The sequence below is a fragment of the Evtepia gabavorous genome, from assembly GCF_003425665.1.
Classification (GTDB): Bacteria; Bacillota; Clostridia; order Oscillospirales; family Oscillospiraceae; genus Evtepia; species Evtepia gabavorous.
Genome location: NZ_QQRQ01000017.1, coordinates 1 through 48,057, shown reverse-complemented (window position 1 = coordinate 48,057; position 48,057 = coordinate 1). Strand labels below are relative to the sequence as shown.

The following is a 48,057-nucleotide window of genomic DNA, read 5'->3' as shown; positions in this document are numbered from 1 at the left end:
GAGCAGCGGTGGACTGTATTCGAGTGAGAATGCCGGAATGAGTAGCGAGAATTATGTGGGAATCATAATGGCCGAAAATCTAAGGTTTCCTGGGGAAGGTTCGTCCGCCCAGGGTTAGCCGGGAGCTAAGGCGAGGCCGCGAGGCGTAGTCGATGCACATACGGTTGAAATTCCGTAGCCACCTTATCGAATGAAAGCTGACACTTGGAAATAGCGGGACCCGGAGATTGGTAGATCCGGGCGTAAGGGACCGAACACGAGTAGGGAAGTCCGCGATGTTCTGAGGCGAGAAAAGGCGAAGGTAGGGTGCCCGTACCGCAAACCGACACAGGTAGATGAGGAGAGAATCCTAAGGCCAACGGGAGAAGGGTTGTTAAGGAACTCGGCAAAATGACCCCGTAACTTCGGGATAAGGGGAGCCTGCGCGAGCAGGCCGCAGAGAATAGGCCCAAGCGACTGTTTACCAAAAACACAGGTCTATGCTAAATCGAAAGATGACGTATATGGGCTGACGCCTGCCCGGTGCTGGAAGGTTAAGAGGAGATGTCAGGCAACGAAGCATTGAATCGAAGCCCCAGTAAACGGCGGCCGTAACTATAACGGTCCTAAGGTAGCGAAATTCCTTGTCAGGTAAGTTCTGACCCGCACGAATGGCGTAACGATTTGGGCGCTGTCTCAACAGCCCACCCGGCGAAATTGTTGTACTGGTGAAGAAGCCAGTTACCCGCAACTAGACGGAAAGACCCCATGGAGCTTTACTGCAGCTTAATACTGGAATTCGGTAATTCATGTACAGGATAGGTGGGAGACATGGAAGTACGGTCGTCAGGCCGTATGGAGTCGCCCTTGGGATACCACTCTTGGATTGCTGGGTTTCTAACCTGCGGCCGTGAATCCGGTCGGGGGACACTGTTAGGCAGACAGTTTGACTGGGGCGGTCGCCTCCTAAAAGGTAACGGAGGCGCTCAAAGGTTGGCTCAGCACGGACGGAAATCGTGCGGTGAGTGTAAACGTATAAGCCAGCCTAACTGCGAGAGTGACGGCTCGAGCAGTAACGAAAGTTGGAGTTAGTGATCCGGTGGTATGTGAGTGGAAATGCCATCGCTCAACGGATAAAAGCTACCCTGGGGATAACAGGCTGATCTCCCCCAAGCGTCCACAGCGACGGGGAGGTTTGGCACCTCGATGTCGGCTCGTCACATCCTGGGGCTGTACTCGGTCCCAAGGGTTCGGCTGTTCGCCGATTAAAGTGGCACGCGAGCTGGGTTCAGAACGTCGTGAGACAGTTCGGTCCCTATCTGTTGCGGGCGTAAGAGATTTGAAGGGGGCTGTCCTTAGTACGAGAGGACCGGGATGGACGCACCTCTGGTGCACCTGTTGTCGTGCCAACGGCATAGCAGGGTAGCTAAGTGCGGACGAGATAAACGCTGAAAGCATCTAAGCGTGAAACTTTCCCTAAGATAAGATCTCTCATCCTTCGAGGAGTAAGGCACGATAGAGACTATGTCGTAGATAGGCCGGAGGTGGAAGTGCAGTAATGTATGGAGCTGACCGGTACTAATCAGCCGAGGGCTTGACCTGAGTCTCAGGTTAAGAGTAAGAAGTGCAGGCGCTTGCTTGGGGTATGGCGGTTACTTTGTTCGGTTTTGAGGGTGTGGATATTGCCACAGCCTTTTCTTGAGGAAGAAGAAAGCAAGGGAACGAAGCCGAGTCAGTATAAAGTTCTTTTTGCATGCTTTTTCTTTCAAGGAGAAGTATGCACCTTTAGCTCAGCTGGTAGAGCACCTGACTCTTAATCAGGGTGTCCAGGGTTCGAGTCCCTGAAGGTGTACCAACGGCCCGTTGGTCAAGCGGTTAAGACGGCGGCCTCTCACGCCGCAAACATGGGTTCGATTCCCGTACGGGTCACCACGTTTTGGTTGACAAGACGCGAAAAATTTGATAAGCTGTTATTGTAACAGCGAGTTGGTGTTGATTGCAGTGAGGGTCCACCCGTTCCCATCCCGAACACGGAAGTTAAGCTCACTTGCGCCGAAGATACTTGTTTGGAGACGAACCGGGAAAATAGGTAACGCCAACACAGGAAACAGGACAGTTAGTTGACTGTCCTGTTTTTTATTGCTATAATGAAGAAAATTGATCGGCTGTGGGAGGAAATGGTATGGAAATAAGAAGAAAAGACTTGGCTGTTATGGATAAAAGAATAAATCAATTTATGGAGATGCGAAAGTTATGCATATTACAGAACAGTTACACAAGTTTGTATAAAAAATATGTTCTTGAGGGGAGAAAAGTTTTTTACAGAGGCTATGCTTGTCCTGAAATTCAATTTTGGACTACTGATGAGATTAAGTACTTCAAAATTTTTTACATAGGACACCAAGGTGAGCGTAAGGAGGTAATATTTAAAGAAAATCAACTGATTTCTATTTGTGAAGATCGTTTTACTGGGTCACTTTACATAAACGACGATACTATTTTATCAAGAAGTGTAAGCCCAAGAGAAGTAAGTTATTTTCTCAGAAATGTATTTCCTGTAATATGCAAAAAGGATGAGAATTTTTATATAGGAAAAATTAGATATGGAGGATATAAGACCTATAAAAAAGATGATGAACCGATATATTACGCATCTATCGAGGTAGGAAGTCTATTAGGAATGTCCAATTCCGAGGTATTGACACGAGACAGACCTTCACGCATCCCTGAAGAATTAAAATTATATTGTAGTTATAAAAATGGGAAAATGGTTTATGATGTAGAAAAATCTAATATTATAGATATACGTGTGGTTAACGACACATTAACATACCTTTTGCTTATCTGCGATCATAGCATTATAGAACGTTTAAGTTTAGATTATTTGACAGACCCTATCAAGTAGTTGTATAATGAAACGTTAAAGCTTGCAGGTGTTTTCATGCTATTTTCTTTTGAGTGACGCAGAGTCTAACTTTCTTTGAGTGTGGAGTGATGATGATGTCAAAATATTTTGGGACTGACGGCTTCCGAGGGGAGGCAAATGTAAACTTGACCGTGGACCATGCGTTTCATGTGGGCCGTTTCTTAGGGTGGTATTACAGCCAAGACCACCAGGCACAGATTGTAATCGGAAAGGATACCCGTCGATCCAGCTATATGTTTGAGTGTGCTTTAGCGGCAGGGATTACTGCTTCAGGCGCGGATGCCTGTCTGATGCATGTGACGACGACCCCCAGTGTTTCTTATATTTCAAAAGTAGATGAATTCGACTGTGGAATTATGATTTCTGCCAGTCACAATCCGTTTCATGACAATGGCATTAAACTGATCAACCGGCATGGCGAGAAAATGGAACAGGAAGTGATTGATCAGATTGAGGCCTATTTGGACAGCGCAAGAGAGTTGCCCTATGCCACAGGGGAGCACATTGGCCGCGTGATTGATTATGCTTCCGGCCGGAACCGCTACATTGGTTATCTGATTAGTTTGGCTACCCATTCCTATAAGGATATGAAGGTGGCTTTGGATTGCGCCAATGGGAGCGCCTGGATGATTGCAAAAAACGTGTTTGAGGCCTTGGGGGCGGAGACTTACGTGCTGAGCAACACACCCAATGGGCTAAATATCAATGACGGCTGCGGATCAACGCATATAGAACAGCTGCAGCAATACGTAAAAGAGAATCACATGGACATTGGGTTTGCCTTTGACGGCGACGCAGACCGCTGCCTGGCCGTGGATGAAAAGGGAAATTTGGTCGATGGAGACGGAATTCTTTATATTTACGGTTCCTATATGAAGGAGCGGGAAAAGCTGGCCAACAATACCATTGTGACGACGGTGATGTCGAATTTTGGCCTGTATAAGGCACTGGACGCCTTGGATATTCGATATGAAAAAACGGATGTAGGCGACAAGTACGTTTATGAGAATATGCGTGCCAATGGGCATCTCATTGGCGGGGAGCAGTCTGGGCATATCATTTTTGGAAAGTACGCCAACACCGGGGATGGGATCTTGACGGCGATCAAACTGATGCAGGCAATGTTAAGCAAAAAAATGCCGTTGTCAAAGCTGACGCAGGACTTGAAAATCTATCCCCAGGTTCTGAAAAACGTACGGGTCCAAGACAAAGAGCGGGCCTTAAATGATTTTGCGGTACAGAATGCAGTCCGCGAGGTGTCGGCAAAACTGGGAGACCAAGGGCGGATTCTCCTGCGGAAAAGTGGTACGGAGCCGGTTTTGCGTGTCATGGTAGAGGCGCCCACCAACGAGCTGTGCGAGGAGAATGTGGACGCGGTCATTGCGGTCATGCGCCAGCGGGGGCTGATTGTGGAGGCGAAGAAATAACATGCTGACCATTTCTGATTTGTTTCGTCTGGATGACACTATTGCGGCGTCTCTATTTGCGGGAAAAACCTACCCCTGGGAGGTTTTAGAGGGTCTTAGTGCCTATATTCTGCAACTGGGCGCCACCCTTTCCCCGGAGGAATTTGATCATCCGGCGGAGGATGTCTGGATTGCGAAGGATGCAAAGGTTTTCCCGTCTGCCTATCTTGGGGGTCCTTGCATCATTGACCATGGCGCGGAGATTCGCCACGGCGCGTTTATCCGGGGAAGTGCGATTGTGGGGAAGAAAGCTGTGGTAGGGAATTCTGTGGAGCTAAAGAATGTGGTCCTGTTTGATGGGGTCCAGGTTCCCCACTACAATTACGTTGGGGACTCTGTTCTGGGCAGTCACGCACACATGGGAGCCGGTTCCATTACCTCCAATGTCAAAAGCGATAAAACCTTGGTGGTGATCCGCGCAGGGGAGGAGCGTATCCCCACAGGCCGGAAAAAAGTAGGCGCGATGTTGGGAGATTATGTCGAGGTAGGCTGCAACAGCGTGCTGAATCCAGGTACGGTGATTGGCCCTCACAGCCATATCTACCCAATCTCCAGTGTGCGGGGAACCATTCCCCCTCACCACATTTATAAAAACGAAAGAGAAATCATTGCAAAGCGATAAAGGAGCGTAGAGAGAGAAGCATGAATCAATTCCCTGCAAAGAATCTGTTGCTGCTGTTTCTGACTGCCGTTATCTGGGGCACGGCTTTCGTGGCCCAGTCGGTGGGAATGGACCACATTGGACCATTTACCTTCAATGCCATTCGTTCCTTGGTGGGTGGCCTTGCCCTGATCCCTGCGATTTTGATTTTTGGCCGGATGAAAAGTGAGGAGAGACGCCGAGAGGAGCGAGCCCAGCGAAAGACGCTTCTTTTGGGGGGAGTTTTCTGTGGCTTGGCATTGGGGATTGCCTCCTGCCTGCAGCAGGTGGGTATACAATATACCACGGTGGGAAAGGCTGGGTTTATTACGGCACTGTACATCGTCATTGTTCCCATCCTGGGCTTGTTCTTCCGAAAGAAGGTGGGTCCCAAACTGTGGGTCAGTGTGGTGATCGCCATTTTGGGTCTGTATCTGCTGTGTATGAGTGGCTCCCTGCAGCTGCAAAAGGGGGATTTCCTGGTCCTTTTGTGTGCATTCTGCTTTTCGGTCCATATCATGGTCATTGACTATTTTACGACAAAGGTAGACGGCGTTCAGATGTCGTGCATTCAGTTCTTTGTGGCGGCGCTTTTCTCTGGCCTCTGCATGCTGGGGATAGAGGGAATTCCTGATCCCCATGCAGTGGCGATCTCTTGGGCGCCCATTTTGTATGCGGGGGTTTTATCCTCGGGGGTGGGTTACACCCTCCAGATCATTGGACAGAAAGGCCTCAATCCCACTGTGGCCAGTTTGATCTTGAGCTTGGAGTCTGTTATCTCTGTTTTGGCCGGATGGCTGTTTCTCGGGCAAAATATGTCCGCCAGAGAGGTGATGGGCTGTGTGTTGATGTTTGGGGCCATCGTTTTGGCCCAACTACCAGACCGCAAGAAAACGCGCCCAGAGGAGGCGTAAGCGGGCAAAACAGCCCTTCTAATTATCCAATTAGAAGGGCTGTTTTTACACATCAAAAGAGAGTTCCTTTTTCATAATGCTGGGAAAACAGTCCACTTGGAACTGGGAGCAGGTGAGACAGCGGGAAATGGGAGGAGCCATTTCTCGGGGAACAGTGTGCCACTGATACCGGGCGTAAAAGCCGGGAACCTTTCCCACCAGCCAGAGTTCCCGGGCGCCCAGCTGCTTGGCGTGGTGCTCTGCCGAAGCGAGCAGTTGACTTCCCAAGCCACCACCTTGCAGGTGAGAAACTACCGCCAAGTGAGCCAGAACGAAGTGCCCTGCACGGTGCTGGAGGGTGGCTGCGGCTACAAGTTCTCCAGTTTCTGAGTCTTCACAACGAAGCATGGACAGTGTTCCCTGAGGCGGTGTGTGGCCGGGAGTGACCTCCAGTCCGCTCTCCTGATAGAGCAGGGAGAGAGGGTAGAAATCTTGGGTTTCTCGGATAGAATACATGGCGCGTACCTCCAAAAGCAGAGGAACGTGAGAGGTCACGTTTCCATTTTATAATGAAAAGAGTATACCACTGCCCTGTGGGATTTTCAAGCTTATAGGGTGCTGGCGGATCATAAGAGGGGAATTGAGACTTGACGGAGTACGCTGGCTACGTCATAATATGGCTGGACGTTTGAAGGAGTAAACTCTGTGCACCAAAATTTGGGGAGGATAGCATGAATGTCTTCGACATCATTGGGCCCATTATGATTGGGCCCTCCAGTTCACATACAGCCGGCGCTGTTCGGCTGGGACAGATCGCCCGGAAAATTCTCGGGGAGGATGTGGTTCAGGCGCGCATTGAACTCTCCGGGTCCTTTGCTCGGACCTATCGGGGGCATGGTACGGATAAGGCCCTGCTGGCGGGGATTATGGGGCTCTGCCCCGATGATACACGGATTCGCTGTTCCCCCCAGCTGGCGCAAGAGAAGGGAATTTCCTTCTCTTTCCTGGAGACAGAGCTGCCAGACGCACACCCCAATACGGCACGCATCCATTTGACGGGAGAGCGCGGGAAAGCCACCACGATTGTGGGGACCTCGACTGGAGGCGGTAATATTTTGGTCACTGAGATCGACGGTCTCAAGGTCACTTTCACGGCTCAGTGCAATACGCTGCTGGTGGTCCATTGGGACCGGCCGGGGACCATTGCTGCGGTCTCCAACTACACGGCCACGTCGGGGATTAACATTGGAAATTTTCAGCTTTCCCGAACCAGAAAAGGGGGAAAAGCCATTATGATGCTGGAAATTGACGGGGAAGTGCCGGACGCAATCATGGACCATCTGAGGGCGTTTGACAATATCATTGACATCATATTGATCCGGGTTGGATGAGAGGGAAGAACTATGTTGGAGTATCAATCAATTTCCGCTCTGTGTGCGGCGGCGGAGGAGGCAGGGGTCTCGCTTTCGGAGCTGGTTCTGCGCGACCAAGCGGAAGAAATGGAGCTCCCTACTGAAGTGCTGTACCAGCGTATGCGGGAAAATTTACAGGTAATGCGGCAGGCGATCCAGGCCGGGTCCATGCCGGAGACGCGCTCACTGTCGGGGCTGACTGGCGGAGATGCCTTTAAGATGAAGCGATACGCCCAGGAAGGGGGAATCATCGGCGGCTTTATGAACCGTTCCATTGCCAGGGCTCTGGCCGTGTCGGAGTACAATGCGGCGATGGGGAAAGTTGTGGCGTCTCCCACAGCGGGCTCCTGCGGCATCCTGCCGGGCACAGTGGTTTCTATGCTGGAAGAGGGAAAGTGTACAGAGGAAGCCGCTGTGATGGCTCTCTTCACGGCTGGCGCTGTGGGCATGGTGATTGCCCAGCAGGCCTCGATTGCAGGGGCGCAGGGGGGATGTCAGGCCGAGTGCGGTTCAGCCTCCGCCATGGCGGCAGCGGCCCTTGTGGAGCTGTGCGGCGGCACCCCGACCCAAGCGGGCCACGCCTGCGCCATGGCCATCAAAAACCAGCTGGGGCTGGTGTGTGACCCCGTGGCGGGTTTGGTGGAGATTCCCTGTATCAAGCGCAATGTTTCCGGGGTATCCATTGCCTTTACCGCAGCGGAAATGGCCCTGGCGGGAATTGAGAGCAAGATTCCGGTGGACGAATGTATCCAGGCGATGAAGTCCGTGGGGGACAGCATGTGCAGTGCGCTAAAAGAGACCGCACTGGGGGGACTGGCTATGACGCCCACGGGAATCCAGTATGCCAAGAGGATCTATAACACTGCGCAGTGAAGAGATGAGGCCCTAAAACATACTGATTCCATTTCTATGAAAAAAGCGGACCCGAGGAAACCTCCTCGGGTCCGCTTTCATTTATTTCTCTGGTGAAGGGAGGAAAACAGGGATCAGGCCTGTCCCAACTGCTTGGCAATTTCCTCCGCAAAGTTCTCTTCCTTCTTTTCCAGACCTTCGCCTCTCTCAAACCGATAGAAGCCCTTGATCTGGATGGAGCCGCCCACTTCTTTGGCCACAGCAGCCACGTGCTTCTCCACAGAGACTTTGTTCTCCTTCACGAAAGCCTGCTGCATCAGGCAGTTCTCCTCATAGTACTTACCCAGCTTGCCCATAACAATGCCTTCCTTGACCTTGTCGGGCTTGGCAGCCATTTTGGGATCGTTGGCCATCATAGCCAGCTGGATTTCCTTCTCCTTGTCCAGGGTATCCTGGCTGACATCGGCCTTGTCCAGGAAAGCAGGATTCATGGCGGCAATCTGCATGGCCAGGTCCTTGCCCAGCTCCAGAACCTTTTCATTCTGCTCCAGGCCGGCGGAGACCTCCATATTCAGCAACACGCCGATCCGGCCGTTCATGTGGTTATAGGCAACGCTGACACCGCTGTCGTAGCGGACAAAGCGGCGGATCTTGATGTTCTCACCGATGACCAGGACCTTTTCCTGGAGCATCTGCTGAACCGTCAGACCAGTCTTGCGATAGGGGAGGGTCATCAGGGTGTCCATATCCACGGGACCCCACTTGCCCACTACGTAGCAGACATCCTTGACAAACTCAATGAACTGGTCGTTCTTGGCCACAAAGTCGGTCTCTGCGTTGACCTCCACCAGGGCGGCGCCGTCAGAGAAGACCTCGGCGTAAGCCATACCCTCAGCGGCAATCCGGCCAGCCTTCTTCTGGGCGGCGGCCAGGCCCTTTTCTCTCAGCAGTTCAACTGCCTTATCCATATCGCCGTCGGTCTCAGCCAGTGCTTTCTTGCAGTCCAGCATACCCACGCCGGTCATTTCACGCAGGGTCTTCACGTCAGCAGCAGTAAATGCCATGATAACAAACCTCCAATTATATAGTAACAGTATCCAAAGGGCGGATGCCCGTCAAACAACGGGCATCCGCTAAAATCACAGAAACGTCAATTAAGCTTCTGCGGGAGCCTCTTCCGCAGCGGCAGCTTCTGCGGCATCTGCGCCCTGCTTGCCCTCCTGAATGGCGTTGGCCATGACAGAAGAAATCAAACGGATGGCGCGGATGGCGTCATCGTTGCCGGGAATCACGTAGTCAATCTCGTCGGGATCGCAGTTGGTGTCCACGATGGCGACAATGGGAATATTCAGCTTGCGGGCTTCGTTGATGGCGTTGCGCTCCTTGCGGGGGTCAACCACGAACAGAGCACCGGGGAGACGCTTCATGTCCACCACGCCGCCCAGATACTTCTCCAGCTTGGCGATTTCGCCCATGTGCTTGATGACTTCCTTCTTGGGCAGCATGTCAAAGGTGCCGTCTTCCTGCATCTTCTTCAGCTGGTTCAGACGGTCCACACGGCCGCGCATGGTCTTGAAATTGGTGAGCATACCGCCCAGCCATCTGGCGTTGACATAGAACATGCCGCAGCGCTGTGCCTCTTCCCGGATCGCGTCCTGGGCCTGCTTCTTGGTGCCGACAAACAGCAGGCTCTGGCCGTTCTCAGAGAGCTGACGGACAAAATTGTATGCCTCTTCCAGCTTCTTCACGGTCTTCTGCAGGTCGACAATATAGATGCCGTTGCGCTCGGTGTAAATGTAGGTTGCCATCTTGGGGTTCCAGCGGCGGGTCTGGTGACCAAAATGCACGCCTGCCTCAAGAAGCTGTTTCATAGATACGACTGCCATGGATTGTTTCCTCCTGATTGTTTTAGTTGGTACCTCCGGGCCCTTCCTCCGTGCGGCCAACCTGTCCCCAGGCACACGGCCGTTTGTCTGGACCCGTACGGAATCGGGTAACATTTTACCATAAATTTTTTTATATTGCAAGGACTTTTTTCCTGGTTTACCTTGCTGTTTCATGGAGAAAGGCAGAGGCGGCGCGGGATTTTGACATGCGCCGCTTTTTTGGCAGAAAAAAGGGAAACACATGTGGTTTCTGCTGTGCCCAAGCGGTGCAGCGGGGATGGGAGCCGATGGAACCCGAAGAAATGAAAAAATCCATCGAATCCAGAGGAACGATTCCCAAGAAAGCGGACCTTTTTCCGAATGAAGGATTTCTCCGGCGGAGATACTGAAAACAGTACAATGAAAGCGGGGAAAACCAATATGGGACGACTGAGCAAGGTAGAAATCAGCGGCGTCAATACATCGAAGCTGCCTGTCCTCTCCCGAGAGGAGGCCAAGGTGCTCTTTCAGCAGGCTCGGGCTGGCAGCGAAGAGGCCCGGCAGACCCTGATTCAGGGGAATCTTCGCCTGGTGCTCAGTGTGATCAAGAAGTTTGACGGGCGCAACGAAAATCCCGATGATCTTTTTCAGGTGGGCTGTGTGGGCCTCATTAAGGGAATTGACAATTTCAATGTGGACCTGGACGTTTTTCCAAGCACCTATTTGGTTCCCATGATTGTGGGGGAGATTCGGCGGTACTTGCGGGACAACAGCTCTGTCCGGGTGTCCCGCTCTATGCGGGATACCGCGTATAAGGTCCTGCAGGCCAAAGAGAAATATGTGGCGGAACACCAGCGAGAGCCCAGTGTGGAGGAGATTGCCAAACTTTTGGACCTAAAGCGGGAAGAGGTGGTCTTTGCCCTGGATGCCATTGTGGACCCGGTCTCCCTCTATGAGCCTGTGTACTCGGACGGGGGAGACACCATCTGTGTCATGGATCAGGTCAAGGACCAGAAAAACACCGACGAAAACTGGCTGGAGCAAATTGCGCTGAAGGAGGCCATGGACCGGCTCAGCGACCGGGAGAAACACATTCTCCGTCTCCGATTTTTTGAGGGGAAGACCCAAATGGAGGTCTCGGCTCGGATCGGGATTTCCCAGGCCCAGATCTCCCGCCTGGAGAAAAACGCCATCCAGAAAATTAAGCGGGAGCTGTAATCCCTCATCAGCCCAGCCTGAGCCACACGGCGACTGCCAGGCAGGCCGCCAGCAGCCCCAGGTGCAGGGCGCTGACCAGCCGATACCGGCGGGCCCGGGGACGCCAGGGGATCCCGTGGTCCAGGCTCTGCCCGGCCTCCAGCTGCCGGCACAGGCAGCGGTAATGGCGGGCCCGAGCCAGGGAGAACCCCGTTATCCACAGAAACAGGATCAGGTAGAGCAGGAAGGCAGCGGGAGCGTGCTGCCACAAAGTACGCAATATCTCCCACCAGTTCAGCGTCAGGGGATAGACCAGGAAAAAGAGCAGAACCAGGGTGAGCAAGCTCTCCCGCGCCCGCCGGTGGAGGGAGCGGAGGACCAGTGCCTGGGTATGGGGGTCCGTGTCCACCTCCCGAGCGGCCGGGTCCCGGGTACGGTAGATGTAAAAGGGCCCCCGTTTGGCCACGTATTCCCATCCATAGGCAGCATACAGGCAGCGGGACTCCTCGGAGGGCCCCAGCCACGCCTCCGTGCCGAAGGTGTCTGCGTCCATGGCAGAGGTCAGTCGGTAACGGACCATCTGGGGCGCGGCCGCGGCAAAGGCAGCGGTGCAGCCAAAACAGCCCACCTGCTCCAGCCGCCAGCCACAGCGGGCCATTTCCTCCAGCCAGCTCTCCATGGCTTCCAGGTCATAGGATTGGCAGGGAATCCATCTGCGGGTTTTTGTTTTTGTCGCCATGGGACACTCCTTTCTGTGGGGGCAGCCGCCTGCGGTTTCAGGCAGGGGCATGGGTGGGGGTGGGGGTGGGGTCTGTCACCGGGCTCTCCGGCTGGGGGATGGCAGGGGGCGGAAGCCGCTGGGCGTCGGCCAGGCAGGTTCGCAACCGCTCCAATTCTTGAGCGTAGGCCAGCTCTCCTCGCTCCGTGATCCGATAGGTGCGTTTCCGCCCTTCTACGTGGATCTCCTGGAGATAGTGCTCCTTTTCAAACTTTCCCAGGATGGTGTACAGGGTGGCCGGTCCCATCTGCACCCGGCCCTTGGTCAGGGTATCCAGGAAGGCAGCCACCTCGATGCCGCACATGGGCCGGCAGTGGAAAGCCATGAGGACATAGAGCATGGACTCGGTCAGGTTCTCCATGGATTTTTTGGGCATGATAGAGCACCTCCTGATATCGTTTTATAATATTGTAAAACGATATCAGCCCTCTGTCAAGAAAAAAGCCCGCCTCCCCTTTTCCGGGGAGGCGGGCTGGCCGACAGATTACAGTCGGTAGATATCTTTTGGGTCCAGGGTTGAAACGTGATTGTCCTCCAGAGCTTGGAGGGCGGTCTCTGCGTTGTCGGTTCGCATCACCACCACAGCGTGGCCGTCTTGGTTGCCCACAAAGGCGTACATATACTCTACCGAAACCTGGGCGCCGGAGAGAATTTGCAGCACAGCGGTCAGTCCGCCGGGACGGTCGTCGATGACAGCGGCCACCACGTCACTCTGCTTTACAATGAAATCGTGGTTTCGGAGCACTTGACAGGCCTTGTCCGGGTCGTTGACAATGAGACGGAGAATCCCAAAATCCGTGGTGTCCGCCAGGGAGAGGGCACTCATGTCGATGCCGTTTTCCCCTAAAACCTGTGTGACCTCACCCAGCTTGCCGGGCATGTTTTCAATGAATACGGAAATCTGTTTGATTAACATAGGGCTGCCTCCTTACAATTTGCGGTTGTCGATGATCCGCTGGGCCTTGCCCTCGCTGCGGGCAATGGTCTTGGGGTTGACCAGATGGACCTTGGCGCCGATGCCCAACATCGAGCGCAGCTGGGAGACGATCTTCTTTTCCAGGGTTTCCACGGAGCGGATATCATCGGAGAACATCTGCTCACTCATCTCTACGTTGATATCCAGTGTATCCGTGTTATTTTCCCGGCCAACGATGATTTGATAATTGGGTGTGATGTTCTCGCCGCTGACCTTCAGGAGCACCTCTTCAATTTGAGAGGGGAAGACGTTGACGCCGCGGATAATGAGCATGTCGTCAGAGCGGCCCATAGGCTTGGCCATTCGTACATGGGTTCGTCCGCAGGAGCAGGGCGTACGGTCCAGAACGCAGATGTCACGGGTCCGGTAACGGAGCAGGGGAAAGGCCTCTTTGGTGATGGAGGTGAACACCAATTCCCCCTTGGTGCCGTCCGGGAGCACCTCGCCGGTATCGGGATCGATGATCTCCGCGATGAAATGATCCTCACAGATGTGCATGCCTTTCTGTTCGCTGCACTCGTAGGAGACCCCGGGACCGGAGAGCTCGGTGAGCCCGTAGATATCATAGGCTTTGATCCCCAGCTTGTTCTGAATATCCTGGCGCATTTCCTCTGACCAGGCTTCGGCGCCGAAAATCCCGGCTTTCAGCTTGATCTGATCCTTGAGCCCCCGCTCCAGCACACTTTCCGCCAGAAAAGCTGCATAGGAAGGGGTGCAGCAGAGGATGGTGGAGCCCAGATCACACATGAACTGGATTTGCCGGTCGGTGTTCCCCGAGGACATGGGGAGCGTTAAGCTGCCCACCTTGTGGGAGCCGCCATGCAGGCCGGCACCGCCGGTGAACAGACCATAGCCATAGGAGACATGGACCACATCCTCTGCGGTGCCGCCAGCGGCCATAATGGCCCGGGCGCAGCAATCCTCCCAGAGGTCCACATCGTGCTGGGTATAGAACGCCACCACGCGCCGGCCTGTGGTCCCGGAGGTGGACTGGATACGGACGCAGTCTTGCAGAGGAGTGGCCAAAAGGCCATAAGGATAGGCGTCCCGCAGGTCGCTCTTGGTGAGAAAGGGAAGCTTATGGAGGTCCTCGACGCCGTGGATATCCTCCGGGGTGATCCCCTTTTCCTCCATCTTAGCGCGGTAATACGGGACGTTGTCATAGACATGGCGAACTTGCTTGACCAGGCGTTCACTTTGCAGTTTGCGAATCTGCTCCTGGGACATGGTCTCAATTTCAGGCTGATACATGGGCATGAAACATCAATCCTCACTCTATCTGTATAGTAAAGATGCAAAATATTATTATAAAAGTATAATATTTTCCTTATGCTGAGTATAAAAGGCTCCACCAAAAAAGTCAAGAGGAATTCGTTCTTTTGGAGGAGTGGTGAAAAAGGAGCGTGATTTTGGGATTGCATCGGGTAAAAAGACAATCGGACTTTCCTGGAGAGGGAGTGGAGCGTCCAAAGGCGGGGCTCCATGTTCCAGGGCACTTGTGGGGAGAAACCTTTGGGTAGAGAATGTTTTTATAAAAATTGGACATTGCTTGTATAGAGAACAAGATAATTCAGTATGAATTATAATATAGTGTTGACTTTTGAATGGTTCGGTGGTATTCTTAATATAGAAAACAAGATAAACCGATTTGAAAATCAATAAAGGAGGAACGGACCATGACAGAATCCGTGGCGTATCCCGGCGGCTCCGCCCGCCGCCAAAGCATCGGCGAAGAAGTGCTCAATGCCATTTCCCATGGGATCGGGGCAGTGATGGCTGTCATTGGCACGGTGCTTCTGGTTCTTCGGGCGAAGGAGGAAGGGGACCTGCTGAATATCATCAGCGTGGCCATTTTTGGAGGCTCCATGATCCTTCTGTACCTGATCTCCTGTCTGTATCATGCGCTGCCCCGGTCCAAAGGAAAGCAGGTTTTTCAGATATTGGACCACTGTTCCATTTTCCTGCTGATCCTGGGGACTTACACGCCCATCTGCCTGATTACAGTGGGGGGCACGTTTGGGTTAACCATCTTTGGCATCAATTTGGCCTGTGGCATTGTGGGCATTGTCCTGAACGCGGTCAGCTTGAAGCGTTGGAAAAAGGTCTCCCTGGTCCTCTATATTGTCATGGGTTGGCTGGGAATCCTGGCGCTTCCTACGATTTGGCGAAACATGACGCTGGAAGGGCTGTGCCTGCTTCTGCTGGGCGGTGTGGCCTATACCGTGGGGGTTATTTTCTATCGGCAGAAGGAGAAACCCTATCGCCACGGTATTTGGCATTTCTTTGTTTTGGCTGGGACAGTTCTGCAGTTTTTTGCGGTGTATACCAACTGCTGCGCTGGGTAAAAGAAAAACAAGAGGAAGGAGTCGGCTGCCATGAGAGAGTATGTAATTGTAACGGATTCCTGCTGTGATTTCAGCCAGGATCTGATCCGAGACTTAGACCTGACGGTGATCCCACTGTCTGTCCAGCTGGGGGAGGACAGGTTCCGAAATTGCCCGGACGAGGCCCCAGAGAGCCATGTCTTTTATACCCGTCTGAGCAGGGGAGAACCGGCGCAGACTTCTGCGCCCAATGTGGAGGAGTTCAAGGACTGCTTTTTGCCCTTTCTGCGGCAGGGAAAGGACGTCTTGTACCTGGGTTTTTCCTCTGGACTGAGCGGGACCTATCACAATGGCGCCATGGCGGCGGAGGAACTGCAGGAGGAATTTCCAGAGGCCAAGGTCATCACGGTGGATACCCTGTGTGCCTCAATGGGACAGGGCCTTTTGGTGGACTTGGCGGTGCAGGAGAAGCGAAAGGGGAAGGACATTGAAGCGGTCCGGGACTTTGTCCGGGAGACGATTCCCCATCTGTGCCACTGGTTCACAGTGGGAGATTTGAGCCAACTCCGCCGGGGCGGGCGCCTTTCCGCCGGCAAGGCGATTGTGGGGAACCTGCTCAATATCAAACCAGTGCTCCACGTGGATGACCAGGGGCATCTGGTGCCCATGGAGTCGGCCAAGGGACGGAAAAAGTCCATTGAGGCACTGCTCAAACACATGGAGGAGAGTGCCATAGACCCCCAGAATCAACGCATTTACATCAGCCATGGAGACTGTCTGGACGAGGCGCGGGCTTTGGCGGCGATGATCCAAGAGCGACTGCACGTGGTCTCTGTCACCATTGGGGATGTGGGCCCTGTGATTGGCGCCCACTCCGGCCTGGGAACCCTGGCGCTTTTTTTCCTGGGCACCCAACGATAACAACGATAAAGTGGAAAAGATTCCTCTGGATGCTGACGCACCCAGGGGAATCTTTTTCGCTGCTGATAGGTAAGCATGCAAACAGACGCCCCGCACACGGGAAAGGTATGCGGGGCGTTTGTGCGGTATTACAAAGCGTGAATGACAATGGTTCCATTCTCCACCACGGCCTTTAACGCGGTGATGGGATGGAGATAACTCTCGATGATTTTGGTGGCAATGGGGTCCTCCAGGCTCTTCTGAATGTGCCGGCGCAGGTTCCGGGCGCCATAGGCGGCAGAATAGGAATCCTTCACCAACTGATCCAGCACGGTTTCGTCCCAGGTAAAAGTCAGATTCTTTTCCTGCAGAACCTCCTGCAGCTCCTGCAGCATAATCCGGGCGATGGCGCGGAAATTCTCCTCCGAAAGCTGGTTGAAGCAGATGACCTCATCCACCCGGTTGATAAACTCCGGCCGCAGGAACTGCTGCAGGGCCTTCATGGCCTTGTCCTTGTTCAGTTCATTGGCGGTCTTTCCAAAGCCCAGCGGTCCTGCGCTGCTGTCGCTGCCTGCATTGGAGGTCATGACAATCACAGTGTTTTCAAAGTTGACCACCCGGCCCTGGGCGTCGGTGATATGTCCGTCGTCCAGAATTTGCAGGAGAATGTTCAGGACATCGGGGTGGGCCTTCTCAATCTCATCAAACAGGACCACGGAATAGGGTTTCCGGCGGATTTTCTCGGTCAGCTGACCGGCCTCATCATAGCCCACATAGCCGGGGGGAGAGCCGATGATCCGGGAGACGGAGTGCTTTTCCATAAACTCAGACATGTCCAGGCGAATCAGGGACTCCGGTGCATGGAAGAGATCCTCGGCCAACCGTTTGACCAATTCTGTCTTTCCCACACCGGTGGAGCCCACAAAGATGAAGGACACCGGTTTCCGTTTGGAGGTGACCCCCACCCGGTTCCGGCGGATGGCGGCGGAGACGGCGGCAATGGCCTCGTCCTGGCCGACGACGTGCTCCTTCAAGCGGTCTTCCAACTTGGCCAAACGCTCGTATTCCTGCTCCTGGATGGTGCTGGCGGGAATCTTGGTCCAAAGCTCAACCACGCGGGACAGGCTCTCCAGAGTCAGGGAAGGGGCCTCCTGCCGGCTCAGTTCCTGCTGTTCTTGTAAAAGCTGGAGCTCTTTGCTCCGCAGTTCTGCCAGGCGCTCATACGCCCGGTCCCCGGCATCAGCGACCATGACCTCCCGCTCAACAGCGATGTCGTTGAGCTCTTTTTGGACCTCTTGGCTGCGGGCCAGATTTTTGTCCCGCAGATTGACATCGGAACAGGCCTCGTCAATGAGGTCGATGGCCTTGTCCGGCAGAAAGCGGTCGGTGATATAGCGCTCCGACATGAGCACGGCCAGGCGGGCGATGTCAGGGGTGATTTTAACATGGTGAAAGGACTCGTAATAGGGGGCGATGCCCTTGATGATCTCCACGGCATCCTCAATGGAGGGCTCGTTGACGATCACGGGCTGGAAGCGGCGCTCCAGAGCGGAATCCTTCTCAATATATTTCCGGTACTCCACCAGTGTGGTGGCGCCAATGACCTGGATTTCTCCCCGGGACAGGGCGGGCTTGAGGATATTGGCGGCATTCATAGAGCCCTCGGCATCCCCGGCGCCCACCAGATTATGGACTTCGTCGATGACCAGGATGATATTGCCCAGCTTCTTGATTTCCTCGATCAGTCCCTTCATGCGGCTTTCAAACTGGCCGCGGAACTGGGTTCCCGCCACCAAGGAAGTCAAGTCCAACAGGTAGACCTCCTTGTCCTTGAGCTTGTAGGGAACGTCACCCTGATAGATTTTCATCGCCAGCCCTTCGGCAATGGCGGTTTTTCCCACGCCGGGTTCTCCGATGAGGCAGGGATTGTTTTTTTGGCGGCGGTTGAGGATCTGAATGACCCGTTCCAGCTCCTGATCCCGTCCAATCATCCGATCCAACTTTCCCTCTGCGGCTTTTCGGGTGAGGGAGATACAGTGATTTTCCAGGAATTTCCGCTTGGTCCGGTTTTTGCGCTCGGTTTTTTCCTCGCGGACACTGCGGCCGCCATCCGCGGCCTGGGGAGAGACATCGGGCAGCGCGTCCTCCTTTTTCTCCCCATCGGGGTTGGCCAAGTTTCCCATGAGCTTGTTCAGGAAGGGGAAGGTGGCAGTCCGTCCGTCTTCTTCCTCGTCGTCGTCGCTGCTGTTCGCCGCGTCGCCCAGGGCGCCGGACAGGTTGCCCAGCAGGCCTTCCATGCTTTCGGCCCCTTCAAAGGCCGACATCATTTCAGAGGTCAGTCCCTCCAAATCTTCATCACTCAGGCCCATTTTCTCAATCATATCAGTAACCGGGCGGATATTCAGCTCCCGGGCGCATTTCAGGCAGAGACCTTCATTCTGACCTCCCTGTCCGTTGTTGTCCAGCCGGGTGATAAAGACCACGGCGACATTTTTTTTGCATCTGCTGCACAGCGTTGGTTTCATAGGCGGGTTCACTCCTTTGTGGGGTGTCATGATTTAGTAGTATGCTATCCTAACATGGGTTTATGAATTAGATGTGAATGATTGGAAAGTTATCCTCCCAGCAGGGAGAAGATGGAAAAGGAGGAGAGGAGGGGGAGCAGGCGGCTCTCCGCTGCAATGGACGCCGGAATCCACCCCAGCAGGTCACAGAGAATCCAGCGGGCAACCATCAGCAGGAGCAGGCCTTTGATCAGCCCCAGAAGCCCCCCCAGCAGTTTGTTGAGCAGGTGAAGCCCAGGCAGCTTGGCCACCAGATTCAAAGTGTGGCAGAGAATGAGCCAGAGGATCAGAACGCCGAAGAAACCGGCCAAAAACAGCAGAGACCTGGCCAAAAGCCCAGCTGCCGCGGCAGCCAGCTCGGCACGAGTCGCCTGCTTCCAGTCCTCTGTTGTCTGGGTCAGCTGATCCTGGAGGGATTGGGGAAAGCGATGAAACAGTCCATTCTCGGATGGGTTGGCCTGTTCGGATTGGGATGGTAAGTCTGTCTGCTCCGGGGAATCTGCGGCCTCCGATTCCTCCTGGGCGAGCATGGCATGGAGAATGACCGGTTCCAGTTTCTCTTCCAGGGGCTGGGCGGCGTGGGTGGCCAGATACCAGCCGCCGAGGAAAGCCAGCAAAACGGCCAACAGAGAGCAGAGAGTGAGGATGAAGCCCCGGCGAAGGCCCTGGATCAGACAGTAGAGCAGTAGCCCCAGAATCACCAGGTCCAATAGGAGGGAAACGGTGAGTTCCATTACGAAGTCCCCTCACTGCTGTCTGCCTTGGGGTCCACTTTGGTGCCGTTGGAGGGGAAGTAGAGGCTCACGGCGGCGCTGTTGATCAGCGCCACGCTGCCGTCCTCATAAACGGCCAGGTTGCGGACGCCGCGCTGGTTGGGGCTGGTGGTGTAGCTGTCCAACTTGCGGTCTGCGGAGATGACCTCGCTGGTGGTAAGCACAGCAACCTTGTGTCCCTGCGCCGCCAGGGCGAGGGTCTGCCCGTCCAGGGCCAGCTCTCCGTAGGGCTTTCCATCGGTCCCCACCGTCACCAGGGTTCCTGCGGTTCCAGAGGAAGAGGTCGAGAGGAAAAGCGTGGCAAAGCCATTGCCCTGTAGGGAGCCCATTTTCAGATACTGGTCGTCATAGTCATAGGAGGAAGTAATTACTCCGCTGGAATCCAGGATTAGCAGGCTCTTGTCCCCTAAAATCCAGCACCGTCCGGCGCTGCGGATGGACAGGACCACGTTAGACCCCAGAGAGATGGTGCGGGTGGGCTCTTCCCGGGAGGAAAGGGTATAGTAGAGGAGGGTGTTTTCAAAAGCGCCCTCCGCCTGACCGGGAGAGATCAGGTAGACACCCCGGCAGTCTGGCGTGACCACTGCGTCGGAGATATAGCGGCTGGACAGACGGATGGTGAGGACGGCCTCAAAATCCCGGTTGTATACCGTGACAACCCCCTTATATCCGCTGACCTTGCTGGTCACGGCAACCCAGCCCTTTTCATTGACGGTGGCGCAGAGCAGGGACTCCTCTTCCGACAGAGACAGCTTGTGGAGCAGGGCACCCTGGCCGATGACGTTCAGTTCCTGCCCGCCCACATCATACACCACAGCGTAGTCTCCCGAGGCGTTGAGGGCGGGGGAACTCATGTTGACCGTCTCCTTCAGACGAGCGGTTCCCGTGGGGGAGACCAACTGAATTTGGGTCTGGGTGCAGATCAGCAGGTCATCGCCCATGCCCAGAAAAAGGCTGTTGGACTGGGCGTTGTGGGGAAAATCGTCGTCCTTTTGGGAATAGGTCATCCAGCGCAGGAAGCTGGCGGCGTTGTCCCGAAAAACTGTGGCAGTCAGGGCCCCAAGGACGACCACAACTGCCACCACCAACAGGATGATCCGCTGCTTCTGCGTCAGTGTTGTTTTGAGATCTTGCAGCTTGTTCAGCTTATTCATAGCACACCTCCATTGGGGCTGGGGGGTCTGGGAATGCTTAGGGGAGGTTGGGAACGGGGTACCACAGGTTGGTCATATACAACCCTTGCGGAGGGGCTGTGGGGCCGGCATCGGTGCGGTTGCGCCCTTCCAGCAGGCCGGGGATGTCATCGGGGGAGAGTTTTCCCTCTGAGGCGTAGACGCAGGTTCCCACCATGGCCCGGACCATATTGTAAAGAAAGCCGTCCGCGCAGACCCGGCAGGAGATCATATCTCCCTCCCGGGTGATGGTGAAGTAGTGGACGGTACGGACTGTGGTTTTGGTTTCCGTTCCCACAGAGCGGACACAGGCGAAATCATGGGTGCCCACAAAATGCTGGGCCGCCCGAGCCATCACCTCTTCGTCCAGGTGTTTGGGGTAGAACCACACCCGGTTGACCAGAAAGGCGTTGCGAATGCGGGAATTATAGATCCGGTAAGTATATTCTTTCCGCTGGCAGCTGCCGATGGCATTGAAGTCCTCTGGCACTTGGGTTGCCTTGGTGACCACGATATCTCCTGGCAGGCGGGTATTGACCGCCAGAGGAATCCGGTCGCAGGGAATGGAGGAAGTGGTGCGGAAATTGGCCACATACCGTTCTGCGTGGACCCCAGCATCGGTACGGCCGGCACCGGTGCATTTCACTGGATGCCCCACTACGTGGGCCAGCGCCTTTTCCAGGGTTTCCGCCACGGTGACATCCCGTTTCTGCACTTGCCAGCCGTGGTAGGCGGTGCCGTCGTACATCAGCGTCAAAGCAATGTTGCGCATCCGAATCCCTCCCTTACAGCCCAAAGCAGCGCAGCACCACTATGGCCGCGCACAGCAGCACACTGAAGACCACAAAGCCCCAGTCCCGCCCGTGCATGGTCAGCTGGCGCAGGCTGGTGCGGCCTTCGTCCCCGTGGTAGCAGCGGCATTCCATGGCGATGGCCAGTTCCTCTGCCCGGCGAAAGGAGGAGAGGAAGAGGGGGATGAGGATGGGGATCAGGGCTTTCGCTTTCTGCATTAGGTTTCCGCTGTCGAAGTCAGCTCCCCGGGCCTTCTGGGCGGAGATGATTTTGTCGGTCTCCTGGATCAGAGTGGGAATAAACCGCAGAGCAATGCTCATCATCATGGACAGCTCGTGGACGGGGAAGCGGACCTTTTTCAAAGGACGCAGCAGCCGTTCCAGGCCGTCTGTCAGGAGAATGGGGGAGGTGGTGTAGGTCAGCAGGAGCGTGCAGGCGATCAGCATCAAAATCCGCAGCACCATGAAACCGGCCTTCCAAATTCCCTCCTCTGTGATCTTGAGGATGCCGAAACTCCAGAGAACGGTCCCCGAGGTGTAGAAAAGGTTGAGCAGGGCGGTACAGATCACAATGAAGATGACGGGTTTCATTCCCTTTAGGAAAACCTTGGGCTGCACCCGGGAGATGGCGATGAGGAGGAGCAGGACCACCAGAGCCAAACCGTAGGAGACCAAAGCCTTGCACAGAAAGATAGCGACAATATAGACCACGGTAAAGATGATCTTGGCCCGAGGGTCCAGACGGTGGATGAAGGAATGACCGGGAAAATATTGGCCCAGGGTGATGTCTTTCAGTGCCACTTAGCGTCCCCCCTTCTTCCGTAAGGCGTCCAGAATGGCCGCCTTGGCCTGCTCGACGGTGTAGACCGCCGGGTCGATGTCCACTCCCATGGCCCGGACCCGGGAAAAGACCCGGTTCATGGCGGGGACAGCCAGCCCCATGGACTCTAAGGCTTCCCCGTGGGAAAAGACCTCCCGAGGGGTCCCCACATAGGGAAGGGTCCCCTGACTGACCACCACCAGCCGGTCAGCCAGTCGGGCCACATCCTCCATGGAATGGCTGACAAGGATAACGGTGGCGTGGTTGGCCTGCCGGTAGGTCTCAATATTGGCCAGAATGCTGGCGGCGCCCGCCGGGTCCAGACCGGCGGTGGGCTCGTCCAAAATGAGGACCTTGGGCTCCATGGCGATGACCCCCGCAATGGCCACCCGCCGCTTCTGGCCGCCGGAGAGCTCAAAAGGGGAGCGGGAGAGAACTTCGTCACGCAGACCGGCAAAAGCAGCAGCCCGACGCACCCGCCGGTCAATTTCGCCTTCGTCCAGCTTCATGTTGCGGGGTCCGAAAGCAATGTCCTTGTACACCGTTTCCTCAAACAGCTGATACTCCGGATATTGAAAAACCAACCCCACCTGGAAACGGATGGTGTGGGTCAGTTCCTTGCTGCTCCAGATATCCTGTCCCTCGAAGAGAATCTGACCCGAGGTGGGACGGACCAGGCCGTTGAGATGCTGGATCAAGGTAGACTTTCCAGAACCCGTGCGTCCAATGATGCCAAGGGTCTCCCCCTGATAAATGGTCAGGTTCACGGAATCCAGGGCCCGCTGCTCAAAAGGGGTGTTGGGGCTGTATATATGGGTTAAGTTTTTGATTTCAATGATTGGTTCCAAACCTTTTACTCCTCACAATTTGCCTTGCAAACGGGATGTTATTGCAAAAGACCCGCCAGTACGGCGGCGCAGTCCTCATCGCGGATGGCATCCAGGGGGACAGGGAGACCCTCCTTTTTCAGCTCATAGAGCAGCCCCACCGTTTCTGGAACCGCCAGACCGGCGCTTCGCAGGGTGTCAACATGCTGAAACACCTCAGTGGGAGGACCGTCGTCGATGATATGCCCCCCGGCCATGACGATCAGCCGCTGTGCCTGGGCGGCCTCGTCCATGTGGTGGGTGATCAGGATCACGGTGATGCCGTATTTTTCATTCAAAGTCCGGATGGTGTCCACGGTTTCCCGCCGGCCCACTGGGTCCAGCATGGCGGTGGCCTCATCCAGCACAATGCAGCGTGGCATCATGGCAATGATGCCGGCGATGGCCACCCGTTGCTTCTGGCCCCCGGAGAGAAGATGGGGGGAGTGCTCCCGCAGGTCATACATCCCCACCATGTGGAGCGCGGTGTCCACCCGCTGCCGGATCTCCGCCGGGGGAACCCCCAAATTTTCCGGGCCGAAGGCTACATCTTCCTCGACCACGCTGGCGACAATCTGGTTGTCCGGGTTTTGAAAGACCATCCCGACCTTGCCGCGGACAGCCAGGAGATTTTCCGGGTCTGCGGTATCCAAGCCCTCCACCCAGAGTTTTCCCGCCGTTGGCGTCAGCAGGGCGTTCATATGTTTGGCCAGGGTGGATTTCCCGGAGCCGTTGTGCCCCAGAATGGCCACAAAGGAGCCGGCCTCGATTTCTAAATTGACATCGTCCAGTACCGGCGGATGATCTGCCGGCTCGTCTGGGTAGCAAAATGTCAGGTGTTCGGCTTTGATCATGGTTGCCATGGCTTGTTCCTCACTTTCCCTCTGCGGTCCAGCGTCCGGTGGCGCCGCAGGGGAGCATCAGGCCGCTGTGGGTGACAGGAAGCCCCAGCTCATCACTGACGGTGCTGCCGCCATATCGGCGGGAGAGAAGGGTTTCCAACAGGTAAGTCAGCACCGACGGGGCAAGCCCCGTGGTGTAGGAGTTGATTAAGAAAAAGAGGGGGCGGTCGGACAGCACACCGGTGACCAGCTCCACAAAGGGGTATAGGTTCTCCTCCAGCTTCCAAATTTCCCCGGAGGGCCCTCGGCCGTAGGAGGGGGGGTCCATAATAACGGCGTCATAGCGCCGGCCCCGACGGATTTCCCGCTCCACAAATTTGGCGCAGTCGTCCACAATCCAGCGGATGGGGGCGTCCTCCAGACCAGAGCTCTTGGCGTTTTCCCGGGCCCAGCTGACCATCCCCCGGGCCGCGTCCACATGGCAGACAGAGGCCCCAGCGGCTGCGCAGGCAAGGGTGGCCGCGCCGGTGTAGGCAAAGAGATTCAATACGGAGACCGGCCGGCCGGCCCGCTGGATCTGCTCCATGGCAAAGTCCCAGTTGGCGGCCTGCTCGGGAAAGAGACCGGTGTGCTTGAAGTTCATGGGTTTAATATTGAAAGTCAAGGCCCCATAGCGGACCTGCCATCGCTGGGGCAGATCCTTTTTGACCCACTGTCCCCCTCCCGTATGGGAGCGGGCATAGCGGGCATCGTAGCGTTTCCAGCCAGGGTGACGGCGGGGGGTATTCCAGATGGCCTGGGGATCAGGACGCACTAAGGTATAAGACCCCCAGCGTTCCAGCTTTTCCCCTTTGCCGCAGTCCAGCAGCTCATAGTCTTTCCAACCAGTTGACGCCCACATGTCCATTCTCCCTCTTCCTGGCCCTGCTGGGGCCGGTGTTTTCCCGCAGTCGTTTCTGCGGAAATAAACTGCGGCTGGAAGGCCGCAGCCCATACAAGCGATAAAAAATTATATCATCCTCTTCCACTCCCGTCAATGAAATATGGAGATTGCCGAGGTTTTCCGGGAAAAATGATTGTATTGGCGGATATCCTATGGTAAGATAAGGGGCAAAGATGATAGAAGCTCCCCGGACTCTGCCGATGGGTTCTGTGAAGGGGAGAATCGGTTCCTTTGGTAGGAGGAAGCACTATGAACGAGAATACAGGGCAGTTCCGGAGCGCGGCGTTCGGTGGATTTCACCGCCAGGATGTCCTGGACTATTTGGAGCGCATCACCCGGGAAAATCAGACGCAGAAGCAGGCGCTGGAACAAGCCCTGGCGGAGGAACAGGCTGCCCGTGCCCAGGCAGAGGCGCGAGCCCAGCAGGCAGAAAACAAGGCTGCGGAGGCGGTTGCGGACCGGGAGGCATTCGAACAGACCCTGGCGGAGAGCAGGCAGGCCCAGGAAAAGATCACCGCGGCGCTGGCAGAGGCCGAAGCCCAGGTGGCTGCCCTTCGGGAGAAGGTCAATGACCTGGAGCCAGGGGCAGAATCCTGGCGGCGGATTAAGGACACGGCGGGAGACATTGAGGTTTCTGCCCACGAGCGGGCACAGAGGATCATCCAATCTGCCCAGGACCAGGCGGCGGAAATTCGGGCGGAGGGGGTTCGGTGGATTTTGGAACTGCAAGCCCGCTGCCAGCGCCTCAAAGAGGATCTGCATACCTCCCTCTTTTCGGCAGAGACGGAGTTGGATTCCGTCCGGGCCGCGTTTTCCCAGGCCCAGGAAGATGTGGAGGGAATGCAAGGGGCTTTGGCGGATTTGGCGGCCTATGCACAGAAGGAACCTTTGAAGTGATAAAAGTAACCAGGACGGAGCGCATCTCTGCCCTGGCTATTTTTATTTCTTCAGACAGAAGAGAAAAAGCGTTCGCCCGGAACGGGGCGAACGCTTCGCGCTTATTCAGCCGGATTCTTTTTCTGGGCGGCGTACTCCTCCAGGACCTTTCGGTTGACTTCATCCATCCGGCGCAGTTTTTCCACGCTTTCAGACAGAAGCGCCGGGTTCTTTCCCCGGGAAACCGCGCCGTCAATCAGAGACTTCAGCTTGTCTGCGGTCAGGCGGTTTAGATCTTCGTAAAGGTCCTGCCCAATGTAAGAGAGGAAGGAACTGACCTTCTGGTCGTAGACGATCCCGACCAAGGGGACACCCTGCCCAGCTGCGAAGATCAGCCCATGCAGACGCATGGAGGTGACCACCTTCATACGGGAGAGAATTCCGATGGTTTGGGCGGCAGTATAGGCCTCTGTCAGAATGTAATGGGGGGCGTTCATCCAGTGGATCACCCGCTGGGCGGCCGCCACATCCAAGCGAGGCTCGATGGGAAAGAACACTGGCGTGAGGCCGTAGGTTTCATAGACATAATCTGCGGCAGCGGCAATGTCTTTGGTCTTTTCCTCAAAACCTGGCCAAGGGCGGAGAATAAAGCCAATATAGTTTCCATTGGCGGGGATGCCCCGACTGTCCAAGATTCCGTCGATGATATCAGGGGAAGCGGGGGGCAGGCTCACTGTGGTATCCGCCGACAGGGCAATCTTAGGCTCTGTCACCCCCAGAACCTCCAGTTCCTTCAGCGAGTCGGGGTCCCGCAAGGTGATGGAGTCCACCGAGCGGTTCATCACCCGGGCGGCCCGGGCCCGGTTTCCATTGTTTCGGATGGGGCCGATGCCACAGCCATACATGATGACAGGGCATCCATAGTGTTTGGCGGTTGCCAAGGTCCACAGATAGAACCACAGGGAGCGGTACGAAGTGACATCCTGCATGAGGGAACCGCCGCCGTTGATGAAGAACTTCGCCCGCTTGAAATAGTAGATCGCTTTCCAGATGTGGAAGGTGTAAAAGGCGTTGACCCGGTAGGTCTGACGGGTTTCCATGGGATTACGGGAAAAAACCTGGAAGGAGAGATCCGGATCAATGGACCGAAGCTCTGTGAGAATGGCCAGCAGGATGGCGTCGTCTCCGGCGTTGCCCCGGCCATAGGCGCCGCAGATGACCACCCGGTCTCGGCCGTTTTTCTCATAGCGGAGAATGGAATCATAGATTTCCAGCTGCCGCTGAACGGTGGCCTCTATAGAGAATTCCTTTTTTGCCTTTTCATATAGGCGCTGCCCCATGGTCTTGCGCAGGTCGGGGTCCCGGGCCAGGGTGAGCAGATGATCCGCCAGGGCTTGGTCTTCTCCTGGCGGGAAGAGGAAACCGTTGGACCCGTGGTCAATCAGGTAGGAGACGCCACCCACCTTACTGCTGATGGTGGGTAGACCGGCCCGGGCTCCCTCGGTCAAGGCGTAGGGGAAGGTCTCTGAGATGGAGGTCAGGGTATTGATATCCAGCGCGTTGTAAAAGGAGTCGGTGTCTGAGATCCATCCGGCAAAACAGACTGCTTTGGCCACGCCCAGGTCCGCCGCCAGTTGCTTTAGGTTGGCCATCTCCTCCCCGTCTCCGGCAATGAGCAGCCGCAGGGCGGGGAAAGCTCTGTGGGCTTTGGCAAAGCCGCGAATCAGTGTGGCGATGTCTTTGACGGGATTCAGACGGGCGGCGATCCCGGCCACAACGCAGGTCTCGTCTGCCTCCAACCCCACGGAACGGAGGTATTCCGCCCGGTTCATGGCTGGGGTACGGGGGGTAAAATCCAACCCATTGTATATAGAGAACAGGCGTTCCGGGTCGAACTTTCGGGAGATCAGAAGGTCTACCATGGCGTCAGAGACTCCAATCCGGTAGTCCAGCTTCCGCAAAGCCAGTGTATTGATGGTACCATAGGTCAGCCGGGAGAGGGGGCGCCCCAGGTAGTCCAGACGGTAATCACTGTGTACCGTGGACACGGTGGGGAGGCCGGTCCGTTTAGACAGGAAAGCCGCCATCATGTTGCCCCGGGCCCCATGGCTGTGAATTAGGTCAAACCCCTCTTCCTGCACCATGTGAGACAGCTTTTTCAGGTTGGCGAAGAAGTTCCGGCCAGGAATTACCTCGGTGTCAATGCCCAGTGCCCGGGCCTCCTGGGTAAAGGGCCCTTCGGTAAAACAAACCATTTTTACCTGAATCCGCGGCGTAAGCCCGGCCAGGAGGGTATGGACATGGGTTTTGGCGCCGCCGGTATCCCCGCCGCTGATTAAATGGAGTACTTTCATGGGAGATCCTCCGAAAAAAGACTTGTAGAATATAATGTAATATGTTATTATACAGTGGTTTGAAAGAATGGTCAAGCAATGGAGGTACCCTATGAGCATGATTGATAAGAAAGGGAAGATTTTTGGCAAGCTCAATATCATTGACCTGATTGCCATCCTTCTCATTGTAGCGGTTTTGGCTTTGATTGGCTATAAGCTCCTGGTCCGAAGCCCCGGCGGCCTGGCTGGAGAGGGACAGGCTGTGGTATATACCGTGGAGGTCAAGGGCGTGGAGCCGGAGGTGTATGAATTTATTCAGAAGCAGCTCCCCAGCCAGCTGATGGCGGCCAATGAACTGCTGGATGCGTCTGTGACCGATGTCACGGCGACCCCGGTGGAGCATGACACCTATGCGATGATGTGGAATGCGAATTTAGGGGTTGAGACCCTGACACAGGTGGATGCCGGGACCTATAACCTGGTCTTTACCATTGAGGGTACCGTGAAGGACAACCTGTCCAGTGAGCTGGGAACCCAGGAAATCCGTGTGGGCAAGTCCCATATTGTGAAAACCGCGACCTTTGAGCTGGAAGGTGGAATTATCACCAGCTGTGAACGGCCGGAGGCCGCTGCGGACGGAGCGGCGCAGGAGTAAGTGCCAACCAACAAGAAAGCAGAGGTGCCGCAGGACATCTGGTCCTGCGGCACATTTTTATTCGGGATGTGCAGAGAGCAGGGGGTGGACCTGCCCGGATTGTATCTCTGGAATATACCGTTGAATGTGCTCTATTGGCCAGTCCCACCATTTCAGGCGTAGCAGCGCGGAGATGGTGTCCTCTGAAAATCGTTTGCGAAGAACCCTGGCCGGTGTGCCGCCTACGATGGTGTAGGGGGGCACGTCTTTTGTTACCAAGGCGCGGGTCCCTATCACAGCCCCATCCCCAATGGTGACGCCGGCTAAGAGGATGGCCTCGTAGCCAATCCATACATCATTGCCGATGACGATATCCCCCTTGTTGTCCCAGGCGGAGGCCACATCCCGGATATCCAGGCCCCATTCCTCAAAAAAGAGGGGAAAGGGATAGGTGGACAGGGATTTCTTGGTGTGGTTGGCACTGTTGAAGAGAAATTGCACACCACAGGCGATGGAGCAGAACTTGCCGATGATCAGTTTGTCGTGGTTGAGAGGGTAGTGGTACCGTACCGCATTTTGTTCAAACTGCCGTGGGTCGTGTATGAAATCGTGGTACATTGTAAAGTCACCCACCCGAATGTTGGGATTTGTAATGACCTGCTTCAGGTAGACCGTCTCCCGGTCTCCTGTGCGGGGGTAGCGTTTCTCTGGGTGCATAGGGGCTCCTTTCTCTCACACTGGCGGGAACTGATAGGTTTGGATGGAATCGAAATGGGAATTCTCTGCATAGAAAACCGTCCGTTGCTTGGCGGAAAAGACAAAGGAGACCCTGGTGGCCCACAGCCCCTCTTGCCGGACAGCGCGGAGGATGGCAAAGGCGTCGGAGACAGAAAAGCGGCGGCCCTGCTTGGCCAGAAGCTGGGCGGCTTTCTCATATCGGTTGTCTCCCGGTAGGAGCCAGGGACGGGTACTCTCCGGGGATAGTAGAGAGGCATTGGCCATCAGGGAATAGGTTCCGGTATCTACCCGGCTGCCGATTCCAGGCTCGATGAGCAGTGTGCGTCCGTAGCGGTCGGATAATACAGCCTGCATGGTGGCGTCCGGCGCATAGACAATTTTTTTGGTCTGTACGATGGAGAGGGCTTCCTCCCAGGAAATCTGTGCCTGAATAAATTGCTCGGTCAGATCGGAGATGGTCAGAGCGTCGGAGCCTGCCTGGTATCGGCCCGACGGGTTGCCGTGGACATAGAGCAGGGTCCCTGTGTTTCCATTTTGATGGACCCCGTGATAGCCGTGGCGCAGCCCGTCGGGCCGCAGAATACCAAGGTAGAAGCGGTCGGGCGCGGTGACGATCTGATGGTCCCATACGGCCGGGTCAATGTCGAAATTGAAGCCGGTGATGATGTCGTCGCCACGATATACAAATCGAATGCACATGAAGGGTTCCTTTCTCGGCGCAAGCCGGGGGATTTTCTCCAGGGTATCACGGCTCCTATTGGGTTTCTATCTACCAAATCGTGCCGAACCAATTTGTATAAAAAAGACGGGGACCGCCTTATCGCGATCCCCGTCGGTTATTTTTGGTAGATGATTTTCCGGATGGCATGGATAGACAGACAGTACTGCTCTGCCAGATGCTCCAGCGAGGCGCCTTGCCGACGTGCCGCTCGAATCCGGCAGTTTCGCTGCTGCAATTCCTGCCGGTAGCCGGATTTTTCTCCCCAGCATTTTTGCTGCGTCTGGTCTGTGGGTATGTAGAGATACCCACCCTGGATATAATGCTGCAGCTCTTTTACCAGCGCGTCAGGGAGAAGAAACTTTGCGTTGATGTATTTCACAGGGGGCTTCCTCCTTGCAGTTCGTGATCAAGCAGCAAAGCCAGCCTGTTTCTGCGACCGTACTTACTCCATGCAACTGTCGCGGTGTACTGGCTTTGCATGGAGCTGGGCTTGGTTGCGTTTTTCCATGGGAATCCCTTCTTTCTGTCTGCTGTGCGCTTATGATATCATATAGCTGGAACGGGTTCAAGTATGGGGGTGGGTTTCTGCCTTGTCATCCCACCATTGTCCGGGCCAAAAGAGCAGCTCGGGGTAGCGCTTGACTGCCTCAAAGAAGGGAATCCCTAAGTGGGAAAAGGCAGCCAAGTAGAAGAGGAGGTCTCTGGGTGCCTGAAGATCGCGGAGGGAAGTACCAAGAAATTCCTTTACCAGATTTCTTTCCACGAGGGCGTCCCAGCACGCATTGGCCAGCCGCTGTATCCGCCGGGCCGTTGTCTTGGCAGAGGGAGATGCACCGGAACGCGTTTTCAGCCTTTTGGCGACCTGGGGATAGACCGCATGGGTGACACGGATGTCGTCCATGGGGATTCCCTGGGAAAACATCAGTTTGATGGTGATGTCCACGGCGTGGACCAGGGGACGAATGTCCTTGCGGGAGGCTCCGAAGAGGAACCGGATTGTAGACTCTGTTTTTGTCATATAGAACCACCTTTTCATTAAAAGATGGTTTTATGATAGAAGAGAAAATGGAATCTTGATGGTACATCTTAAAAGATAACACGATTTCTATGACATTTTTTTGTGACTATAAGTAAATTAGTATAGATCTGACTAAAACAGAGAGATCCATTATCCTTTGAGAACGTTGTGCGATAGACTTTTTTACAGGCCAGATTGGGGTGTGGAAGTTCTAAAACAGGAACAGGAAGATCCGGCCCGCGATCTGGCCGGATCTTCCTGTTCCTTCTGTTTTTGAATAGGGCGCCTGAGAGGGGAAAGGGCTGCAATGGTCAGCAAGGCTCCTCTTCCGGGAAATGAATGGGAATCCCGTTGACTTCGACCTCATCGGTCACAGGGACGAGGAGATACTTCCGCCCATGGAGAATCCTGGCCTCAATGAAGCTGCTACTCTCTGGATCAATGGAGATCTTCAGCTGCGGGGAGGCCACCTGAAACCGTTTGCTGTCGATGAGGTTCGAGGGGGAGAGTGCGGCGTTTTCTCCGAACTGTTGGATACAGGTCTCTTCAAAGGCCTCAATTTGTGCCTTCGGCACACCACTCTCCTGGAGTATGGCGCCCACCTCCCGAATCGAAAGGTCCAGGGGCTCTGGGTCTCGGCTCTCCTTGTGCTGGGCAATGCGTTCCCGAAACTGCTCGTGTACCCCTTGAATGACATCGTAGCTGCAGGTCTCATTGAGGGAAACCGTGAGAGCGTGCTGGAAGGTTTCCCGCTGCTGGGCCGCGGACAGGAGAGGCCCTGTGTGAAAAATCTCGTCGATGAAGTCCTGATGAATTTCTTCCTCATGTTTGGTATAGAACAGGGCATGGTATAGGTTGGCTGCGCGCTGGTCGAAGGTGGGGAACAGGAATCCAAGCTCCGGCGGGGAGATAATCTGGCTGATCCCCCGGGTGCGGAAGACCTTGTCCCCAGGGGCGTAGGCCAGTTCTGGCTTTTCTTCCTTGACAGGGCAGATGGCACAGAGAAGGTAGGAGAAGACCTGATCGGATGCGTCGGCCTGCAGTTCGTCGTCTCCGCCGCGATGGGGAACGTCATAGACGTCATGGGCCAAGAGAATCAGGTAAGGGGTGTCTCCCAGGGACAGAGAGGCGATCACCGACTGGAAGAAGGCCGCTCTGGCACTGGGCTCCTCTAACTGAGTGTTTCGCAGGGCGGACAGGCGCTTGTGCTCTGGGCTGTCAACCACCTGCTGGGTGGAAAAGGAGAGGTCCAGGAGGTTCTTTCCCAATGTACCGGACAGCGTCTTTTTGAGAAGAGACAGGTATTTTTCTGCCTCGAACTCGCTCATGAGACCGAAGGAGGTTTGAAAGTCAGAGATGATCTCTTTGCCGCTGCTGACAAAACAGCCATAAATCTTATGGATGCCGCACCGCTTGAGGGAGAGGTGACGGCGAATTTCGTTGAGTTCTTTTTGGTTCATAGAGGCTTCTCCCACACAAAAGATTTTCTCTATTGTACACCCATTCTGAAAAATTGGGTAGCCCGTTTCACCTGCGGGGCAAAAGAATAGACTTTTGTAAAAAGGATTGACATTTTTGCAGGAAATGATAGGATAAGGAGACATAGCATGATAGAGGTGCGGGCGCGAAGAGTATGCCTCCTGGAAACCCAGGCTGGTGGGAGGGAGAAAGGCGTGTCTGCCGAGGTTTTTCAGAGGGGGCCTGTCCTTCTGGGAAGCCGGGCTGTGGGATAAGATCCCTCAGACTGTCGCCCCAAGGGGGCGGAGGGCTGTCGTGGTTTCCCATTCTGTGAAGTCATGACAGCGTCATGGCTTTTTTTATAGAAAGGAGAGAGAAAAAACGATGAGAAACCATCGACGGCGGCTGCTTCCCCTGCTGGCTGTGCTGGCGGTCCTGGTGCTTGCCATGAGCGCCACTGCCTTTGCTGCGGGAGAAGACCCCACAGAGGAACCAGGCAGCAAGATGATTGCGTGTGCGGATTGTAACAGCACCGGCCTATGCATGACTTGCTATGGGCAGGATGCCAGCTGTGAGGCCTGCGGAGGAACCTTTGTATGTCCCAGCTGCCAGGGGACGGGCTATGTGGAGTCTCCCAGCCATTTTTACAACACGTTTTGGGCACTGCTGCCCCCCATTGTGGCCATTGCATTGGCCTTAATCACCAAGGAGGTCTATTCCTCCCTCTTTATTGGGATTGTAGTGGGCGGACTGCTCTACGCCAACTTTGGCTTTGAAGGGACCATCCGCCACGTATTCCTGGATGGGATTGTGGCCTCGGTATCTGATACATACAATATGGGGATTTTGATTTTCCTGGTCATCTTGGGGGCCATGGTGTGCCTGATGAACCGGGCAGGGGGTTCAGCCGCCTTTGGCCGGTGGGCGCAAACCCATATCAAGTCCCGGGTAGGCGCCCAGCTGGCCACGATTATTCTGGGCTGCCTGATCTTCATTGATGACTACTTTAACTGCCTGACCGTGGGCAGCGTCATGCGTCCTGTGACGGACAAGCATCGGATTTCCCGGGCAAAGCTGTCCTATCTCATTGATGCTACGGCCGCTCCGGTGTGTATCATTGCCCCCATTTCTTCCTGGGCCGCGGCGGTGGCGGGATTTGCGGAGGACGGCCAGGGGCTGAATCTGTTTATCCGGGCCATCCCTTTTAACTTTTACGCACTGCTGACCATTCTGATGATGGTGGGAATTTCCCTGCTGAAAATCGACTATGGCCCTATGGCGCGGTATGAGCGCAACGCGATGGAGTCTGGGGACCTGTTTTCTGGAAAGAATCCTTATGATACCATGGAGGTGGAAGAGGATGTGAGCCACGGACGGGTCATGGACCTGGTTCTGCCCATCGTTCTGCTGATTCTCTGCTGTGTCACCGGGATGCTCTATTCCGGCGGATTTTTTGATGGTGTGGGGTTTGTGGAGGCATTTTCTGCGTCGGATGCCTCGGTGGGGCTGCTGCTGGGGTCTGCCTTTGCACTGGTCTTCTCCTTGATTTACTTTGGGCTCCGCCGCTCCATGTCGTTTAGCAGTATGATGTCCTGCATTCCAGAGGGATTCAAGGCCATGGTCCCCGCTATCCTCATTCTCAGTTTTGCCTGGACGCTGAAAGCGATGACGGATTCTCTGGGCGCGAAGTATTTTGTCCGGGACTTTGTTTACAGCAACGCCTCCCAGGTCCAGATGTTCCTGCCGGCTATTGTGTTCCTCATTGGCTGCCTGCTGGCTTTTGCCACAGGGACCAGCTGGGGAACCTTTGGGATGCTCATTCCCATTGTGCAGAGTGTGTTTCCCATGGATAACCCCTTGTCTGTGGTGTGCATTTCCGCCTGCATGGCCGGCGCGGTCTGCGGGGACCACTGTTCTCCCATCTCCGACACCACCATTATGGCCTCGGCGGGGGCTCAGTGTGATCACGTCAATCATGTCTCAACGCAGCTGCCCTATGCCATCACAGTGGCGGCGGTGAGCTTTGTCAGCTATGTGATCGCAGGATTTCTGCCCAAGGCGTGGATTGCCCTCCCCATTGCCATTGTGCTGATGCTGCTGACGCTGTTTGGGATTCATATGGTCCATAAGCGGAACAAAACGGTGGTGTCATCCTCCAAATAGTTTGGGTTGTAAACAGGTTTTTTGTGAGACAGAGGGGAAACGACGTAAATACAGGTAGATGAGAACAAAACGCTGGACATGGTTGAGAAAACCATGTCCAGCGTTTTGTATCGCTTTTTTCTCCCATGGCGGTTCACTTACGGGAATTTTTTATAACGCGGGAGGTGAGGTCACCGGCAAAAGGCGGCCTTTTGGGGGGCCGGTCCGGCGAGGGCAGAGGGCTTGACAAAATGCTGTATCTCACCGTATAATTAGTCCTAAATTGGACTAATGGAGGCGAATTATGGATCATTTGCGTCAACTAAGCGCTCGGTACAATGCGGTATGGATGGAAACGAGCCAGCTGTATGAAACCTGGGCACGAAGACGGGGACTCTCGTTTTATGAGCTGCTGGTGGTCCTTTCTATTACAGAAACTGAAGAAGCGGTGTTCCAAAAGGACATTTGCCGGCGTTTTACGATTCCAAAGCAGACTGTGCATGCCATTATCAAAACCTTGGCAGACAAGGGGTGGCTGGAACTGGAAGTTTCGGAACAGGACCGAAGGAGCCGGAAACTCTGTTTGACGGCTGAAGGGAGAGAACAGGCGGCACAAATCGTCCAATCGCTTCAGGAGCATGAGGCGCGGGTATGGCTCCGGTTGGAGGTGGACCGGGCGGAACAGCTGATTGAATACACGGCTCTCTATAACCGGTATTTTAGGGAGGTCGGGGATTAAAATGCACATCCGAAGAGAATTTTTTCGATATGTAATCCCTTCTATGCTTGCCTTTGCCCTGTCTGGAATCTATGCGATTGCCGATGGTTTCTTTGTAGGAAACGCGCTGGGAGACGATGCCTTGGCCGCGGTCAACATTGCCTTTCCGCTGACGGCTTTTCTGCAGGCCGTTGGGACAGGCATCGGCATGGGCGGCGCGATTGAGTACGCGATTCATGCAGGAAGTAAGCATGAAAGCAGGGGAAAACAGTATATGGGCATGTCCATTGTCTTGCTGGGCGGATGCAGCATTCTCTTTACCGTCCTGTTCCTGCTTGCCGGTCCCCGGATTCTTGGAGCATTTGGTGCAAGCGGTGAGATACTGGAGTACAGTAGTGAGTATCTGCGCTTTGTCAGCTACGGGGCGGTCTTTCAAATTGCGGGAACCGGACTGGTTCCTTTCATTCGCAATATGGGAGGGGCGGTCACCGCTATGGCTGCTATGGTGACCGGCTTTATCACAAACATTGTTTTGGATTATCTGTTTGTATGGGTGCTTCCCTGGGGAATGATGGGGGCCGCCATAGCCACGGCAATCGGTCAGGCGATGACCTTTTTGGTATGCCTTGTATTTTTTATCGTAAAGAAGCACGCCCCATCCTTTCATTTCGGTGGAGAAGGGCGCTCTCTTTCGTCCCGTATCTTAGGCGTGGGACTTTCCCCTTTCGGGTTGACCTATTCGCCCAATATCACGTTGATCCTGCTGAATAAGAGCGCCGTGATTTTTGGGGGAACGATTGCTGTGACTTGTTATGCACCGATCAGTTATATTTCCTCAGTGGTTATGCTGCTCATGCAGGGGGTCAGCGACGGCAGCCAGCCGCTGATCAGCCTTGCCTATGGGGAGGGGAAGTACCATATAACCAAAACGGTGCGGAATCTGGCGTATCGGTTTGCTTTTGGCGTTGCGGCTATCTGCGCTGTCATCCTTTTCCTTCTGCGGGGCAACGCGGCATATTTATTTGGGACCTCTGAAACAGTGGCGGTACGCGTTGCGCAAATTCTGCCGATCTTCATAGTTGGCTTTGTCTTTGTCAGTGTATCCAGAGTGACCACAGCTTATTTTTATGCCATGGGAAAAAACCTCTGGGCCTACGTTCTGATTTATGGGGAACCATTGACCCTCTGCGTTTTGCTTCTCATTCTCCCCAATGCTATGGGCAGTGTAGATGGCACTTGGATTTCAGTGCCGTTATCTCAAATCATTGCCATGCTGATCAGCGTGCTTCTCATCCGAAAAAATAGAATCCATGAGCAGCAGTTTGCAGATAGCGACGTTTTGCCACAGGGGTAAATTGATGTCATCGCAGCGGAAATGCAAATGATGGGAAGAGAAAGCCGGGGTGACCTGAAGTCACCCCGGCTTTCTCATTTGGTGTCATCTTTTTCAGACTGGTCCGGGTCCTTGTGAAAGAGTTCCCGCAGGCCAACATACAGAAGAAAGAGGCCAAAGAGTTTTCGCAGCAGCCCTGTGTCCAGACTGCTGGAAAGCCAGGCAGCCAATCCGGCGGCGGCCAAGCCCGCTAAAATCGCGGGGAGGATCACCTTTTTGTCCAGAAGACCATGCTTGTGGTGGGCTGGCAGGGCGGCGGCGGCGGCCGGCAGGAAATACAGAAGGTTGATTCCCTGGGCCTGGTGCTGGTCTATGGCGGCGAAGGAGGTAAGATAGATGAGCAGCAGGGACCCTCCGCCAATGCCAAAGGCGGAGAGAATTCCTGTGATGGTGCCGGCCAGCAGGGCGATCAGCCAACCCATCATCCGCGCAGCGCCGACCAGGCCCCGTAGAGGATCAGCAGAGCAAAGGCCCGCTTCAGCCATACCACGGGGATTTTTTCAAAGATTTTTCCGCCGATGAGCCCGCCGATGAGTCCGCCGACCAGGTAGGGGAGTGCCCCCATCAGGTCCAGATGGCCCCTCGTATAGTAAATAATAGCGGACAGGGCGCACAGGGGAAAGATGATGGCTACGGAACTGGCAAAGGCATGCCGCCGGTCCAGGGCACATCGAGACATGAGCAGGGGCACCAGCACCATCCCGCCCCCACCGCCGAAGAATCCGTTGACGATTCCCGCTGCGCCGCCGGCCATGGCGGCGGGAATCCAAGAAGTTGATCGTTTCAAAGCAAAAGCCCTCCTCCGGCATAGTTTGCCAGAGAAGGGCCATTTTATTCTGCAATGAGATCTTGTATGACAGCGCCTGCCAGCAGAAAGCCCGCCACGGGAGGAACCCACGGGGCGCTGGCAGGGACAGAGCGCCGGCCGGGCGGGGGTGCCTCCCCCTGGGTGGTGGGGGCGGGGAGCTCGGGGGAAAACACCACCTTGTGGTGGAGGATCCCCCGTTTCCTCAGCTCTTTCCGAAGGACGCGGGCCAGGGGGCAGCCTTGGGTTTGGGAGAGATCCGCCACACGGAATTGGGAGGGGTCTAGCTTATTCCCAGTCCCCATGGAAGAGAGGATGGGAATGGAGCGGCTCCGTGCGGTCTCAATCAAATCCAGCTTGCAGGAGACCAGATCAATGGCGTCTACGATGTAATCATAAGGCAGACGGAAGAACTGGTCACGGTTCGCCGCCTCGTATTTTTCGGGTATCAAGTGGAGGATACAGTTGGGATTGATGTCCTGGATGCGCTGGGCCATGGCGGCGGTTTTCTCCAGCCCAAGGGTGGAGTGAAGGGCTTCCGCCTGGCGATTCAGGTTGGTGAGTCCCACCTGGTCGTGGTCCACCAAGGTCAGCTGGCCGATCCCAGCCCGCGCCAGAGCCTCGGCGCACCAGCTTCCCACGCCGCCGATGCCAAAAACGGCCACATGGGACTGGCGGAGCCGCTCCATGGCAGGGGAGCCCAGCAGCATTTCTGTGCGGAGAAATTGTTCATGATCCATGGGGATGCCTCCTAAAAAAGCCCCGCGGAAGCGTTATGCCTCCGCGGGGAAGGTGGTTACAGTGTGGGGATGGCCTTTCCCTCTTCGGTGAGCTCTGCGGGATATTTGGCCTGCAGGTCTTCGTACCACTGGTTGTAGTCTTCCGAGCGCAGGGAGCTGGCGGCCTGGTACTTCCACTGGATCTCGCCAAAGCTCTCCACGTAAAGCACCTGGTAGCCGGTGACGTTCCCACTGCTGTCCGTGCTCTCCACCACAGTGGTGTCCCCAACCTGACGCCCCTGGGCAAAGAGCCAGTCGGTGAGGGCGGCATCCAGGCTGTCCCGGTTGGCATCCTCATGGAGGCCGCCGTTTTCCTTGGTGGTTTCATCGGCGCTGTTCTCCTTAGCCAGGGCGGCGAAGGAATCCGCGGTGGCGTCTCCTGCTTTCCACTGATCCAGCAGCCCCTGGGCCTGCTCCTTGGCGGCGGCCAGCTGATCCTCAGTGGGCAGGGCGGTGGAGCCATCCTCGCTGGGGGTGGTCTCTGCCAGAATCTGAATGCTGCGGTAGTTCATAGTCTGGTAGCTGTCGGTATCTTTTTCCCGTCCCAGGAACTGGACCACGCAGTAGCCGGTATTCTCTACCTCAATGGAAGTCAGGTCTCCCGGCTGACGGCTGTCGTCGGTGAGCCACTCCCGGTAGGTGGAGGTCACGGTGCTGCCCAGATCACCGGTCTTGTGGTTATACTCGGGATCACTGTAAGACTCGGCGGAGGTCTCATCCAGATAGTCCTGTGCTGCGGTGTTGAACGCGGTGCCGCCCCGGACTTCTGCGATCATTTTGTCGGCCTTCTCAGCGGCGGCGTCCATAGCGGCCTTGGTTTCCTCCTCTGTGGGCTCGACGGTGTTTCCATCCTCGTCCGTCTTGTCCTCGAATTCAGCGTTGATGTAACAGAAGCGGTAGTCATAGGAGTCCAGATCGGCGGCGTGCGCGTCATAATAATCGTCCAGCTCCCCGTCAGTATAGGTGAAGGACTCGCTCTTGACAGCGGCATATTCATCGGCCAGGATGGACTTGGTCAGAAGTTCTTTGAACAGGGATTTGGTCATGTTCCGGCCGTAGATCATGCGGAGATAGGATTCCTCCGAGCCGGCATTGCTCTGCACACTGTAGGTGTACAGCGCGTCCATGTTGTCCTGAATGGACTGTTCGCCCTCTGCAGAGAGCGTGTATCCCGCGGCTTCTGCCTCGCGGCACAGGATGGACACCTGCTGGAGCTGGTCCAAAGCCTGCTCCAGGAAGTAGTCGGCGTAGGTGGTCCCTTCCTCCTCGTTGTAGGTCTGCTCCGAGGGGGACAGGGAGGGGTCATAGCCCATATCCATCCCCATCTGCTGATAGGCTTGCGCCTGCTGGGTGAACCCGTTGGCGACGGAGTAATAGTAGTAGGAGACCTCCGTGGTGGTGTATGTCTGGTCGCCCACAGTGGCAGCGGTCGCGTTGGCGTTCTGCTTCCCGAAGAAGAAGGTGTGCCAGATCAAAAGCGCGGCGACCAGAATGGCAATGATGATGCCAATGGCCCAGTAGAGCTTGGCCTTTTTGCTCATGGGCTCTTTCTGTCGTTGGGATTGGTTCATAATGTTTGTGTCATCCTCCTTGTATCTGCCGATAAGAAAAGTTTACAAACACGTATTATACTAAATATAGGGAACGTTTGCAAGGGAAAAAGACAGGATTCCCATTTTTGTGCGTAAGGGAATTGATCTTTTCTATCAGATCAATTATAATAGAAAAAATACCCACAGAGGAGAAAAGGGGATGGCAAGAGATGAAAGACGTCATCACAGTGGCAACCATGCGGGAGAGTGACGCCCATACCATTGCGTTATATGTACCCAGCAGAGAACTGATGTACCGGGCAGCCATGGGAGTGTACCAGGCGGTGAACTGGCAGGGGAAGAAGGTCGCCATTTTCACCGGCAGCGGCAACAATGGCGGGGACGGCTATGCCCTGGCGGGCATTCTGGCGGACCATTCTGTGCCCTGCTGCCTGTACCAAGTCTCGGAGCACTATTCTGAGGATGGAAAATATTATTATGACCAGGCTGTGGAAAAAGGGGTGGAGCGGAAGCGATTTTCTGAGGGGGAGGATCTATCCCGCTACGACATCCTGGTGGACTGCCTCTTGGGAACCGGATTTTCTGGGCCCGTGCGGGGGGCGTTTCAACAGGCCATTCAGGCCATCAATCGGGCCAAAGCCTATGTGGTGAGTGTGGATATCAACAGCGGTATGAATGGGGACACAGGGAAAGGGGACCTGGTGGTCAGGTCGGACCTCACGGTGACCATCGGCTATCTGAAAGCTGGTATGTTCTTGGGAGAGGCTGTATGGAAGGTCGGCCGGCTGGTGGTGGCGGACATTGGGATTCGCCTGGTGCGGGAGGATTTCTTCCTGGCCACGCCGGAGGAAATGGTCTTTCCCCGCAGTGGTCTGTCTCTTCAGAGCAGCCAAGTTACGATGATGACCCCGGGAGAGGCAGAGAGCGTCTCCAAAAACGGGCAGACCATTCCTGACGTGGCGCAGGAAATCGCCTTGCGCAGTCAAAGGCTGGTCCGGGTATTGGGTAAGCACTCGTTGGTGACAGATGGTTACCGGACCTATTTTATGGAAGAGGGGGAGTATCCCGCGGAGATTGCTTCCTTGGGAGAGGGAGAGCGCAAGGAATAAATCGCCTTCCCGTTCAAAAAATCCGCCCAGCGGCAGCCGCCTCAGGTGCCGCAGGGCGGATTTTGTCTGTTCTGGCAGAATTCCAGGGAGAAAAAGCGGGATACGGGGAAACGGAATAAAAGGAATATATTTCCCAGTGGATGAAACCGGTATGAATATTCATTCATGTTATCTGGGACGGCATCTGTAAGGTGCTGTGGGCCAATGCATCCCGCTCTGCCGGGTCATGGGTGACCAGAAGCAGGGTCCGCCCCTGGGTATAGCGTTTCAAGTAATCCAATACCACCGCTTTGGTAGTTCGGTCCAGCCCTGTAAAGGGTTCGTCCAGGACCAGAAGGGGCCCGGGGGCCAGTACAGCACGGGCAATGGAGACCCGACGCTTCATTCCACCGCTGAGGGCACGGACAGGGAGGGATAAGCTGTCCGCCAGCCCCAGTGCGGTGAGGTGGCGGGCGGCCTCCTGCCGGTCCCCTTTGGGGCAGACCACAGCGGCGTTGGAGAGAGCGGAAAAGTCCTCGAAGAGGCGGTTCTCCTGAAAAACTGCGGACACAGGGCGGACCTGTCCCTGGATGGTGCCGTGGTCAGGCTGTTCCAGCCCCAGGATGATCCGCAGCAGCGTGGTTTTTCCACACCCTGAGGGACCCATGATGCAGGTACATTGCCCGGCGGGAAACCGAGCGGAAAAGTCCTCAAGGACGACATGGTCTCCGTATCGTTTGCTGATATGTTCTAAGATGAGATCTGTCACAGCGTTTCCAACCTCCCAAAGACCCCCTTCAAAAGAGCCAGGAATCCTTTTTCAAATAGCACGCTGATCACCACCACGATGACAGTCCAGGCAAAGAGATCTACTGTGTTGAAATAGACCTTGGCATCGTAAAACATTCGGCCGATGGACCCGGCGGGAATGCCGATGATCTCCGCCGCGATCCCCGCTTTCCAGGAGATGCCCAGGCTCACTGTGCAGGCCGAGAGAAGGTAGGGCTTGAGCTGGGGAAGCCAGAGGTAGAGTGCCCGCTTGGGCCAGGACAACCGGAAGATGGACACCGCTTCCAGCAGTTGCCGGTCGGCGCTGCGGATACTTTGAAGCACATTGGTATAGACAATGGGCAGAACCATGAGAAAAGAGATAAAAATGGACAGCCGGGAGGAGGACATCCAGATGAGACAAATGATGATGAAGGAGGCCACCGGAATGGACTTAATCATGGTGGCCCAGGGACGGAACAGAATCTCAAAGAGTGGAAACCGCCCGGCCAAAGCCCCCAGGCCCAGACCGAACCCCAGCCCCAGCAGGAAACCCGCCACGATCTTCCGAAAGGTGAACCACACTGTGCCCCAGAAGTCGGCCTCCTGCCAGATTCCCCCCAGGCGTTCCACTACGGACAGGGGAGAGGGGACCAGTAGTTTCTGGCCTACGCCCATTGCAAGCCCCTGCCATACGGCCAGGGCCAGCAACACCGCGCCGGCCCGCTGAAGGCCGCTTCGATATCGAGAGAAAAATTGTCTTACCCGTTTCATCCGGTCCTCCTGCGCGCTGGTTTTAAGTATCCCTATTCTACCCCATTGCAGGGGATGAAAGCAACCAAATTTTGTGGAGGGAGGCGGAATAGGGGGATTTTCAGTTGTAAAACGTCGTGGTTTCAGGTACAATATTGCCCATCGAATGATGGAAAGATACGGTGAATCACGATGCTGTCTGAAGAAAAACAACTACAATTTGCTGCACTGCGACGCCGGGTCATTGCCCAGGCGTTTGGTAATCTGAACCCCCGTCAGTTGGAGGGGGTGCTGACCACGGAGGGCCCCTTGCTTCTGCTTGCTGGGGCGGGCAGTGGAAAGACCACGGTGCTCATCCACCGCATTGCGAACCTGCTGCGCTATGGCAGAGGCGCAGATGCCCAGGAGGTACCCGACCATATCACAGAGGAAGATGTCCGCTTTTTGGCGGAGTATGTGGAGAAAACGGCCCCCGATGAATGGGAGACCAGCCGGGCCAACCTCCTGTGCGCCCTGGAGCCCGCCGCCCCTTGGCAGGTGATCGCCATCACCTTTACCAACAAAGCCGCTGGTGAGCTGAAACAACGGCTGGAGGAAAAGATTGGCCCGGATGCCCGGGACGTCTGGGCGGCGACCTTTCATTCCGCCTGTGTGCGGATTCTCCGGCGGGACATTGAGAAACTGGGATTTCCCGCCTCCTTCACCATTTATGATACCGACGACTCCCTCCGGGTCATCAAGGAGTGCCTGAAGGAGCTGAATATGGACGACAAGGCCTTTCAGCCCCGCACGGTACTGGGGTATATTTCCCGGGCAAAGGATGAGATGCTTTTGGCCCAGGCGTATCTGGACCAGTGCAAGGCCAAAGGGGATTTCCGGCTGCAAAAGATTGCCAATGTCTATCTGGCCTATGAGAAAAAACTCTGGGCAGCCGGTGCATTGGACTTTGACGATATCATTCTCCACACTGTCCGCCTCCTCCAGGGGTTTGACGACGTGCGGACGTACTATCAGCGGAAATTCCGCTATGTCCTCATCGACGAGTACCAGGATACCAACCACCTGCAATATCTCCTGGCAGCCCTGCTGGCAGGGGGGCAGAAGAACATCTGCGTGGTGGGAGACGATGACCAGTCAATCTACCGGTTCCGGGGGGCGACCATTGAGAACATTCTCTCCTTCGAGCAGGAGTATCAAAATGCCCGGGTGATCCGTCTGGAACAGAACTACCGCTCCACGGGAAACATTCTGGAAGCGGCCAACGCGGTGATCCGGAACAACCGGGGGCGGAAAGGGAAGAACCTGTGGACCGACCATGGGGAGGGGGAAAAAGTACAGTTCTATACCGCCGGAAATGAACGGGAGGAGGGCATGTACGTTGCCACGCAGCTGCTCCGCGCCTATGGGGAGGGGAAGCAGTGGAGGGACTGTGCGGTTCTCTACCGAATGAATGCCCTGTCCAACCAGATCGAGATGGCGCTGAAAAGCAACAGCATACCCTATCGGGTGGTGGGCGGCTTCCGCTTTTTCGAGCGGGCTGAGGTGAAGGACATGCTCTCTTACCTCTGCGTCATTCACAATCCCCAGGACGACCTCCGTCTGCTTCGGGTGGTAAACAACCCGCCTCGGGGAATTGGGGCAAAGACCATGGAACATGCCCGGGGAATCGCGGCCCAGGAGGGACGGAGCCTGTGGGATGTTCTCTCCAATGCCGGGCAGATTCCCGCCCTGAAGAAGGCGGCGCCCAAGTTCCAGACATTTGTGGACTTGATTCGCTCCATGCAGCGTTTGGCGGAGGAGGTAGACTTACCTACATTTTATGAAACGCTCATCCAGGCCAGCGGCTATGGAGAGATGCTTTCGGCCAAGACAGACCACGAGAGCAAGTCCCGGTTGGAAAACATTCACGAGTTGTCCTCCTCCATCAGCGGGTATCTGGAGCACGCGGAAGATCCTTCCCTGGGAGGGTTCTTGGACGAGGTGGCTCTGTATACAGATTTGGACAGTGTGGAGGAGGCGGACAACTGCGTCACCCTTATGACCATGCACGCGGCCAAGGGCCTGGAGTTTCCCGTGGTGTTTACCGTGGGAATGGAAGAGGGGGTTTTCCCAGGGTTCCGGGCCATTGGGGAGGAAGAGGAATTGGAGGAAGAGCGCCGGCTTTGCTATGTGGCGCTGACCCGGGCAAAAGAGCGTCTCTATCTGACCTGCGCGGCCCAGAGAATGCTTTTTGGCCGGACCTCGGCGAATTTGCCCTCCCGCTTTGTGCAGGAAATTCCCGCTGAACGGGTCCAGGCCGGCGGAAAGATTCGGCGTCCCCAGCAGGAACTGCTTTCAGATACCGGATGGTCTGGGGAGGAGCGTTTTTCTCAGGTGCAAAGGCCGGCTGCGCCGCAGCCCGCTTGGCCCTCGGGCACGCGGGCGGCGCCTGCGGCCTATCGCAAGCCGGCGCCCAAAGCCCAGCCGATGCTGGACCTTCGAAAGGGAGACATGGTCCGGCATTCGGCGTTTGGAACCGGGATGGTTCTCACCGTTCAGTCCATGGGAGGAGACGCGCTGCTGGAGGTGGCCTTCGACAATGTGGGGACCAAGCGGATGATGCTGAAAGCGGCCTCCCAGTTTATGACCAAGGAATCGTGAGGAGGAGAAAACATGGAGGAACGGGAAGCCATCCTTCGCCGCTGGTTTTCCATGTGGCTGGAGGGAAAAGACCAGGGAATTGCGGCCTTGTTTCAGGAGGATGCCCTGTATATTGAAAGCTGGGGCCCCCAGTATCAGGGCGTTGAGAAGATCAAGCACTGGTTTACCGAATGGAACACCCGGGGCAGAGTCCTCCGGTGGGACATGGGGGCCTGTTTTCACCGGGCGCAGGAGACCATGGTGACCTGGCGGTTTCACTGCCGGATGGACGACGGGACCGAGCAGGCTTTTGAAGGGGTCTCCTACGTCCTCTGGAGCAGCGAGGGCCGAATCCAGCGTCTGCAGGAATTTGGCTGCAATGAAAAGCGATACGATCCCTACGAACAGGGTTCGGCGCCTGTATTCCAGGAGCAGACGATCCTTTGGTTTTAATGCGGCGGTATGACGGGAGGGCAGAGATATCTGCCCCCCTTTCATTTTTAGGAAGGAGATGGTAATAAACCGTAGGCAGGGAACACATTGGAAAAAACAGAGAAGGAAAACAGTTTTTCTTGACAGCAGGAGAAAAACGTGATAATTTACATACAGACCGTCGGTATGTTAATGGGAAGGAGGCGCGTCTATGGCCAGGAACAAACACCCAGAGGAGACGGTGCAGCGCATTCTCACCACGGCCTCCAAGCTTTTTTTGGAGAAAGGGTATGAGAAGACATCACTCCAGGATATTATCCGGGAAACCGGCCTGTCCAAAGGGGCGATCTATCACCACTTCTCCTCAAAAGAGGCGATTTTTGAAACGATCTGCAACCAGATTGGCCAGGAAAATGAAATCCGCCTTTCAAAGATCCGGGATGACGCCGCGTTGACGGGGGAAGAAAAGCTCAGGAAAATCTTTCGATCAGCCATTCTTCATCCCAATCAAAAAGAGGCGTTTCATATCATGCCCTACCTTCTGGACCATCCACGCTATTTGGCCATGCAGATGCAGGAGATTCTTCACATTTCCGTCCCGGAGTATATTCAGCCGATTTTGGAGGAGGGGGTGGCAGACGGCTCCCTCCAGGTCTCGGACATTCAGGCTGTGGGGGAGGCGATTATGGTGCTGATGGGAATTTGGCTCCAGCCGATCAGCCGCCCCACAACGCCGGAGGAAATGCGGGCCCGCTGTGTGGTGTTTAATCAAATCACCCAGGGCTGCGGCCTGGGGACCCTGCTGGAGGAAGATTTGATCGACTCTTTCGTGGCGGACAGCCGTGGAATTTGAGGGGAATCCCAATAAACTGCTCCGTTCAGAGCAGTTTATTTTTGGGACTTTACAAACCGACCGTCGGTATTAAAATGGAGGTAACACGATGAAACTCAAGCAAATTTTTTCTCGAGATATGATCATTCTGGTGTTAGGGCAGGTGATTTCTCTGTTTGGCAACGCCATTGTCCGCTTTGCTCTGCCGCTGTATCTGCTGCGGGAGACCAATTCCCCATCCCTTTTCGGGGTGGTTACAGCCTGTTCCTTTCTGCCCATGGTGGTGTTTTCCTTCCTGGGCGGCGGAATTGCGGACCGGGTGAACAAACGAAACATTATGGTGGCCTTGGACTTTGCCACATCCCTGCTTATGGTGGGGCTTGCCCTGGCCTTAGAGGTCCTGCCGCTGGTCCCGCTGCTCATTGGGGTGCTGATGCTGCTCTACGGTATTTCCGGGGCCTACCAGCCTTCTGTCCAGGCCAGCTTGCCGCTGTTGGTGCCGGAGGAGGGACTGGTTCAGGCCAATGCGTTGGTCAATATGGTCAGCACCCTGGCTGGCCTCTTGGGGCCGGTGGTTGGTGGCGTTTTATTTGGCGCGTTTGGCGTGTATCCCATTGTCCTTGTGAGTGCCCTGTGTTTTTTTGCCTCCGCTGTCATGGAGTGTTTCCTTCGGATTCCCCACAACGGCCGTCCCCGGACGGACAGTCTGCTCCGGACCGTGAAGGGGGATTTGGCAGAGAGCTGGCGTTTTATGGGGCGGGAGAAACCGAATTTCCTACGGGTTACTCTTCTTTTGGCGCTGTTTAACTTGGTTCTCTCCGCAGCCATCATTGTGGGCATTCCCATTATGGTGGTGCAGCTTCTGCATGGGTCCGATACTCAATTGGGACTGACCCAGGGGGCTTTGGGTCTCGGGGGACTGATGGGGGGCTTACTGGCCAGCGGGCTGGGGGCAAGACTTCGGCTTCACCACAGCCCGCTGCTGTTGCTGTTGGCCTCCGGAGGGGTGGTCCTCATGGGAGTTGCCCTTCTGCCCCTGGTTTCTCCTATCGTGGGATATGGGTTGATCACTGTGCTGAGTTTTCTGGTGATGGGGGTCTCCACCCTGTTTACCGTGACGATTTTAGCCGCCATGCAGGGGCAGACCCCTCCGGATCTGTTGGGAAAGGTGATGGCCACGGTGCTGGCTACGGCCAACTGCGCCCAACCCTTGGGACAGGCGGTCTATGGTCTGCTGTTTGAGGGATTGGCGGACCACGCCTGGGCAGTGATGCTGGGGGCTGGGCTTCTTGCGGCGTGCCTGGCGCTGCGCGCCCGGCCTGTGTTCTGGGCGCTGGAGAAAGAAACGGACCGCAGCGCTGGTGACGCTACGGTCCGATAAGATACCGCCAGGGGAAGTCTACCGCCTCCTCTGCGTA

At 55.5% G+C, this 48,057-nt stretch carries 46 protein-coding genes, 2 tRNA genes, 2 rRNA genes and 1 riboswitch; of the genes, 23 read left to right on the top strand and 27 right to left on the bottom strand.

Annotated features, from left to right (window positions below):
* The 8 genes from DV520_RS09390 to DV520_RS09355 form a co-directional block, all read left to right on the top strand.
* A 23S ribosomal RNA gene (locus DV520_RS09390) occupies window positions 1–1,581 on the top strand; the annotation flags it as partial.
* Between the two features lie 177 nt (window positions 1,582–1,758).
* Window positions 1,759–1,834, top strand: a tRNA-Lys gene (locus DV520_RS09385).
* Between the two features lie 2 nt (window positions 1,835–1,836).
* Window positions 1,837–1,911 (top strand) — tRNA-Glu (locus DV520_RS09380).
* Between the two features lie 53 nt (window positions 1,912–1,964).
* Window positions 1,965–2,080, top strand: a 5S ribosomal RNA gene (gene rrf, locus DV520_RS09375).
* 81 nt (window positions 2,081–2,161) lie between these two features.
* Complete coding sequence (locus tag DV520_RS09370) at window positions 2,162–2,884, top strand: hypothetical protein (protein WP_117142551.1); 723 nt, start codon at window positions 2,162–2,164, stop codon at window positions 2,882–2,884.
* Window positions 2,885–2,979: 95 nt separating this feature from the next.
* A complete protein-coding gene (glmM, locus tag DV520_RS09365) occupies window positions 2,980–4,332 on the top strand; it encodes a phosphoglucosamine mutase (RefSeq protein ID WP_117142550.1) in 1,353 nt (450 codons plus the stop codon).
* A gap of 1 nt (window position 4,333) precedes the next feature.
* Complete coding sequence (locus tag DV520_RS09360) at window positions 4,334–4,993, top strand: LbetaH domain-containing protein (RefSeq protein WP_117142549.1); 660 nt, start codon at window positions 4,334–4,336, stop codon at window positions 4,991–4,993.
* A 20-nt stretch (window positions 4,994–5,013) separates the two neighbouring features.
* A complete protein-coding gene (locus DV520_RS09355; RefSeq protein WP_117142548.1) occupies window positions 5,014–5,925 on the top strand; it encodes a DMT family transporter in 912 nt (303 codons plus the stop codon).
* Window positions 5,926–5,970: 45 nt separating this feature from the next.
* On the opposite strand, the gene DV520_RS09350 is transcribed toward DV520_RS09355, so the two are convergent.
* Complete coding sequence (locus DV520_RS09350; protein ID WP_117142547.1) at window positions 5,971–6,420, bottom strand: GNAT family N-acetyltransferase; 450 nt, start codon at window positions 6,418–6,420, stop codon at window positions 5,971–5,973.
* Window positions 6,421–6,635: 215 nt separating this feature from the next.
* On the opposite strand from DV520_RS09350, the gene sdaAB reads away from it, so the two are divergent.
* Both sdaAB and sdaAA read left to right on the top strand, forming a co-directional pair.
* On the top strand, window positions 6,636–7,295 hold the full coding sequence (sdaAB, locus tag DV520_RS09345; RefSeq protein WP_117142546.1) for an L-serine ammonia-lyase, iron-sulfur-dependent subunit beta: 660 nt from the start codon (window positions 6,636–6,638) through the stop codon (window positions 7,293–7,295).
* 12 nt (window positions 7,296–7,307) lie between these two features.
* The gene (gene sdaAA / locus DV520_RS09340; protein ID WP_117142545.1) at window positions 7,308–8,189 is read left to right on the top strand and encodes an L-serine ammonia-lyase, iron-sulfur-dependent, subunit alpha; all 882 of its coding nucleotides are present in this window, start codon (window positions 7,308–7,310) and stop codon (window positions 8,187–8,189) included.
* Between the two features lie 113 nt (window positions 8,190–8,302).
* Here sdaAA and tsf read toward each other — a convergent pair whose 3' ends face one another.
* Window positions 8,303–9,232 carry a translation elongation factor Ts gene (gene tsf, locus DV520_RS09335; RefSeq protein WP_021920237.1) on the bottom strand — a complete coding sequence of 310 codons (930 nt, stop codon included), beginning with the start codon at window positions 9,230–9,232 and terminating at the stop codon, window positions 8,303–8,305.
* Between the two features lie 90 nt (window positions 9,233–9,322).
* Entirely contained in the window at window positions 9,323–10,054 is a 732-nt protein-coding gene (rpsB, locus tag DV520_RS09330; protein WP_021920236.1) for a 30S ribosomal protein S2, read from the bottom strand.
* Window positions 10,055–10,474: 420 nt separating this feature from the next.
* On the opposite strand from rpsB, the gene sigG reads away from it, so the two are divergent.
* A complete protein-coding gene (sigG, locus tag DV520_RS09325) occupies window positions 10,475–11,251 on the top strand; it encodes an RNA polymerase sporulation sigma factor SigG (protein ID WP_021920235.1) in 777 nt (258 codons plus the stop codon).
* Window positions 11,252–11,258: 7 nt separating this feature from the next.
* On the opposite strand, the gene DV520_RS09320 is transcribed toward sigG, so the two are convergent.
* The 4 genes from DV520_RS09320 to DV520_RS09305 form a co-directional block, all read right to left on the bottom strand.
* Window positions 11,259–11,969: a DUF2812 domain-containing protein gene (locus DV520_RS09320; protein WP_165850082.1), complete on the bottom strand. Its 711-nt coding sequence runs from the start codon at window positions 11,967–11,969 to the stop codon at window positions 11,259–11,261.
* Between the two features lie 37 nt (window positions 11,970–12,006).
* Window positions 12,007–12,384, bottom strand: coding sequence for a PadR family transcriptional regulator (locus DV520_RS09315; protein ID WP_117142543.1), 378 nt, complete (start codon window positions 12,382–12,384; stop codon window positions 12,007–12,009).
* 108 nt (window positions 12,385–12,492) lie between these two features.
* Complete coding sequence (locus DV520_RS09310) at window positions 12,493–12,924, bottom strand: ACT domain-containing protein (protein WP_021920232.1); 432 nt, start codon at window positions 12,922–12,924, stop codon at window positions 12,493–12,495.
* Between the two features lie 12 nt (window positions 12,925–12,936).
* Window positions 12,937–14,235 (bottom strand): phenylacetate--CoA ligase family protein, encoded by a 1,299-nt coding sequence (locus DV520_RS09305; protein ID WP_333819551.1) that lies wholly within the window; start codon window positions 14,233–14,235, stop codon window positions 12,937–12,939.
* Between the two features lie 425 nt (window positions 14,236–14,660).
* Here DV520_RS09305 and trhA point away from each other — a divergent pair, with 425 nt between their 5' ends.
* Both trhA and DV520_RS09295 read left to right on the top strand, forming a co-directional pair.
* Window positions 14,661–15,329 (top strand): PAQR family membrane homeostasis protein TrhA, encoded by a 669-nt coding sequence (trhA, locus tag DV520_RS09300; RefSeq protein ID WP_021920230.1) that lies wholly within the window; start codon window positions 14,661–14,663, stop codon window positions 15,327–15,329.
* Window positions 15,330–15,359: 30 nt separating this feature from the next.
* Window positions 15,360–16,229 carry a DegV family protein gene (locus DV520_RS09295; protein ID WP_117142542.1) on the top strand — a complete coding sequence of 290 codons (870 nt, stop codon included), beginning with the start codon at window positions 15,360–15,362 and terminating at the stop codon, window positions 16,227–16,229.
* A 128-nt stretch (window positions 16,230–16,357) separates the two neighbouring features.
* On the opposite strand, the gene DV520_RS09290 is transcribed toward DV520_RS09295, so the two are convergent.
* The 8 genes from DV520_RS09290 to DV520_RS09255 all read right to left on the bottom strand — a co-directional run bounded on the left by DV520_RS09290 (window position 16,358) and on the right by DV520_RS09255 (window position 24,937).
* Window positions 16,358–18,733 (bottom strand): ATP-dependent Clp protease ATP-binding subunit, encoded by a 2,376-nt coding sequence (locus DV520_RS09290; RefSeq protein ID WP_117142541.1) that lies wholly within the window; start codon window positions 18,731–18,733, stop codon window positions 16,358–16,360.
* Window positions 18,734–18,822: 89 nt separating this feature from the next.
* Window positions 18,823–19,506, bottom strand: a complete 684-nt coding sequence (locus DV520_RS09285; RefSeq protein ID WP_117142540.1) for a CvpA family protein — start codon at window positions 19,504–19,506, stop codon at window positions 18,823–18,825.
* Entirely contained in the window at window positions 19,506–20,699 is a 1,194-nt protein-coding gene (locus DV520_RS09280) for a DUF5711 family protein (protein WP_117142539.1), read from the bottom strand. Before DV520_RS09280 ends, DV520_RS09285 begins: the two co-directional genes overlap by 1 nt.
* 37 nt (window positions 20,700–20,736) lie before the next feature.
* A complete protein-coding gene (gene truA, locus DV520_RS09275; protein ID WP_021920226.1) occupies window positions 20,737–21,489 on the bottom strand; it encodes a tRNA pseudouridine(38-40) synthase TruA in 753 nt (250 codons plus the stop codon).
* A gap of 13 nt (window positions 21,490–21,502) precedes the next feature.
* Complete coding sequence (locus DV520_RS09270) at window positions 21,503–22,309, bottom strand: energy-coupling factor transporter transmembrane component T family protein (RefSeq protein WP_117142538.1); 807 nt, start codon at window positions 22,307–22,309, stop codon at window positions 21,503–21,505.
* Window positions 22,310–23,176 (bottom strand): energy-coupling factor transporter ATPase, encoded by an 867-nt coding sequence (locus DV520_RS09265; RefSeq protein ID WP_021920224.1) that lies wholly within the window; start codon window positions 23,174–23,176, stop codon window positions 22,310–22,312.
* Between the two features lie 38 nt (window positions 23,177–23,214).
* Window positions 23,215–24,057 (bottom strand): energy-coupling factor transporter ATPase, encoded by an 843-nt coding sequence (locus DV520_RS09260; RefSeq protein WP_117142537.1) that lies wholly within the window; start codon window positions 24,055–24,057, stop codon window positions 23,215–23,217.
* A gap of 10 nt (window positions 24,058–24,067) precedes the next feature.
* A complete protein-coding gene (locus DV520_RS09255; RefSeq protein WP_117142554.1) occupies window positions 24,068–24,937 on the bottom strand; it encodes a class I SAM-dependent methyltransferase in 870 nt (289 codons plus the stop codon).
* 291 nt (window positions 24,938–25,228) lie between these two features.
* On the opposite strand from DV520_RS09255, the gene DV520_RS09250 reads away from it, so the two are divergent.
* Entirely contained in the window at window positions 25,229–25,876 is a 648-nt protein-coding gene (locus DV520_RS09250) for a hypothetical protein (RefSeq protein ID WP_021920221.1), read from the top strand.
* A 101-nt stretch (window positions 25,877–25,977) separates the two neighbouring features.
* Here the strand turns inward: DV520_RS09250 and csaB are convergent, their stop codons facing one another.
* Complete coding sequence (csaB, locus tag DV520_RS09245; RefSeq protein WP_117142536.1) at window positions 25,978–28,209, bottom strand: polysaccharide pyruvyl transferase CsaB; 2,232 nt, start codon at window positions 28,207–28,209, stop codon at window positions 25,978–25,980.
* Window positions 28,210–28,300: 91 nt separating this feature from the next.
* Between csaB and DV520_RS09240 the strand changes: the two genes are divergently transcribed.
* Window positions 28,301–28,843: a DUF4330 domain-containing protein gene (locus DV520_RS09240; protein ID WP_021920219.1), complete on the top strand. Its 543-nt coding sequence runs from the start codon at window positions 28,301–28,303 to the stop codon at window positions 28,841–28,843.
* A gap of 57 nt (window positions 28,844–28,900) precedes the next feature.
* Here DV520_RS09240 and DV520_RS09235 read toward each other — a convergent pair whose 3' ends face one another.
* From DV520_RS09235 to DV520_RS09215, 5 genes are all read right to left on the bottom strand, one after another.
* The gene (locus DV520_RS09235) at window positions 28,901–29,539 is read right to left on the bottom strand and encodes a CatB-related O-acetyltransferase (protein WP_117142534.1); all 639 of its coding nucleotides are present in this window, start codon (window positions 29,537–29,539) and stop codon (window positions 28,901–28,903) included.
* 15 nt (window positions 29,540–29,554) lie between these two features.
* Window positions 29,555–30,259: a conjugal transfer protein gene (locus DV520_RS09230; RefSeq protein ID WP_117142533.1), complete on the bottom strand. Its 705-nt coding sequence runs from the start codon at window positions 30,257–30,259 to the stop codon at window positions 29,555–29,557.
* A 137-nt stretch (window positions 30,260–30,396) separates the two neighbouring features.
* Window positions 30,397–30,660, bottom strand: coding sequence for a CD3324 family protein (locus DV520_RS09225; RefSeq protein WP_021920216.1), 264 nt, complete (start codon window positions 30,658–30,660; stop codon window positions 30,397–30,399).
* Between the two features lie 186 nt (window positions 30,661–30,846).
* A complete protein-coding gene (locus DV520_RS09220) occupies window positions 30,847–31,299 on the bottom strand; it encodes a hypothetical protein (protein ID WP_021920215.1) in 453 nt (150 codons plus the stop codon).
* Window positions 31,300–31,610: 311 nt separating this feature from the next.
* The gene (locus DV520_RS09215) at window positions 31,611–32,759 is read right to left on the bottom strand and encodes a DUF4317 domain-containing protein (protein WP_117142553.1); all 1,149 of its coding nucleotides are present in this window, start codon (window positions 32,757–32,759) and stop codon (window positions 31,611–31,613) included.
* 143 nt (window positions 32,760–32,902) lie between these two features.
* Window positions 32,903–33,078: riboswitch (Lysine riboswitch) on the top strand.
* A gap of 63 nt (window positions 33,079–33,141) precedes the next feature.
* On the opposite strand from DV520_RS09215, the gene DV520_RS09210 reads away from it, so the two are divergent.
* From DV520_RS09210 to DV520_RS09200, 3 genes are all read left to right on the top strand, one after another.
* A complete protein-coding gene (locus DV520_RS09210; protein WP_021920212.1) occupies window positions 33,142–34,920 on the top strand; it encodes a Na+/H+ antiporter NhaC family protein in 1,779 nt (592 codons plus the stop codon).
* A 283-nt stretch (window positions 34,921–35,203) separates the two neighbouring features.
* Complete coding sequence (locus DV520_RS09205) at window positions 35,204–35,638, top strand: MarR family winged helix-turn-helix transcriptional regulator (protein WP_117142532.1); 435 nt, start codon at window positions 35,204–35,206, stop codon at window positions 35,636–35,638.
* A gap of 1 nt (window position 35,639) precedes the next feature.
* Complete coding sequence (locus tag DV520_RS09200) at window positions 35,640–36,971, top strand: MATE family efflux transporter (protein ID WP_117142531.1); 1,332 nt, start codon at window positions 35,640–35,642, stop codon at window positions 36,969–36,971.
* 74 nt (window positions 36,972–37,045) lie between these two features.
* On the opposite strand, the gene DV520_RS09195 is transcribed toward DV520_RS09200, so the two are convergent.
* The 4 genes from DV520_RS09195 to DV520_RS09180 are packed head-to-tail and all read right to left on the bottom strand — an operon-like array spanning window position 37,046 to window position 40,165.
* On the bottom strand, window positions 37,046–37,435 hold the full coding sequence (locus DV520_RS09195; RefSeq protein WP_242984680.1) for a TSUP family transporter: 390 nt from the start codon (window positions 37,433–37,435) through the stop codon (window positions 37,046–37,048).
* On the bottom strand, window positions 37,432–37,797 hold the full coding sequence (locus tag DV520_RS09190) for a sulfite exporter TauE/SafE family protein (protein ID WP_021920208.1): 366 nt from the start codon (window positions 37,795–37,797) through the stop codon (window positions 37,432–37,434). The genes DV520_RS09195 and DV520_RS09190 overlap by 4 nt, the downstream gene beginning before the upstream one ends.
* 44 nt (window positions 37,798–37,841) lie before the next feature.
* Window positions 37,842–38,555, bottom strand: coding sequence for a tRNA threonylcarbamoyladenosine dehydratase (locus tag DV520_RS09185; protein ID WP_117142529.1), 714 nt, complete (start codon window positions 38,553–38,555; stop codon window positions 37,842–37,844).
* A gap of 56 nt (window positions 38,556–38,611) precedes the next feature.
* The gene (locus DV520_RS09180; RefSeq protein ID WP_117142528.1) at window positions 38,612–40,165 is read right to left on the bottom strand and encodes a peptidylprolyl isomerase; all 1,554 of its coding nucleotides are present in this window, start codon (window positions 40,163–40,165) and stop codon (window positions 38,612–38,614) included.
* A 191-nt stretch (window positions 40,166–40,356) separates the two neighbouring features.
* Between DV520_RS09180 and DV520_RS09175 the strand changes: the two genes are divergently transcribed.
* The gene (locus tag DV520_RS09175) at window positions 40,357–41,256 is read left to right on the top strand and encodes an NAD(P)H-hydrate epimerase (RefSeq protein ID WP_117142527.1); all 900 of its coding nucleotides are present in this window, start codon (window positions 40,357–40,359) and stop codon (window positions 41,254–41,256) included.
* 163 nt (window positions 41,257–41,419) lie between these two features.
* Here DV520_RS09175 and DV520_RS09170 read toward each other — a convergent pair whose 3' ends face one another.
* On the bottom strand, window positions 41,420–42,004 hold the full coding sequence (locus tag DV520_RS09170; RefSeq protein ID WP_117142526.1) for an ABC transporter ATP-binding protein: 585 nt from the start codon (window positions 42,002–42,004) through the stop codon (window positions 41,420–41,422).
* Window positions 42,001–42,777 (bottom strand): ABC transporter permease, encoded by a 777-nt coding sequence (locus tag DV520_RS09165; protein WP_117142525.1) that lies wholly within the window; start codon window positions 42,775–42,777, stop codon window positions 42,001–42,003. Before DV520_RS09165 ends, DV520_RS09170 begins: the two co-directional genes overlap by 4 nt.
* A gap of 171 nt (window positions 42,778–42,948) precedes the next feature.
* Here DV520_RS09165 and DV520_RS09160 point away from each other — a divergent pair, with 171 nt between their 5' ends.
* From DV520_RS09160 to DV520_RS09145, 4 genes are all read left to right on the top strand, one after another.
* Window positions 42,949–45,396 carry an ATP-dependent helicase gene (locus DV520_RS09160; protein ID WP_117142524.1) on the top strand — a complete coding sequence of 816 codons (2,448 nt, stop codon included), beginning with the start codon at window positions 42,949–42,951 and terminating at the stop codon, window positions 45,394–45,396.
* Between the two features lie 12 nt (window positions 45,397–45,408).
* Window positions 45,409–45,828 (top strand): nuclear transport factor 2 family protein, encoded by a 420-nt coding sequence (locus DV520_RS09155; RefSeq protein WP_117142523.1) that lies wholly within the window; start codon window positions 45,409–45,411, stop codon window positions 45,826–45,828.
* A gap of 190 nt (window positions 45,829–46,018) precedes the next feature.
* On the top strand, window positions 46,019–46,660 hold the full coding sequence (locus DV520_RS09150; protein ID WP_021920200.1) for a TetR/AcrR family transcriptional regulator: 642 nt from the start codon (window positions 46,019–46,021) through the stop codon (window positions 46,658–46,660).
* Between the two features lie 88 nt (window positions 46,661–46,748).
* Complete coding sequence (locus DV520_RS09145; RefSeq protein ID WP_117142522.1) at window positions 46,749–48,020, top strand: MFS transporter; 1,272 nt, start codon at window positions 46,749–46,751, stop codon at window positions 48,018–48,020.
* The last annotated feature ends 37 nt before the right edge of the window (window positions 48,021–48,057 follow it).

What these genes read in the sequence shown, in the direction of transcription:
- DV520_RS09320 (WP_165850082.1), bottom strand. Translation starts at nt 11,969, where the DNA reads ATGGCGACAAAAACAAAAACCCGCAGATGGATTCCCTGCCAATCCTAT.
- DV520_RS09160 (WP_117142524.1), top strand. Translation starts at nt 42,949, where the DNA reads ATGCTGTCTGAAGAAAAACAACTACAATTTGCTGCACTGCGACGCCGG.
- DV520_RS09290 (WP_117142541.1), bottom strand. Translation starts at nt 18,733, where the DNA reads ATGAAACCAACGCTGTGCAGCAGATGCAAAAAAAATGTCGCCGTGGTC.
- sdaAA (WP_117142545.1), top strand. Translation starts at nt 7,308, where the DNA reads ATGTTGGAGTATCAATCAATTTCCGCTCTGTGTGCGGCGGCGGAGGAG.
- DV520_RS09350 (WP_117142547.1), bottom strand. Translation starts at nt 6,420, where the DNA reads ATGTATTCTATCCGAGAAACCCAAGATTTCTACCCTCTCTCCCTGCTC.
- DV520_RS09175 (WP_117142527.1), top strand. Translation starts at nt 40,357, where the DNA reads ATGAAAGACGTCATCACAGTGGCAACCATGCGGGAGAGTGACGCCCAT.
- DV520_RS09360 (WP_117142549.1), top strand. Translation starts at nt 4,334, where the DNA reads ATGCTGACCATTTCTGATTTGTTTCGTCTGGATGACACTATTGCGGCG.
- DV520_RS09155 (WP_117142523.1), top strand. Translation starts at nt 45,409, where the DNA reads ATGGAGGAACGGGAAGCCATCCTTCGCCGCTGGTTTTCCATGTGGCTG.
- DV520_RS09370 (WP_117142551.1), top strand. Translation starts at nt 2,162, where the DNA reads ATGGAAATAAGAAGAAAAGACTTGGCTGTTATGGATAAAAGAATAAAT.
- DV520_RS09205 (WP_117142532.1), top strand. Translation starts at nt 35,204, where the DNA reads ATGGATCATTTGCGTCAACTAAGCGCTCGGTACAATGCGGTATGGATG.
- DV520_RS09215 (WP_117142553.1), bottom strand. Translation starts at nt 32,759, where the DNA reads ATGAACCAAAAAGAACTCAACGAAATTCGCCGTCACCTCTCCCTCAAG.
- DV520_RS09165 (WP_117142525.1), bottom strand. Translation starts at nt 42,777, where the DNA reads ATGAAACGGGTAAGACAATTTTTCTCTCGATATCGAAGCGGCCTTCAG.
- DV520_RS09250 (WP_021920221.1), top strand. Translation starts at nt 25,229, where the DNA reads ATGAACGAGAATACAGGGCAGTTCCGGAGCGCGGCGTTCGGTGGATTT.
- DV520_RS09200 (WP_117142531.1), top strand. Translation starts at nt 35,640, where the DNA reads ATGCACATCCGAAGAGAATTTTTTCGATATGTAATCCCTTCTATGCTT.
- DV520_RS09145 (WP_117142522.1), top strand. Translation starts at nt 46,749, where the DNA reads ATGAAACTCAAGCAAATTTTTTCTCGAGATATGATCATTCTGGTGTTA.
- DV520_RS09310 (WP_021920232.1), bottom strand. Translation starts at nt 12,924, where the DNA reads ATGTTAATCAAACAGATTTCCGTATTCATTGAAAACATGCCCGGCAAG.
- DV520_RS09180 (WP_117142528.1), bottom strand. Translation starts at nt 40,165, where the DNA reads ATGAACCAATCCCAACGACAGAAAGAGCCCATGAGCAAAAAGGCCAAG.
- DV520_RS09150 (WP_021920200.1), top strand. Translation starts at nt 46,019, where the DNA reads ATGGCCAGGAACAAACACCCAGAGGAGACGGTGCAGCGCATTCTCACC.
- csaB (WP_117142536.1), bottom strand. Translation starts at nt 28,209, where the DNA reads ATGAAAGTACTCCATTTAATCAGCGGCGGGGATACCGGCGGCGCCAAA.
- DV520_RS09240 (WP_021920219.1), top strand. Translation starts at nt 28,301, where the DNA reads ATGAGCATGATTGATAAGAAAGGGAAGATTTTTGGCAAGCTCAATATC.
- tsf (WP_021920237.1), bottom strand. Translation starts at nt 9,232, where the DNA reads ATGGCATTTACTGCTGCTGACGTGAAGACCCTGCGTGAAATGACCGGC.
- DV520_RS09230 (WP_117142533.1), bottom strand. Translation starts at nt 30,259, where the DNA reads ATGTGCATTCGATTTGTATATCGTGGCGACGACATCATCACCGGCTTC.
- DV520_RS09315 (WP_117142543.1), bottom strand. Translation starts at nt 12,384, where the DNA reads ATGCCCAAAAAATCCATGGAGAACCTGACCGAGTCCATGCTCTATGTC.
- DV520_RS09295 (WP_117142542.1), top strand. Translation starts at nt 15,360, where the DNA reads ATGAGAGAGTATGTAATTGTAACGGATTCCTGCTGTGATTTCAGCCAG.
- DV520_RS09285 (WP_117142540.1), bottom strand. Translation starts at nt 19,506, where the DNA reads ATGGAACTCACCGTTTCCCTCCTATTGGACCTGGTGATTCTGGGGCTA.
- DV520_RS09260 (WP_117142537.1), bottom strand. Translation starts at nt 24,057, where the DNA reads ATGGCAACCATGATCAAAGCCGAACACCTGACATTTTGCTACCCAGAC.
- DV520_RS09305 (WP_333819551.1), bottom strand. Translation starts at nt 14,235, where the DNA reads ATGTATCAGCCTGAAATTGAGACCATGTCCCAGGAGCAGATTCGCAAA.
- rpsB (WP_021920236.1), bottom strand. Translation starts at nt 10,054, where the DNA reads ATGGCAGTCGTATCTATGAAACAGCTTCTTGAGGCAGGCGTGCATTTT.
- DV520_RS09185 (WP_117142529.1), bottom strand. Translation starts at nt 38,555, where the DNA reads ATGGATCATGAACAATTTCTCCGCACAGAAATGCTGCTGGGCTCCCCT.
- glmM (WP_117142550.1), top strand. Translation starts at nt 2,980, where the DNA reads ATGTCAAAATATTTTGGGACTGACGGCTTCCGAGGGGAGGCAAATGTA.
- DV520_RS09255 (WP_117142554.1), bottom strand. Translation starts at nt 24,937, where the DNA reads ATGTGGGCGTCAACTGGTTGGAAAGACTATGAGCTGCTGGACTGCGGC.
- sigG (WP_021920235.1), top strand. Translation starts at nt 10,475, where the DNA reads ATGGGACGACTGAGCAAGGTAGAAATCAGCGGCGTCAATACATCGAAG.
- DV520_RS09195 (WP_242984680.1), bottom strand. Translation starts at nt 37,435, where the DNA reads ATGATGGGTTGGCTGATCGCCCTGCTGGCCGGCACCATCACAGGAATT.
- trhA (WP_021920230.1), top strand. Translation starts at nt 14,661, where the DNA reads ATGACAGAATCCGTGGCGTATCCCGGCGGCTCCGCCCGCCGCCAAAGC.
- DV520_RS09355 (WP_117142548.1), top strand. Translation starts at nt 5,014, where the DNA reads ATGAATCAATTCCCTGCAAAGAATCTGTTGCTGCTGTTTCTGACTGCC.
- truA (WP_021920226.1), bottom strand. Translation starts at nt 21,489, where the DNA reads ATGCGCAACATTGCTTTGACGCTGATGTACGACGGCACCGCCTACCAC.
- sdaAB (WP_117142546.1), top strand. Translation starts at nt 6,636, where the DNA reads ATGAATGTCTTCGACATCATTGGGCCCATTATGATTGGGCCCTCCAGT.
- DV520_RS09235 (WP_117142534.1), bottom strand. Translation starts at nt 29,539, where the DNA reads ATGCACCCAGAGAAACGCTACCCCCGCACAGGAGACCGGGAGACGGTC.
- DV520_RS09220 (WP_021920215.1), bottom strand. Translation starts at nt 31,299, where the DNA reads ATGACAAAAACAGAGTCTACAATCCGGTTCCTCTTCGGAGCCTCCCGC.
- DV520_RS09280 (WP_117142539.1), bottom strand. Translation starts at nt 20,699, where the DNA reads ATGAATAAGCTGAACAAGCTGCAAGATCTCAAAACAACACTGACGCAG.
- DV520_RS09210 (WP_021920212.1), top strand. Translation starts at nt 33,142, where the DNA reads ATGAGAAACCATCGACGGCGGCTGCTTCCCCTGCTGGCTGTGCTGGCG.